This is a genomic window from Pseudomonas sp. A, assembly GCF_056270345.1.
In genome coordinates this window covers 4,091,981-4,149,651 of record NZ_CM149873.1, presented here as the reverse complement: position 1 = coordinate 4,149,651, position 57,671 = coordinate 4,091,981, and the positions used below count along the sequence as shown (strand labels likewise).

Genomic DNA, 57,671 nt, shown 5'->3' with positions numbered 1-57,671 from the left:
AGCGCCTGGGCGAGTTGCCGCTGCTGGCCGAGGCCGAGCGCCAGGCGCTGCTGTGCCCGGTGGCCGAGGTGTCGTCGCTGGTACCGGTGCAACGGCTGTTCGAAGCCCAGGCCGCTCGTAGCGGCGAGGCATTGGCATTGATCCTGGCCGACGGCGCCGCGGCGCCATCAATGAGCTATGCCGAACTCAATGCCCGCAGCAATCGCCTGGCCCATCACCTGCGCCATCAGGGCGTCGGCCCCGATGTGCTGGTGGGCGTGGCCCTGGATCGCTCGCTGGACCTGGCCGTGGCCCTGCTGGCCGTGCTCAAGGCCGGCGGCGGCTATGTGCCGCTGGATCTGCAGGCCCCGGCCGAACGCCTGGGGCATGTCTTCGAGGACAGCGGCCTGCAATGGCTGCTGACCACCACCGCCCAGTTGCCGGGGCTGCCGGTGCAGGGTGGGCTGCGCTGCCTGTGCCTGGACCAGCTGGCGCTGGACGACGAGCCGGCGGACGACCTGGCGTTGACCGTCACGCGCGACAACCTGGCCTATGTGATCTACACCTCCGGTTCCACCGGCCGGCCCAAGGGCGTGGCCATCAGCCACGGCGCCCTGAGTGAGTTCATCGCCCGCGCCATCGACTACAGCGACCTGCGCGAAGGCGACCGCGTCCTGCAGTTTGCCACCAGCAGCTTCGACGGCTTCGTCGAGCAGTTCTTCCCGCCGCTGTGCCACGGCGCCTGCGTGGTGCTGCGCGATACCCGCCTGTGGGACAGCGCCGCCCTGCATGAGGTGCTGATCAGCCACGGCGTGACCCTGGCCGACCTGCCGGCTGCCTACTGGTACTGGCTGGTGCAAGACTTCGCGGCGCGTCCACCGGCCAGCTACGGCGCGCTGCGCCAGATCCACGTCGGCGGCGAAGCGATGGCGGTGGACGGGTTGCGCCTGTGGCAACTGGCCGGGTTGGGCCATGTGCGCCTGCTCAACACCTATGGCCCGACCGAGGCCACGGTGGTCTCGACCATCCACGACTGCACCGGGCTCGGCCACGAGGCGGTGTCCTGGCGCGGCATCCCCATCGGCCAGGGCCTGGCGCAGCGCCGGCTGTACATCCTCGACGATGACCTCGAACTGCTGCCGCAGGGCGGTGTGGGCGAGCTGTACATCGGCGGTCCGGGCCTGGCCCGTGGCTACCACGGTCAACCGGCGCTGAGCGCCCAGCGCTTCGTCGCCGACCCGTTCGCCCATGGCGAGCGCCTGTACCGCACCGGCGACCGTGCGCGCCTGGGCGCTGACGGCGCCATCGAGTACATCGGCCGTGTCGATCACCAGGTCAAGGTCCGGGGTTTCCGCATCGAGCTCGGCGAGATCGAGGCGCGCCTGCAGCAGTGCCCGGGCGTTCGCGAAGCGGTGGTGCTGGCCCTGCCGATGACCGGCGGCCTGCAACTGGTCGCCTATGTAGTGCCCGACGCCGCCGAGCAGGATGCCGCCGAACAGGCGCGGTTCCGCCAGCAGGTGCGCAGCCTGCTCAAGGCGCGCCTGCCCGAATACATGGTACCCGGCCACCTGCTGCTGCTGCCGCGCCTGCCCCTGACGCCCAGCGGCAAGCTCGACCGCAAGGCCCTGCCGGCACCGGACCCCAGTGCACTACAGGTTGAGTATCGGGCGCCGCAGAGCGCCATCGAGCAGCAACTGGCGCAGATCTGGATGCAGGTGCTGGGCGTGACCAAGGTCGGCCTGGACGATCACTTCTTCGAACTGGGCGGGCACTCGTTGCTGGCCGCCCAGGTATTGGCGCGGATCAAGGACCAACTGGGCCTGGTGCTGCCGTTGCGCAGCCTGTTCGAACACCCCGCGCTGGGCGACCTGGCCGCCGAGCTGGGCCGTCTGGAGGGTGGTGATAAAGATGACGACTGGTCGGATATGGACGCGTTCATGAGTTCCTTGGAAGGGGTTGAGGCATGAGTGGCAACATGGCGGTACGCATTGCAAAACGGTTCGTCAGCCTGCCCCTGGAGCAGCGCCGGCAGTTCCTCGCCAAGCTGCGCGAGGACGGCAAGGACTTCAGCCTGTTGCCGGTGGTCGAGTCGCGTCACGACTTTGCCAGCATCCCCCTGTCCTTCGCTCAGCAGCGCCTGCTGTTCCTCTGGCAGCTGGAGCCGCACAGCGCGGCCTACAACATGGCGGCCGGCCTGCGCCTGAGCGGCCGGCTCGACGTGGCGGCCCTGCAGCGCTCGTTCGAGCACCTGGTGGCGCGCCACGAAGCGCTGCGCACGGTGTTCCAGGTCGATGGCGAACAGCCGCGCCAGGTGATCCTCGCGACCCAGGCCGTACCCCTGGCGCAGGTCGATCTCACCGGTGTCGCCAGCGACCGGCGCGAGGCCGAGCTGGCCACGCAGATGCGCGAGGCCAGCCACCAGCCCTTCGACCTGCTGCACGGGCCGCTGCTGCGCGCCACCCTTTACCGGCTGGCGGCCGAGGACTACGTGCTGCTGGTGTGCATGCACCACATCGTCTCCGACGGCTGGTCGATGGATGTGATGGTCAAGGAGTTCGTGCACAGCTACCAGGCTTTCAGCCAGGGGCAGGCACCGCAGTTGCCGGCGCTGGAGGTGCAGTACGCAGATTATGCGATCTGGCAACGCAGCTGGCTGGAGGCCGGGGAGGGCGAGCGCCAGCTCGGCTACTGGCGCCAGCAGCTGGGCGAGGAGCAGCCGTTGCTGGAGGTGGCCGCTGACCATGCCCGCCCGCTGACCCAGAGCTTCGACGGCCAGACCCTGAGCTTCGACTTCGGTGCCGAGCTGTCCCGACGCCTGGGCGGCTACGCCCGCGCCCAGGGCATGACCCTGTTCATGCTGGTGCTGGCGGGCTTCTCGCTGTTCCTCTCGCGCCAGGCCGGGCAGCGTGATATCCGCATCGGCGTGCCCAACGCCAACCGCGGCCGCGCCGAGGTCGAGGGGCTGATCGGTTTCTTCGTCAACACCCAGGTGCTGCGCTGCCAGGTGGACGAGCGCCTGAGCTTCGACGACCTGCTGGCCCAGGTGCGCGAGGCGGTGCTTGGCGCCCAGGCGCACCAGGAACTGCCGTTCGAGCAACTGGTGGACGCACTGGTGCCGGAGCGCAACCTGGGCCACAACCCGCTGTTCCAGGTCAAGTTCAACCAGAACGTCGGCATGCAACGCCAGCGCTCGCTGGCCCTGCCGGGCCTGAGCGTCGCCGAGTACCCGCTGGACAAGGTCGGCACCCACTTCGACCTGGCGCTGGACATCACCGACGACGGCCAGCTGATCCACGGCGAGATGACCTTCGCCAGCGACCTCTACCAGCGCGCCACGGTCGAGGCGTTCATCCCGGCGTTCATCGAGCTGCTGGGCCAGTTACTCGACGCGCCGCAGCTGCCGCTGCATCGCCTGGCCGCGCCGCTGCCTGTCGGGCAGGCGCCGGAGCGCGAGGCGCCGGCGCTGGTGCTGGAGCAGTGGCAGCAACAGGTACGCCGCCAGCCCGAGGCGCTCGCCGCCCGTAGCCTGGAGCACAGCCTGAGCTTCGCCGCCCTGGACCAGGCCGCCAACCGTCTGGCTCACCACCTGCAACGCCAGGGCGTGACCCGCGGCCAGCCGGTGGCGGTGCTGATGGAGCGTTCGCTGGACTGGCTGACCTGCATGCTCGGCATTCTCAAGGCCGGCGCCGTGTACATGCCGTTGGACACCAAGGCGCCTGAAGCGCGTCTGCGGCAGATGCTCGATGCGGCGCAGGCCAAGGTGCTGTTGTGCGCCGCCGGCGATGCGCGCCTGACCAGCCTGGCCGCCGCCGATCGCCTGACCGTGGGCTATGTGCCCGAACAATGGCAGGACCTGCCGGCCAGCGCGCCGGCCATCACGCTGTGGTCTGAATCGCCAGCCTATGTGATCCACACCTCCGGCTCCACCGGCCAGCCCAAGGGCGTGCTGGTCAGTCATGGCGCCCTGGCCAGCTATGTCGCCGGCCTGCTCAAGCGCCTGGCGCCAGCACCGGAGGCGAGTATGGCGCTGGTCTCGACCATCGCCGCCGACCTGGGCCACACCGTGCTGTTCGGCGCCCTGTGCGCCGGGCGCCTGCTGCATGTGCTGCCTGAGGCGCTGGGCTTCGACCCGGACGCCTTCGCCCGCTACATGGCCGAACACCGGGTTGGCGTACTGAAGATCGTCCCTGGCCACCTGGCGGCGCTGCTACAGGCCGGCAACCCCGCCGATGTGCTGCCCGAGCAGGCGCTGATCGTCGGTGGCGAGGCCTGCACGCCCGCCCTGGTGGAGCAGGTGCGCCGGCTCAAGCCGGGCTGCCGCCTGATCAACCACTATGGCCCGAGCGAGACCACGGTCGGCGTGCTGACCCATGAGGTCACGACCCTCGCCGCCGAGGCCCGCGCCGTGCCGGTGGGCACGGCCCTGCCGGGCGCCCATGTGCTGCTGCTCGACGATGTGCTCAACCCGGTCGCCGACCAGGTCGCGGGCGAGCTGTATATCGGCGGTGCCAGCGTGGCCCAGGGTTACCTCGGTCAGCCGGGCCTGACCGCCGAACGCTTCGTGCCGGACCCGACGCGGCCTGGCCAGTGCCTGTACCGCAGCGGCGACCGGGTGCGGCGCAACCGTGCGGGCCAGGTGGAATTCATCGGTCGCGCCGACGACCAGGTCAAAGTGCGCGGTTATCGTGTCGAACCAGCCGAAGTGGCGCGGGTGCTGCTGGGGCTGGACGGGGTCGCAGAAGCGGTGGTCCTGGCCCAGCCGGTGGACGGTGACGAGACCCGCCTGCAACTGGTGGGCTGGTGCGTGGGGCAGGGGCTGCAGGGTGAAGCCTTGCGCCAGCAATTGCAGGACCGCCTGCCGGACTACATGGTGCCATCACAGATCCTGCTCCTGGAGCGCCTGCCGCTGACCGCCAACGGCAAGCTCGACAAGCGCGCGCTGCCGGCACCGGGTGTCGCCCGGCGCCAGTACACAGCGCCAGTCGGCGAGATCGAGCAGGCCCTGGCGGCGATCTGGGCCGAGGTGCTCAAGCTCGACCAGGTCGGCAGCACCGACAACTTCTTCGAATTGGGCGGCGACTCGATCCTCAGCCTGCAGATCATCGCCCGGGCCAAGCGCCAGGGCATCAAGCTCAGCCCCAAGCAATTGTTCGAGAAGCAGACCATCGGCCAGTTGGCGGCGGTGGCCAAGCGTATCGAGAAAAAGGCCGCGACAGTCGAGCAGGTCAGCGGCACGCTGGCATTGTTGCCGATCCAGTCACGCTTCTTCGAAACCGACATCCCTGAGCGCCAGCATTGGAACCAGGCTTTGCTGCTCAAACCGACCCAGCCGCTGCGCGCTGACTGTCTGACGGGCGCGTTGCAGGCGCTGGTCGACCAACACGACGCACTGCGCTTGCGCTTCTCCCAGCGCGATACCTGGCAGGCCGAGTTCCAGGCCGGCAAGGCCGACGACATGCTCTGGGTTCGTGAGCTGAACGATATGGCCGAGCTGCCGGCCCTGGCCGAGCAGGCCCAGCGCAGCCTCGACCTGGCCAAGGGGCCGCTGCTGCGAGCGCTGTTGGTGGACCTGCCCGAAGGCCAGCAGCGTTTGCTGCTGGTGATCCACCACCTGGTGGTCGACGGGGTGTCCTGGCGGGTGCTGCTCGAGGACCTGCAACTGGCCTACACGGCCCTGGTCGCGGGCAAGCCGCTGGCGCTGGCGGCCAAGAGCAGTTCGCTCAAGGCTTGGGCCGAGCGCCTTGGCGCCTATGCCCGCAGCCCCGAACTGCTGGCCGAAGCCGATTACTGGCTGGACGGCCTCGCAGCCGCTGGCGATGAATTGCCACGGGACAATCCGTCGGGCGCCCAGACCAACCGTCACGTCGCCCATGCCTCGTCGCGCCTGGACACCGCGCTGACCCGCAAGCTGCTGCAGGTGGCGCCCGCCGCCTACCGCACCCAGGTCAACGACCTGCTGCTGGCGGCCCTGGCGCGGGTGCTGTGCGACTGGACCGAAGAGAAATCGGTGCTGATCCAGCTGGAAGGCCATGGCCGCGAGGACCTGTTCCCGGAACTGGACCTAAGCCGCACCCTGGGCTGGTTCAGCAGCCTGTTCCCGGTACGCCTGACGCCAGCTCATGGGCTGGGCGCGGGTCTGTGCGCAGTCAAGGAGCAGTTACGTGCGGTGCCGAACAAAGGCATCGGCTACGGCGTGCTGCGCTACCTCGGCGAGCCCGACCTGCGCGCGCGCCTGGCGGTATTGCCGCAGCCACGGGTGACCTTCAACTACCTGGGGCAGTTCGACGGCAGCTTCGCCGAGGCCGAGGGCGCGCTGTTCACTCCGGCCAGCGAGGCCAGCGGTGCTACCCAGGATATGGACAGCCCGCTGGGCAACTGGCTCGGCATCACCGGGCAGGTCTACCAGGGCGAGCTGGAGCTGGACTGGAGCTTCAGCCGCGAGGTGTTCCGTCCCGAGACCATCGAGGCCCTGGCGCGCCGCTACGAGCAGGTGCTGGCCGAGCTGGTCGAGCACTGCGCCCAGGCGCCGCACCAGGGCGTCACGCCATCGGACTTCCCGCTGGCCGAGCTGACCCAGGCGCAACTGGATGGTCTGCCGCTGGCGGCCGGGGAAATCGAGGACCTCTACCCGCTGTCGCCGATGCAGCAGGGCATGCTGTTCCACAGCCTCTACGAGCAGGCGGCGGGCAACTACATCAACCAGCTGCGCGTGGATGTGCGCGGGCTGGACATGGCGCGCTTCCGGGCGGCCTGGCAGGCGGTGGTGGACAACCACGAAGTGCTGCGCAGCTGCTTCCCGCAGGATCTGCCGGCACCGGTGCAGGTGGTACGGCGCCAGGTGCAGGTGCCTTTCGTCGAGCTCGACCAGTCCCAGGATCCGGATGCCGTGGCCCAGGCCGAGCGCCAGGCCGGTTTCGACCTGGCCAGCGGTCCGCTGCTGCGCCTGACGCTGATCCGCACAGGCGATGACAGTCATCACCTGATCTACACCAGCCACCATATCCTGATGGACGGCTGGAGCAGCTCGCGCTTGCTGGGCGAAGTGCTGCAGCGCTACAGCGGCGCGACGCCGGGCGGCAAGACCAGCCGTTACCGCGACTATATCCAGTGGCTGCAAGGCCAGGACCAGCAGGCCAGCGAAACCTTCTGGCGGGGGCAGGTGGCCGATTTGCAAGAACCGACCCGTCTGGTCCAGGCGTTCAAGTCCTCGGCCCAGGGGCAGGGCCATGGCGTCCTGGCGCTGCGTTTCGAGGCGCAGCAGACCCGGCAGCTGGCGGACTTCGCCCGGGACCAGCGCGTTACCCTCAACACCCTGATCCAGGCCGCCTGGCTGCTGCTGTTGCAGCGCTACACCGGCCAGGCCAGCGTGACCTTCGGTGCCACCGTGGCCGGTCGCCCGGCCGAGTTGCCGGGTGTCGAGGAGCAGCTGGGGCTGTTCATCAACACCTTGCCGGTGGTCGCCAGCCCGCGCCCGGAACAGACCGTGGGCGACTGGGTGCAGCAGGTCCAGGCGCTGAACCTGGCCTTGCGCGAGCACGAGCACACGCCGCTGTACGAGATCCAGCGCTGGGCCGGCTGGAGCGGTGAGGCGCTGTTCGACAACATTCTGGTCTTCGAGAACTACCCGGTCGCCGAGGCGCTGCAACAGGGCGCACCGCAGGGTCTGCAGTTCGGCGAGGTGCTCAACCAGGAGCAGACCAACTACCCGCTTACCCTGGTGGTGCAAGTGGGTGAGCGCCTGGAGGCGAGCTTCAGTTTCGATCGCCAGTGCTTCAGCGAACAGGCCATCGACCAGTTGGCGGGGCACTTCCAGCACCTGCTTGCGCAGTTGGCGGCTGACGCTCAGCGTGCACTGGGTGCGCTCAGCCTGCCGGTGGAAGACCAGCAGGTAGTGGCCAGCTATCCGAGCACGGCTTGCACCCATGAGTTGATCGAGGCGCAGGCGGTGCGTACGCCTGAGGCGATCGCCGTGACCTTCGCCGGGCAGGCGCTGAGCTACGACCAGCTCAACCGCCGTGCCAACCGCCTGGCTCACAAGCTGCGCGAGCAGGGCGTGGGGCCGGATGTGCTGGTGGGCATCGCGGTGGAGCGTGGCTTCGAGATGATCGTCGGCCTGCTGGCGATCCTCAAGGCCGGGGGCGCCTATGTGCCGCTGGATCCGGAATATCCGCAGGATCGCCTGAGCTACATGATGGAAGACAGCGGTATTCAACTGCTGCTGACTCAAGGTCACTTGCTGGCTGATTTGCCTGTGCCGGCGCAGGTCCGCAGCCTGAAGCTGGAAGACGATCTGGCTGGCTACAGCGATGAGAACCCTGCGCACCTGAGCCAGCCGGATAACCTGGCCTACGTGATCTACACCTCGGGCTCGACCGGCAAGCCGAAAGGCACGCTGCTGCCGCACCACAACCTGCTGCGCCTGTTCAAGGCGACCGATGCCTGGTTCGGCTTCGGCCCGCAGGATGTGTGGACGCTGTTCCACTCCTACGCCTTCGACTTCTCCGTCTGGGAGATCTTCGGTGCGCTGCTGCACGGCGGTCGCCTGGTGATCGTGCCGCGTGAAACCACGCGTTCGCCGGAAGACTTCCACCAGCTGCTGGTGGAGCAGGGCGTGACCGTGCTCAACCAGACCCCGTCGGCGTTCAAGCCGCTGATGCGAGTGGCCTGTGACAGCGCTGATGATCTGGCACTGCGCTACGTGATCTTCGGTGGTGAAGCCCTGGATGTGGCGGCGTTGCAACCGTGGTTCGAGCGCTTCGGTGAAGATTGCGACAACCTGATCAACATGTACGGCATCACCGAGACCACGGTCCACGTGACCTATCGGCCAATCGGCTTTGCCGACACGCAACAGGCGGGTAGCCCGATCGGTGCGGCGATCCCGGACCTGTCGATGTACGTGCTGGATGCCGACTTCAACCCGGTGGCCAAGGGCTGCACGGGCGAGCTGCACGTTGGCCATGCCGGCCTGGCCCGCGGTTACCACAACCGCGCTTCGCTGACTGCCGAACGCTTCGTGCCGGATCCGTTCTCCAGCGAAGGCGGGCGCCTGTACCGCACCGGCGACCTGGCCCGTTATCGCGGCCAGGACGTGATCGAATACGTGGGCCGGATCGACCATCAGGTGAAGATCCGCGGCTTCCGTATCGAACTGGGCGAGATCGAGGCACGCCTGCAAGAGCACGCTGCCGTGCGCGAAGTGCTGGTGCTGGATATCGACGGGGCAGGGGGCAAGCAACTGGCCGCTTACCTGATCGCACAGGACACTAACGCCGATCACGCAACGCTGCGTGACACGCTGAAACAACACCTGAAAACCAACCTGCCGGACTACATGGTTCCGACGCACTTCCTGGTGCTGGAGCAGTGGCCGCTGACCGCCAACGGCAAGCTGGACCGCAAGGCCCTGCCGAAGCCGGACGCCAGCCAACTGCAACAAGGCTACGTGGCGCCACGCACGGCGCTGGAACAACAACTGGCCGCGATCTGGAGCGAAGTGCTGAAGGTCGAGCAGGTGGGTCTGCACGACAACTTCTTCGAGCTCGGTGGCCACTCGTTGCTGGCCACCCAAGTGACCTCGCGGATCCGCCAGCGCTTGGAGCTGGAAGTCCCGCTGCGCAGCCTGTTCGAGTCCGCCGACCTGCAGGCCTTTGCCCAGGCCGCAGGCCAAGGTTCGGCCAGCCAGGCGCCTGCGTTCACTGTCGTGGACCGCAGCCAGCCGCTGCCGCTGTCCTACGCCCAGCAACGCCAGTGGTTCCTCTGGCAGTTGGAGCCGGACAGCGCCGCCTACAACATCCCTTCGGCCCTGCGCCTGAAGGGCGAGCTGAACATCGAGGCCCTGCGTAGCAGCTTCGCCGCGCTGATTGCTCGTCACGAAACCCTGCGCACCACCTTCAGGCAGCAGGGCGATAGTGCCGAACAGGTGGTGCACCCGACGCTCGATGTTCCGCTGCAGGTCGCGTCGGCTGCCCTGGATGAGACGGCGCTACAGGCCTGGGTCGAGGCCCAGGTGCGCGAGCCGTTCAACCTCGAGCACGGTCCGCTGCTGCGCGCCCGCTTGCTGCGCCTGGCCGCCGACGACCACGTGCTGGTGCTGACCCTGCACCATATCGTCGCCGACGGCTGGTCGATGCCGATCATGGTCGACGAACTGGTGCGCGGCTATGAAAGCCATCTGCAGGGTAAGGCCCCGCAGCTGCCGGCCCTGGCGTTCCAGTACGCCGACTACGCCGCCTGGCAGCGCCAGTGGATGGAGGCTGGCGAGCAACAGCGCCAGCTGGACTACTGGCAAGCGCGCCTGGGCAGCAGCCAGCCGATCCTCGAGCTGGCCACCGACCACCCGCGTCCCGCCGTGCAGCAATACGACGGTGCTCGCCTGCAGGTGAGCCTGGAGCCGGGCCTGGTTGCCCAGCTCAAGGCGCTGGCCGGGCAACAGGACGTGACCCTGTTCATGCTCCTGCTGGCTTCGTTCCAGGCCTTGCTGCATCGTCATTCCGGTCAGGCCGACATCCGCGTCGGCGTGCCGGTGGCCAACCGCACCCGGGCCGAGACCGAAGGGCTGATCGGCTTCTTCGTCAACACCCAGGTACTGGATGCCCGCTTCCAGCCGCAACTGCGCTTCGACGAATTGCTGCAACAGGTCAAGCACACCGCCCTGGGCGCCCAGGCGCACCAGGAGCTGCCCTTCGAACAACTGGTCGAGGCCCTGCAGCCGGAGCGCAGCCTGAGCCACAGCCCGCTGTTCCAGGTGCTGTTCAACCACCAGACCCAGGTGCTGGGCGAATCCCGCGAGCTGGCGGGCCTCAGCCTGCAGGGTCTGGTCTCGGACAAGCAGACCGCGCAGTTCGACCTGACCCTGGACACCGCCGAGCACGAAGGCGGCCTGAGCGCGACCCTGACCTACGCCACCAGCCTGTTCGAGGCCGCCAGCGTGGCGCGCATGGCCCAGCACTGGCGCAACCTGTTGCAGGGCATCTGCCAGGACGCCGGGCAGCGGGTTGCCGAACTGCCGTTGCTGAACCGCGAGGAGCGCGAACGCACCCTGTACGCCTGGAACGACAGCGCCGCCGACTATCCACGCGGGCAGACCGTCCAGCAGTTGATCGAGGCGCAGGCCGCACGCACGCCGCAGGCCATCGCTGCGGTGCTGGGCGAGCAGTCGCTGAGCTACGAGCAACTGAACCGTCGCGCCAATGCCCTGGCCCATCACCTGCGCAGCCTGGGCGTCGGCCCTGATGTACTGGTGGGGATCGCCGTGGAGCGCAGCCTGGAAATGCTGGTCGGCCTGCTGGCGGTGCTCAAGGCCGGTGGCGCCTATGTGCCGCTGGACCCGCAGTTCCCCGAGGACCGCCTGGCCTACATGATGGAGGACAGCGGCATCACGCTGCTGCTGACCCAGTCCAGCCTGCTGCAGCGCCTGCCGATTCCGCCGCAGGTGCACAGCCTGTGCCTGGACCAGCCGCTGCCAGCCGAGCACGGCGAGGACAATCCGCGCCAGCTGGCACTGCCGGAAAACCTCGCGTACGTGATCTACACCTCCGGCTCCACCGGCAAGCCCAAGGGCGTGACCATCCGCCACGACGCGCTGGTCAACTTCCTGTGCAGCATGGCGCGCCAGCCGGGCATCGACGCCCAGGACAAGGTGCTGTCGCTGACCTCGCTGTCGTTCGACATCGCCGGCCTTGAGCTGTACCTGCCGTTGCTGCGCGGCGCCAGCGTGGTGCTGCTGGGCGAGCAGGTGAACAAGGACCCGCAGGCCCTGATGGCGGTGATCCAGGCCCAGGCGGTCAGCGTCGTCCAGGCCACGCCATCGACCTGGCGCATGCTGCTGGATGCTGCGGCGCCCGGTGCCTTCGCCGGCAAGAAGGTGCTGTGCGGCGGCGAGGCGCTGAGCGCCGAGCTGGCCCAGCGCCTGATTGCCCAGGCCGGGCATGTGTGGAACGTCTACGGCCCGACCGAGACCACCATCTGGTCGGCCTGCCACTACCTGACCGCCAGCGACGATGTGTGGCTGGGCCGTCCGCTGGCCAACACCCGCCTGCACGTGGTCAGTGACGAGCTCGACGTGTTGGCGCAAGGCGCGCGCGGCGAGCTGCTGATCGGCGGCGATGGCCTGGCGCGGGGCTACCACAACCGTCCGGGCCTGACCGCCGAGCGCTTCGTGCCGGATCCGTTCGCCAGCGAGCCGGGCGCGCGCCTGTACCGCACCGGCGACCTGACCCGCTACCGCGACGACGGCGTGATCGAGTATGTCGGGCGCCTGGACCACCAGGTGAAGATCCGTGGCTTCCGCATCGAGCTGGGCGAAATCGAGGAGCGCCTGCTGTTGCACCCGGCGATCCGCGAGGCCGCGGTGATCGATATCGACGGCCCGACCGGCAAACAGCTGGCGGCTTACCTGGTGCTGCACGACGCGCAGCAAGGCGTGGAAGCGCTGCGCGGCGAGCTGCGCGCGCACCTGAAGGCCGGGCTGCCGGACTACATGGTGCCGAGCCACCTGGTGGGCCTGGCGCGCATGCCGCAGACCCCCAACGGCAAGCTGGACCGCAAGGCCCTGCCGCTGCCGGACGCCAGCCAGCTGCAGCCGGCCCATGTGGCGCCGGTCACGGAGCTGGAGCGCAAGCTGGCGGCGATCTGGGCCGAGGTGCTGCATGTCGAGCGGGTGGGGCTGCAGGACAACTTCTTCGACCTGGGTGGGCACTCGTTGCTGATTGTCCAGGTGATCGGCCGGGTGCGCGAGCAACTGGGCGTCGACCTGAGCCTGAACGAGCTGTTCGAGCAGGCCACCCTGGCCGATTTCAGCCAGGTGGTCGAACGCAAGTCGGGGCAGGTCGCCAACGCCCATGACGAACTGACTAAATCCCTGGAGGCCTTGAAACGTCTTACTGCACAGGAAATAGATAATCTGATCGCTTAGCGGGAGACATTCAAAGTGCAAGAGCTGCTCGACTCCGTAAAGTCGCTGTCCACCAGGGAGCGCAAGGCATTGGCAGCCTTGCTCAAGCGCCAGGGTGTCAACCTCTACGGGGTCACCCCGATCTTCAGAAGGGAATCTGCGGACGGGGCAGCGCTTTCATACGCACAGCAGCGCCAGTGGTTCCTCTGGCAGCTCGATCCGCACAGCGCCGCCTACAACATTCCGGCGGCGCTGCGGCTCAAGGGCGCGCTGGATATCGAGGCGTTGCAGCGCAGCTTCGACAGCCTGGTGGCGCGCCACGAGACCCTGCGCACCACCTTCCGCCAGGAGGGTGACGGCGCGGTGCAGGTCGTCCATCCGCCCTTGCCGCTGGCATTGGCGGTTGAGCCGTTCGCGGTTGCCGATCCGGCAAATCTGGAAGCGGCCATCCGTGCACGGGTGGAGGCCGAGGTGCAGCAACCCTTCGACCTGCAACAGGGCCCACTGCTGCGGGTCAGGCTGCTGGTGCTGGGGCCTGATGAGCATGTGCTGATTCTCACCGTGCACCATATCGTCTCCGATGGCTGGTCCACGCCGATCCTGGTGGACGAGCTGATCCGTCTTTACCAAGGCTTGCGCCAGGGCTCGCCGGTTACCCTGGCTGAGCTGCCGATCCAGTACGCCGACTACGCGTTGTGGCAGCGCGACTGGATGGAGGCGGGCGAGCAGGAGCGTCAGCTCGGCTACTGGCGCCAGCAGCTGGCCGGCGAGCAGCCGCTGCTGGAGCTGCCCGTCGACCGTCCGCGGCCGTCGGTGCAGAACTTCCACGGCGCGCGGCTGGCCATCGATATCGATGCCTCCCTGGCCCAGGCGCTCAAGGCCTTGGCGCGTCAGCAGGGGGTGACCCTGTTCATGCTGTTGCTGGCGTCGTTCCAGACGCTGCTGCACCGCTACAGCGGCCAGGCCGATATCCGTGTCGGCGTGCCGGTGGCCAACCGTGCCCGGGCCGAAACCCAGGGGCTGATCGGCTTCTTCGTCAACACCCAGGTGCTCAAGGCCGAGTTCGCGCCGCAGACCACCTTCACCGTGTTGCTGCAGCAGGTCCGCGAGGCCGCGCTGCAGGCCCAGGCGCATCAGGACCTGCCGTTCGAGCAACTGGTCGAGGCGCTGCAGCCCGAGCGCAGCATGAGCCACAACCCGCTGTTCCAGGTGCTGTTCAACCACCAGGCCGAAAGCCCGGGCATGGCCCGTCAGCTCGGCGAGCTGCAGGTCGAGGGCTTGAGCTGGGAAGGGCAGACCACCCAGTTCGACCTGATCCTCAACACCGCCGAACACGACGGCGGGCTGATCGCGGCACTGACCTACGCCACCTCGCTGTTCGACCCGGCCACGGTCGAGCGCATCGGCCGGCATTGGCGCAACCTGTTGCAGGGCATTTGCCAGGACCACGCGCAGCGTGTGGCGCAGTTGCCGTTGCTCGATGTGGCAGAGCAGGGCGAGTGGAAAGCTGATGTGCAGCAATATCCAGGCACGGCTTGTGCCCATGAGCTGATCGAGGCGCAGGCGGCACGTACGCCTGAGGCGGTCGCCGTGACCTTCGCCGGGCAGGCGCTGAGCTACGACCAGCTCAACCGCCGTGCCAACCGCCTGGCGCACAAGCTGCGTGAGCAGGGCGTGGGGCCGGATGTGCTGGTGGGCATCGCCGTGGAGCGCGGGTTCGAGATGATCGTCGGCCTGCTGGCGATCCTCAAGGCGGGTGGCGCCTATGTGCCGCTGGATCCGGAATACCCGCAGGACCGCCTGAGCTACATGATGGAAGACAGCGGTATTCAACTGTTGCTGACGCAAGGTCACCTGCTGGCGAATCTGCCCGTGCCGACGCAGGTCCGCAGCCTGAAGCTGGAAGACGATCTGGCTGGCTACAGCGATGAGAACCCTGCGCACCTGACTCAGCCGGACAATCTGGCCTACGTCATCTACACCTCGGGCTCGACCGGCAAGCCGAAAGGCACGCTGCTGCCGCACCACAACCTGCTGCGCCTGTTCAAGGCGACCGATGCCTGGTTCGGCTTCGGTCCGCAGGATGTATGGACGCTGTTCCACTCCTACGCCTTCGACTTCTCCGTGTGGGAGATCTTCGGCGCGCTGCTGCATGGTGGTCGTTTGGTGATCGTGCCGCGTGAAACCACGCGTTCGCCTGAAGACTTCCACCAGTTGCTGGTGGAGCAGGGCGTGACCGTGCTCAACCAGACCCCGTCGGCGTTCAAACCGCTGATGCGGGTGGCTTGTGACAGCTCTGCCGATCTGGCGCTGCGTTACGTGATTTTCGGCGGCGAAGCCCTGGATGTGGCGGCGTTGCAACCGTGGTTCGAGCGTTTCGGCGAGGACTGCGACAGCCTGATCAACATGTACGGCATCACCGAGACCACGGTCCATGTGACCTACCGGCCGATTCGCTTCGCCGACACCCAGCAGTCGGGCAGCCCGATCGGTGCGGCGATCCCGGACCTGTCGATGTACGTGCTGGATGCCGACTTCAATCCGGTGGCCAAGGGTTGCACGGGTGAGCTGCACGTCGGCCACGCCGGCCTGGCCCGTGGTTACCACAACCGTGCCTCGCTGACCGCCGAACGCTTCGTACCGGATCCGTTCTCCAGCGAAGGCGGGCGCCTGTACCGCACCGGCGACCTGGCCCGTTATCGCGGCCAGGAAGTGATCGAATACGTGGGCCGGATCGACCATCAGGTGAAGATCCGTGGCTTCCGTATCGAACTGGGCGAAATCGAGGCGCGCCTGCAAGAACATGCCGCCGTACGCGAAGTGCTGGTGCTGGATATCGACGGGGCAGGGGGCAAGCAACTGGCGGCTTACCTGATCGCTCAAGACGAAAATGCAGACCACGCAGCGTTGCGTGACATGCTGAAACAGCACCTGAAAGCCAATCTCCCGGACTACATGGTTCCGACTCATTTCCTGGTGCTGGAACAGTGGCCGCTGACCGCTAACGGCAAGCTGGACCGCAAGGCCCTGCCGAAACCGGACGCCAGCCAGCTGAAACAAGGCTACGTGGCCCCACGTACGGAGCTGGAGCAACAACTGGCCGCGATCTGGAGCGAAGTGCTGAAGGTCGAGCAGGTCGGCCTGCACGACAACTTCTTCGAACTCGGCGGCCATTCGTTGCTGGCCACCCAAGTGACCTCGCGGATCCGCCAGCGCTTGGAGCTGGAAGTCCCGCTGCGCAGCCTGTTCGAGTCCGCCGACCTGCAGGCCTTTGCCCAGGCCGCAGGCCAAGGTTCGGCCAGCCAGGCGCCGGCGTTTACTGTCGTGGACCGCAGCCAGCCGCTGCCGCTGTCCTACGCCCAGCAACGCCAGTGGTTCCTCTGGCAGTTGGAGCCGGACAGCGCCGCCTACAACATCCCTTCGGCCCTGCGCCTGAAGGGCGAGCTGAACATCGAGGCCCTGCGCAGCAGCTTCGCCGCGCTGATTGCTCGTCATGAAACCCTGCGCACCACCTTCCATCAGGAAGGCGACCAAGCCTGGCAGCGCATCCACCTGGCCAGCGACTTCGACCTGGTTGTCGAAACGGTCAGCGCTGAAGCCCTGCAGGCACGTATCGTCGAGGAAACCGCCCAGCCATTCGACCTGGAGCACGGCCCGCTGCTGCGCGCCCGCCTGCTGCGCCTGGCCGCCGACGAGCATGTGCTGGTGCTGACCCTGCACCATATCGTCGCCGACGGCTGGTCGATGCCGGTCATGGTCGATGAAGTGGTGCGCCTGTATGCCGCTCATTGTCAGGGCATTACCCCGCAACTGCCGGCCCTGGCGTTCCAGTACGCCGACTATGCGGCCTGGCAGCGCCAGTGGATGGAAGCCGGCGAGCAGGCTCGCCAGCTCGACTACTGGCGCCGACAGTTGGGTGATGAGCAACCGTTGCTGGAGCTGCCGACCGACCGTCCGCGGCCCCTGCAGCAGAACCACGCCGGCGCCCGCCTGGACATCCGTCTGGAGCGCGAGCTGGTCGAGGCCCTCAAGGCTACCGCACGGCAACAGGGCGTGACCCTGTTCATGCTGCTGCTGGCCTCGTTCCAGACACTGCTGCACCGTCTCAGTGGTCAATCGCAGGTGCGCGTCGGCGTGCCGGTGGCCAACCGCAACCGGGCCGAGACCGAGGGCCTGATTGGCTTCTTCGTCAACACCCAGGTGCTCGACGCACGCTTTGACCTGCGCACCACTTTCGCCGAGCTGCTGCAACAGGTCCGCCAGACCGCCGTGCAGGCTCAGGCGCACCAGGACCTGCCGTTCGAACAACTGGTCGAGGCGCTGCAGCCCGAGCGCAGCATGAGCCACAGCCCGCTGTTCCAGGTGTTGTTCAACCACAAGGCGGAAAATTCCGGCATGGCCCAGGAGCTGGCCGGGCTTCGGATCGAGGGGCTGGACTGGGAAGAGCGCACCGCCCAGTTCGACCTGGTGCTCAACACGGTCGAGCATGGCGCCGGGCTGAGCGCCATCCTGAGCTATGCCACCGCGTTGTTCGACCCGGCCACGGCCGAGCGTCTGGGTGGGTACTGGCGCAACCTGCTGCAGGGCATCTGCCAGGACAGCGGCCAGCGCGTGGCGCAGTTGCCGTTGCTCGATGCGGCAGAGCTGGTCGAGCTGCAAGCGGATGTGCAGCGTTATCCAAGCGCCGAGTGCGCTCATGTGCTGATCGAGGCGCAGGCGGCACGTACGCCTGAGGCGATTGCCGTGGCCTTCGCCGGGCAGGCGCTGAGCTACGACCAGCTCAACCGCCGCGCCAACCGCCTGGCCCACAAGCTGCGCGAGCAGGGCGTGGGGCCGGATGTGCTGGTGGGCATCGCCGTGGAGCGCGGCTTCGAGATGATCGTCGGCCTGCTGGCGATTCTCAAGGCCGGGGGCGCCTATGTGCCGCTGGATCCGGAGTACCCGCAGGATCGCCTGAGCTACATGATGGAAGACAGCGGTATTCAACTGCTGCTGACGCAAGGTCACTTGCTGGCTGATTTGCCTGTGCCGGCGCAGGTCCGCAGCCTGAAGCTGGAAGACGATCTGGCTGGCTACAGCGATGAGAACCCTGCGCACCTGACTCAGCCGGATAACCTGGCCTACGTCATCTACACCTCGGGCTCCACCGGCAAGCCGAAAGGCACGCTGCTGCCGCACCACAACCTGCTGCGCCTGTTCAAGGCCACCGATGCCTGGTTCGGCTTCGGCCCGCAGGATGTGTGGACGCTGTTCCACTCGTACGCCTTCGACTTCTCGGTGTGGGAGATCTTCGGTGCGCTGCTGCACGGCGGTCGCCTGGTGATCGTGCCGCGTGAAACCACGCGTTCGCCGGAAGACTTCCACCAACTGCTGGTGGAGCAGGGCGTGACCGTGCTCAACCAGACCCCGTCGGCGTTCAAGCCGCTGATGCGAGTGGCCTGTGACAGCGCTGATGATCTGGCACTGCGCTACGTGATCTTCGGTGGCGAGGCTTTGGACGTTGCTGCACTGCAACCGTGGTTCGAGCGTTTCGGCGAGGACTGCGACAACCTGATCAACATGTACGGTATCACCGAGACCACGGTCCACGTGACCTACCGGCCGATCCGCTTTGCTGATACGCAACAGCCGGGTAGCCCGATCGGTGCGGCGATCCCGGACCTGTCGATGTATGTACTGGATGCCGATTTCAATCCGGTGGCCAAGGGTTGCACGGGTGAGCTGCACGTCGGCCATGCCGGTCTGGCCCGTGGTTACCACAACCGCGCTTCGCTGACTGCCGAACGCTTCGTGCCGGATCCGTTCTCCAGTGAAGGCGGACGTCTGTACCGCACCGGCGACCTGGCCCGTTATCGCGGCCAGGAAGTGATCGAATACGTGGGCCGGATCGACCATCAGGTGAAGATCCGTGGCTTCCGTATCGAACTGGGCGAAATCGAGGCGCGCCTGCAAGAACATGCCGCCGTACGCGAAGTGCTGGTGCTGGATATCGACGGGGCAGGGGGCAAGCAACTGGCTGCCTATCTGATCGCTCAGGATCCATCCGCCGATCACGCAACGCTGCGTGACACGCTGAAGCAGCACCTGAAAACCAACCTGCCGGACTACATGGTTCCGACGCACTTCCTGGTGCTGGACCAGTGGCCGCTGACCGCCAACGGCAAGCTGGACCGCAAGGCCCTGCCCAAGCCGGACGCCAGCCAACTGCAACAAGGCTACGTGGCCCCGCGTACGGACCTGGAGCAGCAACTGGCGGCAATCTGGAGCGAAGTGCTGAAGGTCGAGCAGGTCGGCCTGCTCGACAACTTCTTCGAACTCGGCGGTCACTCGCTGCTGGCCACCCAGGTAACCTCGCGCATCCGCCAGCGCTTGGACCTGGAAGTCCCGCTGCGCAGCCTGTTCGAGTCCGCCGACCTGCAGGCTTTCGCCCAGGCTGCCGGCCAGGGTTCGGCCAGCCAGGCGCCGGCATTCACGATTGTGGATCGCAACCAACCGCTGCGGCTGTCCTACGCCCAGCAACGCCAGTGGTTCCTCTGGCAGCTGGAGCCTGAAAGCGCCGCCTACCATATCCCCGCAGCCCTGCAACTGAAGGGCCGGATCAACCTGGAGGCGCTGCGCCAGGCCTTCGAAGCCCTGGTCGCGCGGCATGAGAGTCTGCGTACCATCTTCGAGCAGCTCGGTGGCGAGGCGCGGCAGCATATCCAGGCGCCCGCGACCTTCACCCTGGTGATGGAGTCGCTGCAGGACACCTCCACCGAGGCGGTCCGCGAACGCGTGGCCCGCGAGATCCAGCGCCCCTTCGACCTGACCCAGGGGCCGCTACTGCGGGTGCGCCTGCTGCGCCTGGCCGAGGACGAGCATGTGCTGGTGCTGACCCTGCACCATATCGTCGCCGATGGCTGGTCGATGCCGATCATGGTCGATGAGGTGGTGAGCGCCTACCTGGCCTTGAGCCAGGGCCGCCAACCCGAGCTGCCGGCCCTGGCCGTGCAGTACGCCGACTATGCCGCCTGGCAGCGCCAATGGATGGCGGCCGGCGAGCAGGCCCGCCAGCTCGATTACTGGCTGGCCCAGCTGGGCGGCGAGCACTATGTGTTGCAACTGCCCACCGATCACCCGCGTCCCACCGTGCAGAGCCACGCCGGACGCAGCCTCGCCATCGAGGTACCGGCGCCGCTGGTCCAGGCCCTGAAGGCCCAGGCGCGCCAGCAAGGGGTGACGCTGTTCATGCTGCTGCTGGCCTCGTTCCAGAGCCTGCTGCACCGCCAGACCGGGCAGGCCGACATCCGCGTCGGCGTGCCGATCGCCAACCGCACCCGGGCCGAGACCGAGGGGCTGATCGGCTTCTTCGTCAACACCCAGGTGCTCAAGGCGCAGTTCGAGCTGCACACGACCTTCAGCGAGCTGCTGCAGCAGGTCAAGCACACCGCGCTGCAGGCCCAGGCCCACCAGGACCTGCCGTTCGAGCAACTGGTCGAGGCGCTGCAGCCAGAGCGCAGCCTGAGCCACAACCCGCTGTTCCAGGTGATGTTCAACCACCAGGCCCAGCGCCCGGACCAGGCCCGCGAGTTGCCGGGCTTGAGCATCGAAGGCCTGAGCTGGGGCAACCCCACGGCGCATCTGGACCTGGCCCTGGACACCTTCGAAAGCGAGGATGGCCTGGGTGCGACCCTGACTTACGTCAGCGACCTGTTCGAGCACGCCACCATCGAGCGCATGGCCGCGCTTTGGCTCAACCTGTTGCAGGCGGTCAGCACCCAGCCGGCCCAGCGCATCGTCGAGCTGCCGCTGCTGGACGCGGCGCAGCGCCAGACCATCCTTGAGCAATGGAGCCGGCACGAGGCGGTCTACCCCGACCAGCGCACCGTGCAGCAGCTGATCGCCGACCAGGCCGCGCGCACGCCGCAGGCCACGGCGCTGATCTGCGAAGGGCAGCAGCTCAGCTACCAGGCCCTGGACCAGCGCGCCAACCAGCTGGCCCACCGCTTGCGCCAGGAAGGCATCGGCCCGGACGTGCGCGTGGGCATCGCCCTGCCGCGCAGCCTGGACATGGTGGTCGGTCTACTGGCGGTGCTCAAGGCCGGCGGCGCCTATGTGCCGCTGGACCCCGACTACCCGCACGAGCGCCTGGCCTACATGATGGATGACAGCGGCATCGTCCTGCTGCTTGGCCACAGCACGCAGTTGCAAGGCCTGGCGGTGGCGCCGCAGGTGCGCTGCCTGTGCCTGGACAGCGAACCCCTCGACGCCTGGCCAAACCATGCGCTGCCTGAACTGGGCGACCCCGACAACCTGGCGTACATCATGTACACCTCCGGCTCCACCGGCCGCCCCAAGGGCGTGGGCATCAGCGCCGCGGCCCTGAGCCGGCACGCCCATGTCGCCAAGGGCTTCTGCGGGCTGTCGGCGGCCGACCGGGTGCTGCAGTTCTCCACCTTCAACTTCGACGCCTTCGTCGAGCAGCTGTACCCGGCGCTGATCTGCGGCGCCAGCGTGGTGGTGCGTGGCCCGACGCTGTGGGACAGCGAGACCTTCTACCGCGAAGTGGTGACCCACGGCATCACCTTCGCCGACCTGCCGACCGCCTACTGGCACCTGCTGGCCAAGGACTTCGCGGCCAAGGGCCCGCGGGACTACGGCCAGCTGCGGCGCATCCACATGGGCGGCGAGGCCATGGCCGCCGATGCGGTGCTGGCCTGGCAACAGGCCGGGCTTGGCCATGTGCGTCTGCTCAACACCTACGGGCCGACCGAGGCCACCGTCAGTGTCATGAGCCATGACTGCAGCGCCTATGTCACCGGCGAGCAGCCCCTGCCGGTGCAGATCCCGATCGGCAAGGCCCTGGCCGGCCGCTCGATCCACCTGGTGGACGCCGACGGTGACCTGGCCCTGCCTGGGGCCATCGGCGAACTGCTGGTCGGTGGCGAATTGCTTGCCCGCGGCTATCACAACCGCCCGGGGTTGACTGCCGAGCGCTTCATCCCCGATCCGTTCGCCAGCACACCGGGTGGGCGTCTATACCGTACCGGCGACCTGGCGCGCTACCGCGAGCAGGGTGTGGTCGAGTATGCCGGGCGCATCGACCATCAGGTGAAGATCCGCGGCTTCCGTATCGAACTGGGCGAGATCGAGGCACGTCTGCGCGAGCACCCGGCAGTGCGCGAGGTGCTGGTGGTCGATATCGATGGCCCGGGCGGCAAGCAGCTGGCCGCCTACCTGGTGCCCGACGCGATGCCCGAGGAGGACGCTGGCCTGCGCGCCGAACTGAAGGCGCACCTGGGTGCCAGCCTGCCGGACTACATGGTGCCGATGTACCTGGTGCTGCTCGAGCGCATGCCGCTGCTGCCCAACGGCAAGCTCGACCGCAAGGCGCTGCCGGCCCCCGATACCCGTCAGGCGCAGTCGGCCTACGTGGCCCCGGTCAGCGAGCTGGAACAGCAGCTGGCGGCGCTCTGGGCCGAGGTGCTGGAGGTCGAGCGGGTGGGCCTGATGGATGACTTCTTCGAGCTGGGCGGGCATTCGCTGCTGGCGGCCCAGCTGATTTCCAAGATCAACTCGGGCCTGGGGATCGACATCCCGCTGCGCCTGCTATTCGAGAAACCGCAATTGAATGATTTTGCCCAGGCCTGTGCCTCCACCGGCCTGTCGTTGAGCGAGGACGGCTTGTCCGATATCGAAAGAATGATGAATGAAATGGCGGGCGTCTGAGATGGACAAGAGCACAGCAGAACGTATCGCCAAGCGCTTTGTGGGCCTTGCCCTGGAGCAGCGTCGGCAGATCCTCGACAAGATGCGCGAGACCGGGCAGAGCTTCCGCCTGCTGCCGATCGCCGTCACCCGCCACGACAGCCCGCGCATCCCGCTGTCCTATGCCCAGCAGCGCATGCTGTTCCTCTGGCAGCTGGAGCCGCAGAGCAGCTTCTACAACGTGCCGATGGCGGTGCGCCTGAGTGGTTCGCTGAACCAGCAGGCCCTGGCCGAGGCCCTGGACGCGCTGGTGCGGCGCCACGAGAGCCTGCGCACGCGCTTCGTCTCCGAAGAGGGCGAGTTCCACCAGCAGGTCCTTGAGCAGTCGGGTGTGAGCCTGGAGCTGCGCGAGGTGCAGGCCGGGCCGGGCGAAGATCTCGAACAGTGCCTGCGCGGCGCGGTGCGCGAGGCGCTGGATGCGCCCTTCGACCTGCTCGAAGGGCCGCTGCTGCGGGTCCGGTTGCTGCGCCTGGCGCCCAGCGAACATGTGCTGACGGTGTGCATGCACCATATCGTCTCCGACGGCTGGTCGGGCGAGCTGATGGTGCAGGAGTTCGTGCACCTGTACGAGGCGCTGTCCCAGGGCCGCGCCGCCGACCTTCCACCGCTCGAGGTGCAATACGCCGACTATGCGATCTGGCAGCGCGCCTGGCTCGAGGCCGGCGAGGGTGAGCGCCAGTTGCAGTACTGGAAGCAGCAGCTGGGGGATGAGCACCCGGTGCTGGAACTGCCGTTGGATCATGAGCGCCCGGCGCACCCCAGCTACCGCGGCGCGACCCTGCGCAGCGATGTGCCGGCGGCGCTGTCGGCCAAGCTCAAGGCCCAGGCGCGCAGCCAGGGCCAGACCGTGTTCATGCTGACCCTCGCGGCCCTGGCCGTGACCCTGGCGCGCTACAGCGGCCAGGCCGACATCCGCATCGGCGCGCCCAACGCCGGGCGCAACCGCAAGGAAGTCGAAGGCCTGATCGGCTTCTTCATCAACACCCAGGTGCTGCGGGTGCAGGTGGACGAGTGTCAGAGCGGCGCGGCCCTGCTGGAACAGGTGAAGCAGGCCGTCAGTGGAGCGCAGTCACATCAGGAACTGCCGTTCGAGCACCTGGTGGATGCCCTGGCGCCGGAGCGCTCGCTGGGCCACAACCCACTGTTCCAGGTGAAGATCAACCAGAACCTGGCCGACAGCGAAGCCGCCGCCCAGGCCCGGCAGACGCTGGGCGGCCTGAGCGTCAGCGGTTTTTCGGTCGAAGGCCGCGATGCCCGCTTCGACCTGGCCTTCGACTTCTCCGAAACCCCCGACGGCCTGCAAGGCTACTTCACCTACAGCACCGACCTGTTCGAAGCCGCGACCATCGAACGCATCGCTGCTTCGTTCCAGGCGGTGCTGCGCACCCTCGTGGAGCATCCTGAGGCGGCGCTGTTCGAGCATCCCGATACCCAGGCCGCGCAGGTCGAGACCAACCTGCGGGACTGGTCGCAGCCGGACTTCCTCGCCCTGTGGCGCCAGGGCTTGCAGGTCGGTGCCGGGCAGCCGGCGCTGCGCGCGGGTGATCGGATGGTCAGCTACACAGAGCTGGAGCAGCAGGCCAATCGCTTCGCTCACTATCTGACGGCGCAGGGCATCGCCCCCGGCATGACCGTGGCGCTGTGCCAGGAGCGCTCCATCGAGTGGGTGACCAGCCTGCTGGCCGTGCTCAAGCTGGGTGCGGTGTACCTGCCGCTGGACAGCCGCCAGCCCGCCGAACGCCTGCAGCAACTGCTGCAGGCCAGTGGCGCGCGGTTGCTGGTGCATGCCTTGGGCGATGCCCAGGCGGCGGGGCTGGGCGTATGCCCGGCGTTGGCCTATGACGCGGCGCAGCACGCTGACTGCAGCGACCAGCCACCGGCGGTACACATCGAACCGCAGCAAGCGGCCTACATCATCTACACCTCGGGTTCCACCGGGCAGCCCAAGGGCGTGGTGATCAGCCACGGCGCGCTGGCCAACTACCTGCAGGGCGTGCTGCAACGCCTCGACCTGCAACCCGGCGCCAGCCTGGCGATGGTCTCCACCGTGGCCGCGGACCTCGGTCACACCGTGCTGTTCGGCGCGCTGGCCTCGGGCCGGCTGCTGCACCTGCTGGGCCACGACCAGGGCTTCGACCCGGACGGCTTTGCCAGCTACATGGCCGAGCACCGGGTCGATGTGCTGAAGATCGTGCCCAGTCATCTGCAAGGCCTGCTGCAGGCCGCGCAGCCTGAGCGGGTGTTGCCCGAACAGCTGCTGATCCTTGGCGGCGAAGCCAGCTCCTGGGCCCTGATCGAGCAGGTCCGGCGCCTGAAGCCCGGTTGCCGGATCATCAACCACTACGGTCCGACCGAGACCACCGTGGGCATCCTCACCCACGAAGTCGGCGAACGCCTGCCCGGCTGGCGCAGCGTGCCGGTGGGTCGACCATTGGATAACGGCCAGGCGCGGGTGCTGGATGCCTACCTCAACCCGCTGCCCGAGCGGGTGGCCGGCGAGCTGTACCTGGGTGGCCAGGGCCTGGCCCAGGGCTATGTCGGCCAGCCGGGCCTGACCGCCGAGCGTTTCGTCCCCGATCCCTTTGGCCACAACGGCGAGCGGCTGTACCGTGCCGGTGACCGCGCGCGCCTGGATCAGGGCGTGCTGGAGTACCTGGGCCGCGGCGACGACCAGGTGAAGATCCGCGGCTACCGGGTCGAGCCGGGCGAGGTCGGTCAGGTGCTGCAAGGCCTGCCCGGCGTCGGCGAGGCCGTGGTGCTGGCGCTGCCCCTGGACAGCGATCCGACGCGCCTGCAACTGGTGGCCTGGGCCGTGCCGGCGGCGGGCGTGGAGCTGCAGGCCGAGGCGTTGCGCCAGGCCCTGCAGGCGCGCCTGCCGGAGTACCTGGTGCCGGCTCAAGTGCTGTTGCTCGAGCGCCTGCCGCTGACCGCCAACGGCAAGCTGGACAAAAAGGCGCTGCCCAAACCGGGAGTGGCCAGGCAGCGCTACACCGCGCCGGTGGGCAAAATCGAGGAGAAACTTGCCGCGATCTGGTGCGAAGTGCTCAAGCGCGAGCAAGTGGGCAGCACCGATAACTTCTTCGAGCTGGGCGGCGATTCGATCCTCAGCCTGCAGATCATCGCCCGGGCCAAGCGCCAGGGCATCAAGCTGAGCCCCAAGCAGCTGTTCGAGAAGCAGACCATCGGCCAACTGGCGGCGGTGGCCAAGCTGATCGAGAAGAAACCGGCGGCCGAGGTGGTCGAGCAGGTCAGCGGCAGTCTGCCGTTGCTGCCGATCCAGGCGCGTTTCTTCGACACCGCGATTCCCCAGCGTCACCACTGGAACCAGGCGGTGCTGCTGAGCCCGCGCCAGCCGTTGACGGTGGCGTTGCTGCAGCCCGCGCTCAAGCTGCTGGTGGCGCAGCACGACGCCCTGCGCCTGCGTTTTTGCGAGGAGCAGGGGCAGTGGCAGGGGCAGTTCGCGCCGGTCGATGCGCAGCAATTGCTGTGGGTGCATCAACTGGACGATGCGGCGCGCCTGCCGGAACTGGCCGACGAGGCCCAGCGCAGCCTGGACCTGAAGCATGGCCCGCTGCTGCGGGTGGTGCTGATCGACCTGCCCGAAGGCCAGCAGCGCCTGCTGGTGGTGATCCATCACCTGGTGGTCGACGGCGTGTCCTGGCGCGTCCTGCTCGAAGACCTGCAGGCGGCCTGCCAGGCCCTGGCGGCCGGCAAGACGCCGGTACTGCCGGCCAAGAGCAGCTCGCTCAAGGCCTGGGCCGAGCACCTGCGCGAGCATGCCCGCAGCCCCGCGCTGGTGGCCGAGCTGGCTTACTGGCAGGCGCAGTTGCAGGGTGTCAGCGACGCCCTGCCTGGGGCGAACCCTGAGGGCGGCCAGCAGCGCAAGCATGAGATCTCGGTGCGCACTCAGCTGAACGCCGAGCTGACCCGGCAACTGCTACAGGAGGCGCCAGCCGCCTACCGCACCCAGGTCAACGACCTGCTGCTGACGGCGCTGGCCCGGGTCATCCGCCGCTGGACCGGCGAGGCGCATGCGCTGATCCGCCTGGAAGGCCATGGCCGTGAAGACCTGTTCGACGACCTCGACATCACCCGCACGGTGGGTTGGTTCAGCAGCCTGTATCCATTGAAACTGACCCCGGCAAGCGAGATGGGCGCGTCGATCATGGCGGTCAAGGAGCAGCTGCGCGCGGTGCCGGCCAAGGGTATCGGCTACGGCGTGCTGCGCTACCTGGGCGACGAGCAGGCCCGCCAGGCCCTCGGCGCCCTGGCCCAGGGCAGCATCGTGTTCAACTACCTGGGGCAGTTCGACGGCAGCTTCGACAGCGAGCAGGGCCTGTTCGTCCCGGCGCCGGAAGGCGCGGGGCAGGGGCAGAGCCCGGAGGCGCCGCTGGGCAGCCTGCTGAGCATCGATGGCCAGGTTTACGCCGGCGAGCTGGCCCTGGACTGGAGCTTCAGCAGCGCGGTGTTCGAGCGCGGACAGATCCAGCGCCTGGCCGACGAATACGCCGAGGAACTGCGCCTGCTGATCGCCCATTGCACCACCGCTGGCGTGGCGGGCGTGACGCCGTCGGACTTCCCGCTGGCCCGCCTTGACCAGCGCCAGCTGGCGGCGTTGCCGGTGGCCGCGAGCAATATCGAGGACATCTACCCGTTGTCGCCGATGCAGCAGGGCATGCTGTTCCACAGCCTCTACGAGCAGGCGGCGGGCAACTACATCAACCAGCTGCGGGTCGAGGTGCAGGGCCTGGATGTGCCGCGCTTCGTCGCGGCCTGGCAGGCCACCCTGGACAGCCACGAGGTACTGCGCAGCAGCTTTGTCAGCGGTTACGACCAGTCGCTGCAGGTCGTCCTGCGCGAGGCACGCCTGCCGCTGGTGGAGCTGGACTGGCGCGACCAGGCCGACCTGCCGACGGCGTTGCAGGCCTGGGCCGAGGCCGACCTGCGCGCCGGCTTCGACCTCGCCTGCGGCCCGCTGCTGCGCCTGGCGGTAATCCGTACCGGCGAGCAGCACTACCAGCTGGTGTTGACCAACCACCATATCCTGCTGGATGGCTGGAGCAGCTCGCGGCTGTTCGGCGAGGTGCTGCAGCGTTACGCCGGTGTTGTGCCTGCGGCCAAGACCAGCCGTTACCGCGACTATATCCAGTGGCTGCAACGCCAGGACCAGACAGTCAGCGAGCGCTTCTGGCGCGAGCGCACCGCCGGCTTGAACGAACCCACCCGGCTGGCCCAGGCGTTCCGCTCCGAGGCTCATGGGCAGGGACAGGGTGAATATCCGGTGCTGCTCGACCCGCAACGCACCCAGCGCCTGGGCGAGTTTGCCCGGGAACAGCGGGTCACCCTTAACACTCTGGTCCAGGCGGCCTGGCTGCTGCTGTTGCAGCGCTATACCGGGCAGTCCAGCGTGACCTTCGGCGCCACCGTGGCAGGTCGCCCGGCCGAGTTGCCGGGTGTCGAGGAGCAGCTGGGGCTGTTCATCAACACCCTGCCGGTGATCGCCACCCCGCGTCCGGAACAGACCGTGGGCGACTGGGTGCAGCAGGTCCAGGCGCTGAACCTGGCCTTGCGCGAGCATGAGCACACGCCGCTGTACGAGATCCAGCGCTGGGCCGGCTGGAGCGGCGAGGCGCTGTTCGACAATATCCTGGTGTTCGAGAACTATCCGGTGTCCGAGGCGCTTCAAGCCGGTGCGCCCCAGGAGCTGGCGTTTGGCGAAGTGGTCAGCCAGGAGCAGACCAACTATCCGCTGACCCTGGTGGCACAGGTGGGTGACAAGCTGCTGGCCAGCTTCAAGTTTGATCGCGCCAGTTATGCCGAATCGGCCGTCGAACAGTTGGCGGCGCACTTCGTCGAGCTGCTGGAAGGATTGGCGGACTCGTCGCAGCGGGCGCTGGGTGACCTGGCCTTGAGCGGGGCGGCGGAGCAGGAGATTGCCAGTTTCCCGAGCGAAGCCTGTGCTCATGTGCTGATCGAAGCGCAGGCGGCGCGCACGCCTGAAGCGGTTGCCGTGACCTTCGCCGGGCAGGCGCTGAGCTACGACCAGCTCAACCGTCGCGCCAATCGCCTGGCGCACAAGCTGCGCGAGCAGGGCGTGGGGCCGGATGTGCTGGTGGGTATCGCGGTGGATCGCGGTTTCGAGATGATTGTCGGCCTGCTGGCGATCCTCAAGGCGGGTGGCGCCTATGTGCCGCTGGATCCTGAATATCCGCAGGACCGCCTGAGCTACATGATGGAAGACAGCGGCATTCAACTGCTGCTGACGCAAGGCCATCTGCTGGTCGATCTGCCCGTACCGGCGCAGGTTCGCAGCCTGAAGCTGGAAGATGATCTGGCCGGCTACAGCGATGAGAATCCCGAGCACCTGAGCCAGCCGGATAACCTGGCCTATGTGATCTACACCTCGGGCTCCACTGGCAAGCCCAAAGGCACCTTGCTGCCGCACCACAACCTGCTGCGCCTGTTCAAGGCCACCGATGCCTGGTTCGGCTTCGGCCCGCAGGACGTGTGGACGCTGTTCCACTCGTACGCCTTCGACTTCTCCGTTTGGGAGATCTTCGGTGCGCTGCTGCACGGCGGTCGCCTGGTGATCGTGCCGCGTGAAACCACGCGCTCGCCGGAAGATTTCCACCAACTGCTGGTGGAGCAGGGCGTGACCGTGCTCAACCAGACCCCGTCGGCGTTCAAGCCGCTGATGCGGGTGGCCTGTGACAGTGAGTCCGATCTTTCGCTGCGCTACGTGATCTTCGGTGGCGAAGCCTTGGACGTTGCTGCACTGCAACCGTGGTTCGAGCGCTTCGGTGAAGACTGCGACAACCTGATCAACATGTACGGCATCACCGAGACCACGGTCCACGTGACCTATCGGCCAATCGGCTTTGCCGATACGCAACAGCCGGGTAGCCCGATCGGTGCGGCGATCCCGGACCTGTCGATGTATGTACTGGATGCCGACTTCAATCCGGTGGCCAAGGGCTGCACAGGCGAGCTGCACGTCGGCCATGCCGGCCTGGCCCGTGGTTACCACAACCGTGCCTCGCTGACCGCCGAACGCTTCGTACCGGATCCGTTCTCCAGCGAAGGCGGGCGCCTGTACCGCACCGGCGACCTGGCCCGTTATCGCGGCCAGGAAGTGATCGAATACGTGGGCCGGATCGACCATCAGGTGAAGATCCGTGGCTTCCGTATCGAACTGGGCGAAATCGAGGCGCGCCTGCAAGAACATGCCGCCGTACGCGAAGTGCTGGTGCTGGATATCGACGGGGCAGGGGGCAAGCAACTGGCGGCTTACCTGATCGCTCAAGACGAAAATGCAGACCACGCAGCGTTGCGTGACATGCTGAAACAGCACCTGAAAGCTAACCTCCCGGACTACATGGTTCCGACTCATTTTCTGGTGCTGGAGCAGTGGTCGCTGACCGCCAACGGCAAACTGGACCGTAAGGCCCTGCCGAAGCCGGACGCCAGCCAGTTGCAACAAGGCTACGTGGCGCCACGTACGGAGCTGGAGCAACAGCTGGCGGCGATCTGGAGCGAAGTGCTGAAGGTCGAGCAGGTGGGTCTGCACGACAACTTCTTCGAACTGGGCGGTCACTCGCTGCTGGTGATCACTTTGGTAAACCGGGTGCGCGAAGCCTTCGCCACCAACATCAGCCTGCATGAGTTCATGCTGATGGCGAGCTTCGAGGAACTGGCGAACTTCATCGGTGGCGGCAAGGATCGCCTGAAATCGTCGGTGATCAACCTCAACGGTTGCCAACTGCAGCGTCCGGCGCTGTTCTGCCTGCCGCCGGGCGGTGGCGGTGCCTACGCCTACTACCCGCTGGCCAGCCGCCTGGCCGACGAGCGTCCGGTGTATGGCCTGGTCAACAAGTGCTACGCCGAGCCGGGCTGGGTGGACGAGTCCTGGGAGGCGATGGTCGGCTACTACGTCGAGCAGATTCGTCGTACCCAGGCCAATGGCCCTTACCATTTGCTGGGCTGGTCCCTGGGCGGCGCCCTGGCGCTGGAGGTGGCTCACGCCCTGGAGCAGGCAGGCCAGGAAGTGGGCTTCGTCGGCCTGGTCGATACCCTGCTGCCGAAGGACGTGTCCGGCCTTGAGGCCGAGCCCGTCGAGGTGGTGCAGGTGGCGCGGGCGGACGAGAGCCTGCTGCGGGGGCTGCTGGCTTTCGCTCCGGGTGTTGGTGAAGCCCGTATCGTCGGCTTTATCGATGAGGCCGGGCGTCTGCCTGCCGGGGTCGACAGGACCGAGTGGGTCATCGAGCAGGTGGCCGCTGCGGGGGGCGTCAGTGCCGAGCGGCTGCGGGCCATTCACGAGGATGTGCATCTGCAGCGGGAGATCGTTGATGGTTTCGCTGTCCTTGATCGCAACGTCGAACTGAGCCAGGCGTTTCGCCTGCGGCCGCTGGCGGTCCGGGTGGATTGCTGGTGGGCCAGCGAGAGTCGTAGCCTGGAGCGGGTGCGTATGGGGGAGGCGGGGTTGCTGGCGCAGGCTTCGGTCAACGGGTTGGCCAGTTCTACGGTGATCGCTGATGGGCATGAGGGGGTTATCAATGCCGTGGCGTTTGTCGATGGGCTGGTGGGGCGGTTGGCTGGTAAGGCTTGAGGTTGGTGGGTGATGAGGAACGGGTGGGGCGTTGGGTTCTACCCGATTTTTATTGCGTGCCTGGTGATTTTTATGGTGCCTTAGTTGTCAGCGATTTGAAAAATATTGTTGTTGGATGGTTTTGTAAGTTGTAGGCGCATTCATTTGCGATGTCGACGCTTATTCACCTTTCCGCCCTTACGGCGGGTTACTTTGGTCGTGGCCAAAGTAACCAAAGCCGTGGCGCTCCATTCATCCGGCCCTACGCTTCGCTCCGGGTTCCCTCACTCCGGTCTTGCTCCCGGGAGGACCGCGCTGCAGGGCCCATCCTGGGCCCCAGCGCTTGACGGGCATCCATGCCCGTCACCTCCCTCCGCAAGACCTCCGCTCGGCCTCCTGAAGTCGCGAAGTTACGAGCGGCGCCTGGACTGGCGTAGCTGTCGCTAGTTGAAAGCTTAGTTGATCTCTCGATCGTATCGCGGGGCAAGCCCGCTCCCACGCGATAGTCGTCGTTATATATAACTCTGTAGGAGCGGGCTTGCCCCGCGAAAGGGCCGGAAAAGCCAATACATAACTAACTGTAAAACAACTGACTTCGCATTTCTTGCTCTTGCTCTTGCTCTTGCTCTTGCTCTTGCTTCTAAGCGCGCGATAGCTCAGGCAACACCAATTGCGACTTCAGGAGGCCGAGCGGAGTTCTTGCGGAGGGAGGTGACGGCCATGGATGGCCGTCAAGCGCTGCGCCCCAGGATGGGGCGTTCAGCGCGGTCCTCCCGGGAGCAAGAACGGAGCGAGGGAACCCCGGAGCGAAGCGCAGGGGCCGGATGAACGGAGCGGGGCGGCTTTGGTTACTTTGGCCAAGACCAAAGTAACCCGCCGTAAGGGCGGAAAGGTGACTAAATGTCGATATCTTCTACGAATGCGCACACAAAAATCAAAACAATCACCCAAGAGCCAGAGCCTTCAAGCAATAAACTCCGACTCCCCACCCCCCCGTACCTCACCATCATCCTGCCGAACACTGAGCACCACAGCCCCCCCACACAACCCAACCAACCCCACACTGGCCACCACGATATCCCCCATCCCCATACCGGCAAGCAGCAAAATCAGACTGATCCTGAACAGCGTGGTCATGGCCATCTCCAAGGCAGGGCGAACGAACTCCATGAAACCACCATAACCCCGAAGCCCCCCATGCAAAGCGCCAGGACAAGCGATTGGCACTGAATCCACCCGCTTTGGCAGAAAGCCCGTCACTTGACGCCACCCCCCATCCCTGATTTCATTGAAACCGTTTTCATCAACCCTGCAAAAGCGCAAACAAGAAGGAAACAGGGTGAACAAAGAGCCAACATCCGTCCGCGGTCGGGTCACCATCAGCGAAGTCGCCAAGGCCGCCGGCGTTTCCAAGGCCACGGTCTCGCGCTACATGGGCGAGGACCGGCAACTGCTCGCCGAAGCCACCGCGCAACGCATCGAGGCCGTCGTCGAACGCCTCGGCTATCGCCCCAACCGCATGGCCAGCGCCCTCAAGCGCGGCCGCACCGGGCTGATCGGCATGCTCCTGGCTGATATCCGCAACCCCTACTCGGTGGCGGTGATGCACGGCGTCGAGACTGCCTGCCGCCAGCACGGCTACAGCCTGGTGGTGTGCAACACCGACTACGACGACGATCAGGAACGCAGCCACCTGCAAGCCCTGCAGTCGTACAACGTCGACGGCCTGATCGTGAACACCCTCGGCCACCGCGCCGACGAGCTGGCCAAGCTGGCCCTCGACCTGCCGATGGTGCTGGTCGACCGGCAACTGGCCGGCCTGGCAGTCGACCTGGTGGGGCTGGACAACAGCGACGCCGTCGAGCAGGCCCTTGATCACCTGCAGCGTTGCGGTTATCGCGACATCCTCGCCGTGACCGAGCCGCTCGACGGCACCAGCTCCCGCCAGGAGCGAGTTGACGCCTTCCAGGCCTCCATCGCCCGGCGCCCTGGCCTGCGTGGGCAGGTGCTGGCGGTGGGCGCGGACTTGCCGGAGCAGCTGGGCAGCTTCATCGCCGGGGCGGGGCACGGCCCGCAGGCCTTGTTCACCTGTAACGGCGTTGCCACCCTGGAGGTGGTACGCGTGCTGCACGCCCGTGGCGGAACGCTGTTCCAGGACGTCGGCCTGCTGGCGCTCGACGAGCTGGACTGGTACCCGTTGGTGGGCAGCGGCATCACCGCCCTGGCCCAGCCCACCGGGCGGATCGGTGCCGCAGCGTTCCAATGCCTGCTGGAGCGCCTGCAAGGCAGCGGTTCGCCGGCGCGGCGCCTGGATTTGCAAGCCGAGCTGATCCCGCGAGGCTCCACCCGATCACAAGCCTGACGGCGTCCTTGACGCCGATGCTGCTGGCGAAAAATGAAACCGGTTTTATCTACAAGAACAAGGACCACACACATGCAATCGCCCATTGTCTCCATCAGCTTGTCGAGTTTCGGTGCCGATGCCGTGCGGCGCCTGGGTCAGGCCAGCTACCTGCCGTTGCTGGCCGCCGCCGGTGCGCGGCGGGTGGAATGGCGTGAGGAACTGTTCGACGCCACGCCCGCTGCCACCACCCTGGCCAACCTGGCCGCCGAGCATGGCCTGCAGAGCCTTTACTCCACGCCACTGGAGCTGTGGCGCGAGGATGGCAGCCTGGAGCCGGCCATCGCCCAGCGCCTGCAACTGGCAAGCGAAATCGGCGCGGTGGCGCTGAAGGTGTCGCTGGGGCATTACCAGCCAGGCTGTGACTTGCAGGCCCTGGCGCCATTGCTGGGGCACAAGACAGCGCTGTATGTGGAAAACGACCAGACGCCTTACGGCGGACGGCTGCAGGTCCTGGAACGATTCTTCCGCGAGGCGCAGGAGCAGGGCGTGGCACCGGGCATGACCTTCGATATCGGTAACTGGTACTGGCATGACGAATCACCGCTGCTGGCGGCACAGCTGCTGGGCCGTTGGGTGCGCTATGTGCACTGCAAGGCCGTGGCCCGGCGTGCAGACGGGCGCCTGGTCGCGGTCGTGCCCCAGGCGCTTGACCTGGCCCAGTGGCGCGAGCTGATGACCTATTTCGCCCCGGACCTGCCGCGGGCCATCGAATACCCCCTGGCCGGTGATGACCTGCTGGCGCTGACCGCGCGGCAGGTCGCGCAACTGGCGCAGCTGGAAGGGCAGGTGTGCCATGGCTGAGCGCGACGTCCTGTGTTTCGGTGAAACCATGGCCATGTTCGTGGCCGCGCAGCCGGGCGAACTGGCCCAGGTCGAGGGTTTCGGCAAGCGCATCGCCGGTGCCGACAGCAACGTGGCCATCGGCCTGGCGCGCCTGGGCCTGGGGGTGCGCTGGCTGAGCCGGGTGGGTAACGACTCGCTCGGCGCCTTCGTGCTCGACACCCTGCGCCAGGAAGGGCTGGACTGTTCGAGCGTCGAGATCGATGACGAGCATCCCACCGGGTTCCAGCTCAAGGAGCGCTGCGATGACGGCCGCGATCCGAAAGTCGAGTATTTCCGTCGTGGCTCGGCGGCCAGCCGGTTGTCGCCGGCTCAACTGCAACCCACGTTGCTGGAGGCCCGACACCTGCACGCCACTGGCATTCCACCGGCCTTGTCGGCCAGCTGCCGCGCGCTCTGCCACCAGTTGCTGGACGACATGCGCGCCCATGGCCGCAGCATTTCCTTCGACCCCAACCTGCGGCCTTCGCTGTGGCCGGACCGCCAGACCATGGTGCGCGAGATCAACGCCCTGGCGTTCAAGGCCGATTGGGTCCTGCCCGGGCTTGAGGAGGGGCGCCTGCTGAGTGGCCGCGATTCGCCGCAGGCCGTTGCCGAGTTCTACCTCGAGCAGGGCGTGCAATGCGTAGCGATCAAACTCGGCGCCGAAGGTGCCTACTGGCGCGACGCCCAAGGTCAGCACGGTGTGGTCCCCGGTTTTCCGGTGGCCCGGGTGGTCGACACCGTGGGCGCGGGTGACGCCTTCGCCGTCGGCGTGATCAGCGCCTTGCTCGAGGGCCTGCCACTGCGCCGGGCCGTGGCCCGGGGCAACTGGTGCGGCAGCCGGGCGGTGCAGAGCCGGGGCGACATGGAAGGCCTGCCGCAACGCCACGAACTGGACCTGCACGAACACGCTTCGATCCAACCACGCTGAATCGCCGGACCGTCCGGCACCTGATGTGACAAGAACAACAAGACCAGGAGAATCCCCATGCAGCTTGATCGACTCGCTCCCAGACGCTGGTGGTACATCATGCCCATCGTCTTCATCACCTACAGCCTGGCCTACCTCGACCGGGCCAACTATGGCTTTGCCGCGGCCTCGGGCATGGCCGACGACCTGAAGATCACCCCGGCGCTGTCGTCGCTGCTCGGCGCGCTGTTCTTCCTTGGCTACTTCTTCTTCCAGGTGCCGGGCGCCCTCTATGCGCAGAAGCGCAGCGTGAAGAAGCTGATCTTCGCCAGCCTGATCCTCTGGGGTGGCCTGGCGACGCTGACCGGCGTGGTGCACGACGTCTACCTGCTGATCGTCATCCGCTTCCTGCTGGGCGTGGTGGAGGCGGCGGTGATGCCGGCCATGCTCATCTACCTCTGCCACTGGTTCACCCGCGCCGAGCGCTCGCGGGCCAACACCTTCCTGATCCTCGGCAACCCGGTGACCATCCTGTGGATGTCGGTGGTTTCGGGCTACCTGGTGCAGCAGTTCGACTGGCGCTGGATGTTCATCATCGAAGGCGCGCCGGCGATTCTCTGGGCCTTCATCTGGTGGCGCCTGGTGGATGACCGCCCGGAGCAGGCCAAGTGGCTGGACGCCCGCGAGAAGGCGGCGCTGCGCCAGGCGCTGGACGCCGAGCAGCAGGGTATCAAGCCGGTGAAGAACTACCGCGAGGCGTTCCGCTCGCCTACGGTGTTGATCCTGTCGCTGCAGTACTTCTGCTGGAGCATCGGCGTGTACGGCTTCGTGCTGTGGCTGCCGTCGATCCTCAAGCAGGCGGCGGCGCTGGACATCGTCACCGCCGGCTGGTTGTCGGCGGTGCCGTACCTGGGGGCGGTGGTGGCCATGCTCGGCGTGTCCTGGGCCTCGGATCGCCTGCAGAAGCGCAAGCGTTTCGTCTGGCCGCCACTGCTGATCGCCGCCCTGGCGTTTTACGGCTCGTACAGCCTGGGCACCGAGCATTTCTGGTGGTCCTACGCCTTGCTGGTGATCGCCGGGGCCTGCATGTACGCGCCCTACGGGCCGTTCTTCGCCATCGTCCCCGAGCTGCTGCCGGCCAACGTCGCCGGGGGCGCCATGGCGCTGATCAACAGCATGGGCGCGCTGGGCTCGTTTTCCGGCTCGTGGCTGGTGGGCTACCTCAATGGCGCCACCGGCGGACCCGGCGCCTCCTACCTGTTCATGTGCGTGGCGCTGCTGCTGGCCGTGGCCCTGACCGCCGTTCTCAACCCCTTGCAACAGACACGCCGGCAAAGCCTGGCGCCCAGCCGATAGGTACCGTGCAATGAAGAAACGCATCGTCCTCTACAAACGCCTCTCCGACGCGCTCATGGCCCGCCTGCAGGCGCACGCCGAGGTGACCATGGTCGAATCGCCCAGTGCCGACGGCCTCGCCCGCCTGCGTGCGGCGCTGCCGGGCGCCCATGGGCTGCTCGGCGCCAGCCTGCGCCTGGACGCCCCCTTGCTCGACCTGGCGCCGCAGCTGGAAGTGGTCTCCAGTGTATCGGTCGGCGTCGACAACTACGATATCGACGCCTTCGACCAGCGCGGCGTGCTGTTGACCAACACCCCCGACGTGCTCACCGAAACCACCGCCGACACCGGCTTCGCCCTGATCCTCGCCTGTGCCCGGCGGGTCGTCGAGCTCGACGGCTGGATCCGCGCCGGCCACTGGCAGGCAGGTATCGGGCCGGCGCAGTTCGGTTGCGATGTGCAGGGCAAGACCCTGGGCATCGTCGGCATGGGCCGTATCGGCGAGGCCCTGGCCCGCCGCGCCCATGCCGGTTTCGGCATGCGCGTGCTGTACCACACCCGCCAGCCACGGCCCGAGGTGGAGGCGCGGTTCGCCGCCGCGCATCGCAGCCTGGAGGCATTGCTGGCCGAGTCCGATTTCGTCTGCCTGTGCCTGCCGTTGACCGCCGCGACCGAGAACCTGATCGGCGCACCACAACTGGCGCTGATGAAACCGTCGGCGGTCCTGGTGAATATCTCCCGTGGTCGGGTGCTGGACGAGGCTGCATTGTTCCAGGCCCTGGCCGAGCGGCGCATTCGCGGCGCCGGCCTGGACGTGTTCGTGCGCGAGCCGTTGCCGGCCGATTCGCCGTTGCTGCAACTGGACAACCTGGTGGTGACGCCGCACATCGGCTCGGCCACCGAGGAGACCCGCGAGGCCATGGCCCGTTGCGCCGTTGAAAACCTGCTGGCCGCCTTGGCCGGCGAGCGGCCGCAGAACCTGGTCAACCCGCTTGCCTGGTCGCGGCGAAACCCATGAGCGGGGCGAGCACTGTGCTTGCCATAACAACAGCCCTTGCCCGATTCGATATCCCGGGGTCGCGCCGCGACCCTTTGGCAAAACAAGGCCGCTCCGCCGAGACAGCGCTGTCTCGGCCTGTGGCTCCGGGATCTTCAGCGGTGAAAAGGGCGACGATTTCCGTATGACCTGATCAACAGAGAGACATCCTCATGTCCAAGGACCAACCCGCCTCCGTGCAACCGGCGCGCCGGGCGTTCCTGCGCCAATCCCTGACCCTGATCCCGGTGGCGACCCTCGCCGGCACGGGACTGGGCAGCGCAGTGCTCGCCGACAGCGTCACCCCGGCACCTGCCGAACCGGCCCGAGCGGCCCCGGCACGGGCCTACCAGCCGAGCTTCTTCACCCGCGAGGAGTGGGCCTTCGTCAGCGCCGCCGTGGCCGTGCTGATCCCCACCGACGCCCTCGGCCCCGGTGCGGCCGATGCCGGCGTGCCCGAGTTCATCGACCGTCAGCTCAACACCCGCTACGGCAGCGGTGGGCTGTGGTACATGCAGGGGCCATTCCGCCCCGACGCGCCCACCGAGCTGGGTTACCAGCTCAAGCTCAGCCCCCAGGAGATCTACCGGCTGGGCATCGCCGAAACCGACGCCTGGTGCCAGGCGCAGTTCGGCAAGGCGTTCGCCCAGCTCGGCCTTGAACAACAGCAGCAGGTGCTCGAGGCCCTGGACGGCGGCAAGCCGGTCTTTGCCACGGTGCCGGCGGCCACCTTCCTCGGCATGCTCTGGCTCAACACCCGCGAGGGCTTTTTCAGCGACCCCCTGCACGGCGGCAACCAGGGCCTGGCCGGCTGGAAGCTGGTCGGCTTCCCCGGCGCCCGCGCCGACTTCATGGACTGGGTGGAGCGCGACGAGCGCTATCCCTTCCCGTCAGTGTCCATCAGCGGCGAGCGAGGTTGAGCCATGAGCCAAGTGATGAAGAAAGTCGATGTGGTCATCGTCGGGTTCGGCTGGGCCGGGGCGATCATGGCCAAGGAACTGACCGAGGCCGGCCTGCAGGTGCTGGCCCTGGAGCGCGGCCCGGCCCGCGACACCTACCCGGACGGCGTCTACCCGCAGACCATGGACGAGCTGACCTACAACTCGCGCAAGAAGCTGTTCATGGACATCTCCCGTGAGACCGTGACCCTGCGCCACAGCATCAACGACGTGGCCGTGCCGTACCGTCAGTTCGGCGCGTTCCTGCCTGGCACCGGCACCGGCGGAGCAGGGCTGCACTGGTCCGGCGTGCATTTTCGTGTCGACCCGGTAGAACTGCGCCTGCGCAGCCACTATGAGGAGCGCTACGGCAAGCGGTTCATTCCCGAGGGCATGACCATCCAGGACTTCGGCGTCAGCTATGAAGAGCTGGAGCCGTACTTCGATTTCGCCGAGAAGGTGTTCGGCACCTCCGGCACGGCCTGGTCGATCAAGGGCCAGGTGGTAGGCCGCGACAAGGGCGGCAACCCGTTCGCTGCCGACCGCTCCAGCGACTTCCCGCTGGCGGCGCAGAAGAACACCGTGTCGGCGCAGCTGTTCGAGAAGGCCGCCCGCGAGGTCGGCTACCACCCCTACAACCTGCCCTCGGCCAACACCTCCGGGCCGTACACCAACCCCTATGGCGCGCAGATGGGGCCGTGTAACTTCTGCGGCTATTGCAGCGGCTATGCCTGCTACATGTACTCCAAGGCCTCGCCCAATGTGAACATCCTCCCGGCCCTGCGCCAGGTGCCGAACTTCGAGCTGCGCAACAACGCCCATGTGCTGCGGGTCAACCTGACCGCCGACAAGCGCCTGGCCACCGGCGTGACCTACGTCGACAGCCAGGGGCGAGAGGTGGAGCAACCGGCCGACCTGGTGATCCTCGGCGCGTTCCAGTACAACAACGTGCGCCTGATGCTGCTCTCGGGCATCGGCAAACCCTACGACCCGGTGAGCAACGAAGGGGTGGTCGGACGCAACTTCGCCTACCAGAACATCTCCACCGTGACCGCGTTCTTCGACCGCGACAGCCACCACACCAACCCCTTCATCGGCGCCGGCGGCAACGGCGTGGCGGTGGACGACTTCAACGCCGACAACTTCGACCATGGCCCCCACGGCTTCGTCGGCGGTTCGCCGTTCTGGGTCAACCAGGCCGGCGCCAAGCCGATTTCCGGCACCAAGGTGCCGCCGGGCACGCCGAAGTGGGGCAGTGGCTGGAAGGCCGCGGTGGCCGACAGCTACCGGCACATGCTGTCGATGGACGCCCATGGCGCGCACCAGTCCTACCGCGACAACTACCTCGACCTGGACCCGGTGTACAAGGATGCCTACGGTTTGCCCCTGCTGCGTATGACCTTCGACTGGAAGGACAACGACGTGAAGATGAACCGCTTCATGGTCGAGCGCATGGGCAAGATCGCCGAGGCCATGGGGCCCAAGGCGATCAGCGCGGGCAAGAAAGCTTTCGGCCAGCACTTCGATGCCTCCACCTACCAGACCACCCACCTCAACGGTGGCGCGATCATGGGCACCGATCCCAAGACCAGCGCACTCAATCGCTACCTGCAGTGCTGGGACGTGCACAACGTGTTCGTCCCCGGCGCCTCGGCCTTCCCCCAGGGCCTGGGCTACAACCCCACTGGCCTGGTGGCGGCACTGACCTACTGGTCGGCGCGGGCGATCCGCGAGCGCTACCTGAAGAACCCCGGTCCACTGGTGCAGGCGTGAGGAAAGCCAACATGAAGACATTGCTCATCGCCATGCTGGGCCTGGGCGCCAGCACCTTGCTGCAGGCCGCCGACGCGGTGGACCCGGCGCAGGTCAGGCAAGGCGAATACCTGGCCCGCGCTGGTGACTGCGTGGCCTGCCACACCGCCAAGGGCGGCAAGCCATTCGCCGGCGGGCTGCCCATGGAAACGCCCATCGGCACCCTGTACTCGACCAACATCACCCCCCACGCGAGCGGCATCGGCCAGTACAGCTACGAGGACTTCGAGCGTGCCGTGCGCCAGGGCATCGGCAAGGATGGCAGCACGCTGTACCCGGCCATGCCGTACCCGTCCTACGCCCGGGTCAGCGACCAGGACATGCAGGCGCTCTACGCCTACTTCATGCACGGCGTGCAGCCGGTGGAGCAGCAGAACAAGGGCAGCGACATCCCCTGGCCGCTGAGCATGCGCTGGCCGCTGGCGTTCTGGCGTGGGTTGTTCGCGCCGCCGGTCAAGCCGTTCGAAGCCGCCGGACGCGATCCGCTGGTGGCACGCGGCGCCTACCTGGTGGAAGGGCTGGGGCACTGTGGCGCGTGCCACACGCCGCGGGCGCTGACCATGCAGGAAAAAGCCCTGGATGCCGGCGACGGCGCGGCGTTCCTGTCCGGCAGCGCGCCCCTGGAGGGCTGGATTGCCAAGAGCCTGCGCGGTGATCACAAGGATGGCCTGGGCAGTTGGGACGAGGCGCAGATCGTTGCCTTCCTCAAGACCGGGCGCAACGAGCGCACCGCGGTGTTCGGCGGCATGAGCGACGTGGTCGAGCACAGCATGCAGTACATGAGCGACGCCGACCTGACCGCCATCGCCCGCTACCTCAAGACCCTGCCGCCGGTGAACCCGGACGACAAGCCGTTGCGCGAGGATCCTGCCGTCGCCCAGGCGCTGTGGCAGGGCAATGACGGCAAGACCGGCGCGGCGCTCTACGTCGACAACTGCGGTGCCTGCCACCGCACCGACGGCAAGGGCTACGCCCGGGTGTTCCCGGCGCTGGCCGGCAACCCGGTGGTGCAGGGCGAGGATGCCACCTCGTTGATCCATATCGTGCTGGAGGGCGCGACCCTGCCGGCCACGGCGACGGCACCCTCGACCTTCAGCATGCCGGGCTTCGGCTGGCGCCTGTCGGACCAGCAGGTGGCCGATGTGGTCAACTTCATTCGCGCCAGCTGGGGCAACCAGGCACCGGCGGTGAACGCGGGGCAGGTGGCGCAACTGCGCAAGCAGGCGCCGCCGGCACTGAAGGCCGAGTCGTTGATCGGCGATACCACGGGTATCCAGGAGCCCTGAGCAGTGGCCGGGGGCAACGGGTCTGCACGACCTTGCCCCCGGCCCCACCACTCAGAACCAGCGGTCGTTGCGTTTACGGCCGCGGGTCAGCGCCGGCAGGATCAACCCCGCCAGCAGCCCGGCCCCGGCGATGCTGCCGCCGTAGACCATGTAGCGCATCATCACCTGCTTGTTCTCGTCACCCAGGCGCGCCTGGGTGTCGCGCAGGGTCGACTGGCTCTGCGCCAGTTGCTCGTTGAGCGCCTTGTTACGGCTTTCCAGCTCGTCGATCAGCGCTTTGCGCGAGTCGAGGGTCTCCTGCATGCCCTGCACGCGGTTCTTCCAGCTGTCGTCGATGTTCTTCAACTGGCCGGACAACTCGGCCACCTGGGCGTCGAGCTGCGGCAGGCGCTCGTTCTGGCCGGGCACGGCCTGCAGGTCGTTGCTGAGGATCCACACCAGGTCGCCGCTCTGTCCGCGCACCTGGCTGTAGTTGCCCTGGCTGGTCACCAGGCTGACCTTCTGCCCGGACTTGAGCGTGCCGACGATGCGGTGGCCATCGGTGGGACCGCTGCGCACGTAGGTGCTCAGGCTGTCGCTGACCCAGCGCGCATCGCTGGCCGGCTCTTCGGCGTGGGCCGGAACGGCAAGGGCGATCAGGGCGGCGATCAGGCCGCCGCGCAGGGCGGTGAGGGCAGGGGAAGCGGGCTGGATGTCTGGCATGCTGGTCTTCGCTGAAACAGGACGAATGAAGGCCCGATGACTGGGCCGGCGATCCGGTCGGGTGGATTGACCGTCAGCGAAAGACCGTTTTTTTGTAGGCAGGTTCACTGCTTGGCGCAGGAAATGTCTGCAGGATGTTGCTGGCCGTATCCCCATCAGGAAACTGCCCAGCCCATCTGGCTAAGCTGTTGCACAGGGAACAGCGTTGCAACATTTATCAGCGTGGGAGCGGGCTTGCCCCGCGATGCGATAGATGGCACCGGCTTTGCCGGTGATCGCGGGGCCAGCCCGCTCCCACGCTGCCCCAGCTAAATCACAGCATTACTTTTTGCTCCATTGCAGCGGCTACCTCAAGCCACCACCTCATAGCACGGCACATACGCCGCCCCACCGGGCAGCTTCATGCGGTGCTGGTCGACGAACGCCTGCAGCAGGCGCCCGAGCGGGTCGAGGATCGCCGCGTCGCCGCGGATCTGGTACGGCCCGTGCTCCTCGATCAGGCGGATGCCCTTGTCCTTGACGTTGCCGGCGACGATCCCGGAAAACGCACGGCGCAGGTTGGCCGCCAATTCGTGGGGCGGCAGTTCGCGGCGCAGGGCCAGGTTGGCCATGTTCTCGTGGGTCGGGTCGAACGGGTGCTGGAAGCCCTCGTCGATCTTCAGCAGCCAGTTGAAGTGGAACGCGTCGTTACGTTCACGGCGGAACTGCTTGACCACCTTGAGCCCCTCGACCATCTGCCGGGCCACTTCGGCCGGATCGTCGATGATGATCTGGTAGTGACGCTGGGCGGCCTCGCCGAGGGTGGCGCCGACGAAGGCGTGCAACTGCTGCAGGAAGGCTTCGGCGCTGCGCGGCCCGGTGAGCACGACCGGGAACGGCAAGTCCTGGTTGTCCGGGTGCATGAGAATGCCGAGCAGGTACAGGAACTCCTCGGCGGTGCCGGCGCCACCGGGGAAGATGATGATGCCGTGGCCGACGCGGACGAAGGCCTCCAGGCGCTTCTCGATGTCCGGCAGGATCACCAGTTCGTTGACGATCGGGTTGGGCGCCTCGGCGGCGATGATGCCCGGCTCGGTCAGGCCCAGGTAGCGACTGCCGTGCATGCGCTGCTTGGCATGGGCAATGGTGGCGCCCTTCATCGGCCCCTTCATCACGCCCGGGCCGCAGCCGGTGCAGACATCCAGCTTGCGCAGGCCCAGCTCGTGGCCGACCTTCTTGGTGTACTGGTATTCCTCGCTGCTGATCGAGTGCCCGCCCCAGCACACCACCAACTTCGGCTCGACGCCCGGGCGCAGGGTGCGGGCGTTGCGCAGCAGGTGGAAGACGTAGTCGGTGAGGCCTTGCGAGCTTTCCAGGTCGATGCGCTGGCTGGCCAGCTCGCTCTCGGTGTAGACGATGTCGCGCAGGGCGCTGAACAGCATCTCGCGGGTGCTGGCGATCATTTCGCCGTCGACGAAGGCGTCGGCCGGGGCGTTGAGCAGTTCAAGGCGCACGCCGCGGTCCTGCTGGTGGATGCGTACCTCGAAGTCCTTGTAGGCCTCAAGGATGGTCTTGGCGTTGTCGACATGGGCGCCGGTGTTGAGGATGGCCAGGGCGCACTGGCGGAACAGGGTGTAGAGGCTGCCGGTACCGACTTCGCTCAGTTGCTGGACTTCACGTTGCGACAGCGTCTCCAGGCTGCCCTTGGGGCTGACGGAGGCGTTGATGACATTGCGTTGGGGCATCTGGTCTTTCCTGTGCGGGTAAAACATCCTTCTTGGACAACACCATACAAGCAAATGTGCGTGGCAACGAGGGGGCGGGTGAAAAAGCCTGGCTGGCAATCGTGGGAGTGGCCTTTGTAGGAGGGGGCTTTGTGGGGGCGGGCTTGCCCCGCGATCAGGGCCGGTAAGGCATCGCGGGTCAAGCCCGCTCCCACGAAGGTCACCTCACCTTGAACACATGCCGCAGGTACGCCACGAAATTCTCGTCCCGGCACTGGGTCTTGCCCGGGCTGTCGGAGATCTTCGCCACCGGCGCGCCGTTGCAGGCGGTCATCTTGATCACCATGTTCATCGGCTTTACCCCGGGGATATCGCAGGTGAGGTTGGTACCAATGCCGAAGCTGACATGGATCCTGTCATTCAACGCACGGTACAGCTCAAGCATCTTCTGGAAATCCAGTCCATCGGAAAAGATCAGCGTCTTGCCCTTCGGGTCGATCCCCAGCCGCTCATAGTGGGCGATGGCTTTCTCGGCCCAGGCCAGCGGATCGCCCGAGTCATGGCGTAGGCCATCGAACAGCTTGGCGAAGTACAGGTCGAAGTCGTGCACGAACGCATCCATGCCGATGCAGTCGGTCAGGGCGATGCCCAATTGTCCACGGTATTCACGTACCCAGCATTCCAGCGCGGCGACCTGGCTGTCGACCAGGCGCGGACCGAGCTGCTGGTGGGCCATGAACCACTCATGGGCCATGGTGCCTAGGGGTTTGACCTGGTATTCGCGGGCCAGGTGCACGTTGCTGGTACCGACGAAACGCCCGGGAAAATCACGCTTGAGGATATGCACCACTTCTTCCTGCACCCGGTAGGAGAATCGCCGGCGGGTACCGAAATCGGCCAGTTGCAGACCGGCCAGCTCGTCGTCGCTGGCTTCTGCCCTGAGCCAGTCGAGTTTCTGGTACAGGCGCTCACCGACCTGTTCGATCAGCACTTCGCGATAGCGGTAGCGGTTGCGTACCTCGCTGATGATCGCCAGCAACGGAATCTCGAACAGGATCACATGCAGCCACGGGCCACGCACGCGGATCGCCAGTTGCCCGGCATCGTCCAGGCCAACCTGCACGTAGCGCAGGTTGAAGCGGAACAGGCTGAGGAAGCGGATGAAGTCCGGCTTGATGAACGGGATCTTCTCCAGGTAGGCCAACTGGTCGTGGGTGACCGAGACATCGGCCAACTGCTCGACCTGGTAGCGGATCTCGGCGAGGTAGGGCGCCAGGTCCTCGTCGTTGCGGCAACGGAACTCCCATTCCACCTCGGCGTTGGGGTAGTTGTGCAGCACTGCCTGCATCATGGTGATCTTGTAGAAATCGGTATCCAGCAGGTTCTGGATGATCCGTGGACCAAAGACGCTGTCGCTCATGGGCGGGCCTCCTTGAGTTGGTCGAGCCGGGTATCGAGGGCCTGTTCGTCGGCACACAGGTGGATGCCGGTGCTGGCCATTTCATCGCAGGCCGCCTGTGCGCCCTCGGCGCTCAGGGCGCGGCAGGCCGGCAGGTACAGCAGTACCTCGAAACCGGCGCGGCGCAGTTGCAGGGCAGTGGTGCGCACGCAGTAGTCCAGTGCCAGGCCGCCGACGATGATCGCCTGTACCTGCTGCACCTTGAGGTACTCGATGACGCCGGTGGAGCGGCGCTCGGCCAGGTCGTGGTAGCAGGCGCCGTAGGGGTGCAGGTCGGGTTCTACGCCTTTCCAGACGAAGTAGTCGTAGTCGATGGGGGCGGGCAGGCCGGGCAGCAGCTCGAACCCCGGGGTGCCGGGGACGCAGTGGCGGACCCAGGTCAGGTCGGCATTGGCCAAGGTCAGTGGTTGCAGCATCTGGCCCGGCTCGGCGACCACCCAGGCGGCGTTGGCCGGGTGGGCGTCCTTGCTGCCCAGGCGCAGCGAGGCGCGTTGGGCCATGGCGTTGAGCGCGGGGGCGATCAGGTGGCCGCCGGGCACCGGCAGCTCATGGGGGGCGTTGGCGGTGAAGCCGTTCTGCGCGTCGACATCGAAACTGGCGATTTTCATCGGAGGAAGCTCCTCGGCTGGAATGGCTATATATTTCACCTGGTGAATTAAGTGTGTCAAGATTATTTTATCCAGGGGTTCAGACTTGCTCTATTTAATCGCCCTGGTGGAATATAGGCGGACGTTGATTAAGGAACCGTTCCGTGAGCACAGCTGAAGTCCTGGCCAGTGTCGATATCGTCACCCTGCGCCTGTCGCCACACAGCCAGCGCCTGGAGGTGTTGCTGTCCCCGCGCGAGCGCGAGCCCTACAAGGGCCAGTGGGCCTTGCCGGGCGTCATCGTCAATGGCAGTACTGCGGACAACAATCTGGATGTCGCCGCCTGCCGGGCTCTCTCGGAAAAGGCCAAGGTGCGCCCGCGCCACCTGGAGCAGGTTGGCACCGAGGGCAATGCTTCCCGCGACCCGCGGGGCTGGACATTGAGCACTTACTACCTGGCGTTGCTCGACCCTGCGGTCGTGGTCGAGGATCCGCAGATTGCCTTCTTCGATCTGCAAGGCGTCCTGGATAATGAGCCGCCGTTGCCGTTCGATCATCGTCTGCTGGTCGAGCGCGCCTACGAACGGCTGGCGGCCAAGGCCGTGTACACCAACCTGCCGCTGTACCTGGCACCCGAGCGGTTCACCGTGCTGGACGCCCTGGCCGCCGCGCAGGCGTGCCTGGGACAGCCGGTCAACAACACCTCAATGCGCAAACGTCTGGAGCGCATGAAGAGCGAAGGTTGGGTGCAGGACACCGGAGAGAAGAACCAGCCCAGGCTGGGGCGGCCACAGCAACTGTACCGGCATACCCCGCAGGGGAGCGGGGCGTTCATGTTCGACCGGAGTCTGTTGGCGGGAGGATAGTCAGGACAGGTTGCGGCCTCTTCCTGCAGTCGTCGAGTAACGACTATCCTTGCCCCATGACCAACCCGCCTCCCCAACGCCATCCTTGTCCACCGGGCGCCTGCGACTGCGGCCGCGAACGCCTGGCCGACGGCCCCGAGCGACGCATCCTGCTGCTCACCCGCGAGGAGGAGAAGCGCCTGGTCGAACGCCTGGAAAACCTCAAGGATCTGGAGGACCTGCAGCGCCTGCAAGCGCGCCTCTACGAACAACTGGGCATCCGCGTGTATATCGCCCCGGGCTTCAACGAAGTGCGCACCATGCGCGGCATCGTCATCGAGCTTGCGGCGCAGACAGGGCTGTGCCGCAAGACCCGCCAGTCGATCCCGGCCGCCATTCGCCGTGGCCTCGAGCGCAATCCGCAGGTAGCCTTCCGCCTGCTCGACGCCCACGACCTGCTGCGCGACGCCTGAGCCTCAGCGCATCGCCGCCAGCTTGATACCAAAGCCCACCAGACAGACACCGGCCAGGCGCTCCAGGGCATGCGTCACCCGCGGGCTGGCGCGCATGCGCTCGGCCAGGCGGTGGGTGAGCAGCACCGCCACCAGGCCGTAGAGCAGGGTCAGGCCGGCCACGGTCAGCGCCATGAAGGCGAAGGTCACCACGCCCTGGTGGCGCACCGGGTCGATGAACAGCGGGAAGAACGCCATGTAGAACATGATCGCCTTGGGGTTGAGCAGGGTGATCATCATGGTCTGGCGCAGGTAGCGGCCGCTGGCCATGCCGCTGTCGCGCGGCGCGCCGCCGGGCTTGCTCAGCACCATGCGCAGGCCGAGCCAGGCCAGGTAGGCGGCGCCGGCCCACTGCACCACATGGAAGGCGGCCGGGTAGGTGGCCAGCAGGGTGGCGACGCCGGCCACCGCCAGCCACATCAGCACCTGGTCGCCGAGGATCACCCCGAAGGTGGCGGCCAGGCCGCCCTTGATGCCGCCCTTGCCGGTGGCGGTGATCAGGGCGAAGTTGCCGGGGCCGGGGATCGCCAGGAGGATGAGGAACGCGATCACGAAAGCGCCGTAGTCGGTCACGCCGAGCATGGGAAGTCTCCTGGGGAAGGTGGGCGGGCAGATCACGATATATGCCATTATTCGCGGGACTTGCAAAGCCATGGCGGCACAGGGAGGTGAAGATGGCGTTCAGCGCGGATGAGCGGGCGGTATTGCTGGCGGTCAAGGGCGTGGGGCCGACCGTGGTGCAGCGGCTCGAGCAGTTGGGTTATGACTCGCTGGCGCGACTGGCCGGGGCCGATGCCCTGCAGATCGTCAGCGAGGCGGCCGGGCTGGTGGGCAGCAGTTGCTGGAAGAACAGCCCGCAGGCGCGGGGGGCGATACAGGCGGCGATTGCGCGGGCCAGGGAGGTTGCTTTTTGACGGGCTGTCCAGATGTGGCACGCACGTTGACCGTTTCCCCTGTAGGAGCGGCCTTGTGCCGCGAAAAGGCTGCGTAGCGGCCCCAGGGGTTCAGCGTTGACACATCAATCGCCGGGGCTGCTACGCAGCCCTTTCGCGGCACAAGGCCGCTCCTACAGAGGGGCGTGCAGGGCCTTTGGAGCAGCATAAAAAAGCCCCGAAGACCAAGGCCTTCGGGGCAAACGGTTGGGGGAGGAACCAACCAAAGGAGTCTTCACATCAGGGGGCGATCAGCGCGAGCTGGCCACCACGTCGGGTTGCCAGCCGCCGCCCAGCGCCTTGTAGATCGCGACGATGCCGCTGTACAGCTCGACCTCGCCCTGGGCCTGGGCGTCTTCGGCGCTCAGGCGTTCGCGCTCGGCGTCGAGCAGCACCAGGTAGTCCACCGTACCTTCGCGGTAGCGCACCGAGGCCAGTTCCGCCGCCTTGCGGCTGGCGTCGCTCTGGCGCATCAGCGCCAGCAGGCGCTGTTGGCGCTTGCCGTAGTCGCTGAAGGCATTGGAGGATTCCTCCAGGGCCAGCAGCACCTGCTGTTCGTAGTTGGCCAGGGCACCCTCGGCATCGGCCTTGGCGCCGCGCAGGCGGGCGCGCACGCTGCCCAGGTCGAAGGCTGCCCAGGTGATGCTCGGGCCCAGCGCCCAGGCATTGGCAGCCGAGGAGCCGATCTGCGAGCCGCGCGCGGCGGTGAAGCCGAGGAATCCGCTCAAGCTGACCCGTGGGAACAGGTCGGCGGTGGCCACGCCGACGTTGGCCGTGGCCGCCGCCAGCTGGCGCTCGGCGCTGCGGATGTCCGGGCGGCGGCGCAGCAGCTCGCCGGGGTCGCCCACCGGCAAGGCCTTGGCTATGGCGGGCAGGGCCTTGGGCGCCAGGTCCACGCTCAGGGCGTCCGGGCGCTGGCCGAGCAGGGTGGCGATGCGGTTCTTCGCCCGTACCTGTTCGGCCTGCAGCTGTGGCACGGTGGCTTCGACACCCGCCAGGCGGGCGTCGGCGCGGACCACGTCGAGCTCGTTGCCGACCCCGGTATCGCGCAGGGTTACGGTGATGTCCCGCGACTGCTGCTGGGTCTTGAGGTTGGCCACGGCGATCTGCTCGCGCAACTGGGCGCCGCGCAACTGGCCATAAGCGTCGACCAGTTCGGCGATCAGGCTGACCTGCAGCTGCTGCAGGTCGGCCTCGGCGGCCGCTTCCTGCGCTTCGCTGGCTTCGATCTGGCGCTGGATGCGGCCGAACAGGTCGAGCTCCCAGGCCATGTCCAGGCCCAGGTCATAGCGCTCGCTGTTGACCCGGCGCTCGGTCTGGCCAGGCACCTGGCCCTTGCCCAGGTCGCTGCTGGCGCGGCTGGTGACCACCGGCAACTGGTCGTTGGCGGCGTCCTCGCGGATCGAGCGCGCCGCCTTCAGGCGGGCGAAGGCCACGCGCAGGTCGCGGTTGCCGTCCAGCGACGCCTGTACCAACTGGTTGAGCACCGGGTCGTCGAACTGCTTCCACCATACGCTCTCGAAGCGGCTGCGGTCGAAGGCCTTGGCTTGCAGGCTGCTGTCGAGCTGCGCCGGTTCCGTGGCCGGGGTCTTGTAGTCCGGGCCCACCGCGCAGGCCGCCAGGGCCAGTGCCAGCAGGCTCGGGGTCAGGGGTTTGAGCAACTTCATGCGTGGTTCTCCAGGGCCACTGCGTGCCCGGCCTTGCGGGCCTGGCGACGCTCGACGAAACGGCGGATCAGGAAGAAGAACACCGGGGTCAGGAACAGGCCGAACACGGTCACCCCGATCATTCCCGAGAACACCGCCACACCCATGGCGTGACGCATCTCGGAACCGGCGCCGGAGCTGAACACCAGCGGCACCACGCCCATGATGAAGGCGATCGAGGTCATCAGGATCGGCCGCAGACGCAGGCGGCAGGCTTCCAGTACCGCAGCCAGCGGGTCGAGGCCCTTGGCCTGTTCATCCTTGGCGAACTCGACAATCAGGATCGCGTTCTTGCACGCCAGGCCCACCAGTACGATCAAGCCGATCTGGGTGAAGATGTTGTTGTCGCCACCGGAGACGATCACCCCGGTGATGGCCGACAGCAGGGTCATCGGCACGATCAGGATCACCGCCAGCGGCAGGCTCCAGCTCTCGTACTGGGCGGCCAGCACCAGGAAGGCCAGCAGCACGCAGAGCGGGAACACGAACAGCGCGGTGTTGCCTGAGAGGATCTGCTGGTAGGTCAGGTCGGTCCATTCGAAGGTCATGCCGTTGGGCAGTTCCTCCTTGAGCAGTTTCTCGATCGCCGCCTCGGCCTGGCCGGAGCTGTAGCCTGGGGCCGCGGCACCGTTGATCTCGGCGGTGATGAAGCCGTTGTAGTGCATGACCCGGTCAGGCCCGGAGGTGTCGCTGACCTTGAGGAAGGTCGCCAGCGGAATCATCTCGCCGAGGTTGTTGCGCACCTTCAGCTGGCCGATCTGCTCGGCGTCGAGGCGGAACTGCTGCTCGGCCTGGACGTTGACCTGGTAGGTACGGCCGAAGCGGTTGAAGTCGTTGGTGTACAGCGAGCCCAGGTAGACCTGCAGGGTGTCGAAGATGTCATTGATCGCCACGCCGTGGGTCTTGGCCTTTTCCCGGTCGATGGCAGCATCGACCTGCGGCACGTTGACCTGGTAGCTGGTGAACAGGCCCGCCAGTTCCGGCACGTTATGGCTCTTGGCGATGATGTTCTGGGTTTCCTTGTACAGCGCTTCGTAGCCCAGGTTGCCGCGGTCCTCGATCTGCAGGCGGAAGCCGCCGATGGTGCCCAGGCCTTGAACCGGCGGAGGCGGGAAGATCGCGATGTAGGCGTCCTGGATATCGGCGAACTGGGCGTTCAGGGCTGCCGCGATGGCCGCCGCCGACTGGCTCGGGTCCTTGCGCTCGTCGAACGGCTTGAGCGGGGTGAACACGATGCCGCTGTTCGGGCTGTTGGTGAAGCCGTTGATCGACAGGCCCGGGAAGGCCACCGAATCAGCCACACCCGGTTGCTTGAGGGCGATCTCGCTCATCTTCTTGATCACCGCCTCGGTACGGTCGAGGCTGGCGGCGTCAGGCAGCTGGGCGAAGGCCACCAGATACTGCTTGTCCTGGGCCGGGACGAAGCCGGTCGGGGTGGACGAGAAGCCCAGGTAGGTCAGGCCCATGAGGCCTGCATAGACGAACAGGGCAATGCCGCTGGAGCGGATGACCCGGCGCACGCCGCCGACATAGCCATGGCTGGCGCGGTCGAAGAAGCGATTGAACGGGGCGAACAGCCAGCTGCCCAGCAGTTTTTCCAGGAACCGCGAGAAACGGTCCTTGGGCGCGTGGTGGTCCTTCAGCAGCACGGCGGCCAGGGCCGGCGACAGGGTCAGCGAGTTGAATGCCGAGATCACGGTGGAGATGGCGATGGTCAGGGCGAACTGCTTGTAGAACTGCCCGGTGAGGCCGGAGATGAACGCGGCGGGCACGAACACGGCGCACAGCACCAGGGCGGTGGCGATGATCGGGCCGGTCACTTCGCTCATGGCCTTCTGCGTGGCTTCCAGCGGTTTCAGGCCAAGGCCGATGTTACGCTCGACGTTCTCCACCACGACGATGGCGTCGTCCACCACGATACCGATGGCCAGTACCAGGCCGAACAACGACAGCGCGTTGAGCGAGAAGCCGAACAGGTGCATCACCGCGAAGGTGCCGATCAGCGAGACGGGCACGGCCATCAGCGGGATGATCGAGGCGCGCCAGGTCTGCAGGAACAGGATCACCACCAGCACGACCAGGATCAGGGCTTCGAACAGGGTGTGTACCACGGCTTCGATGGAGCCACGAACGAACACGGTCGGGTCATAGACGATGCTGTAGTCCATGCCTTCCGGGAACTCTTTCTTCAGTTCGGCCATCTTCGCCCGCACTTCGTCGGAGATCTCGATGGCGTTGGAGCCTGGGCGCTGGAAGATCGGGATGGCCACCGCCGGCTGGTTGTTCAGCAGCGAGCGCAGGGCGTACTGGCTGGAGCCGAGCTCGACCCGGGCGATGTCCTTCAGGCGGGTGATCTCGCCGTTGGCACCGGCACGGATGATGATGTTCTCGAACTCTTCCTCGTTGACCAGACGGCCCTGGGTGTTGATCGACAGCTGGAAGCTGGTCGAACCCGGGGCGGGCGGGGCGCCCAGCTGGCCGGCGGCGACCTGGCGGTTCTGCTCGCGAATGGCCGCCACCACGTCGCTGGCGGTCAGGTTGCGCGAAGCGGTCTTGTTCGGGTCGAGCCACACCCGCAGCGAGTAGTCGCCCATGCCGAACAGCTGCACGTCACCCACGCCACCCAGGCGCGCCAGCTCATCCTTGATGTTGAGGATGGCGTAGTTGGACAGGTAGAGCATGTCGTAGCGGTTGTCCGGCGAGGTCAGGTGCACGACCATGGTCAGGTCGGGCGAGGCCTTGTCGACGGTGATGCCGATGCGCGTCACCTCTTCCGGCAGCTTGGGCTGGGTGCGGGTCACGCGGTTCTGCACCTGCACCTGGGCGTTGTCCAGGTCGGTACCGAGGGCGAAGGTAATGGTCAGGGTCAGCTTGCCGTCGGCGGTGGACTGCGAGGACATGTACAGCATGTTCTCGACACCGGTGATGGCCTGCTCCAAGGGCGCTGCGACGGTCTCGCCGATGACCTTGGGGTTGGCGCCGGGGAAGTTGGCGCGCACCACCACGGTGGGCGGCACCACTTCGGGGTATTCGCTGATCGGCAGCTGGAACAGCGAGATCGAGCCCGCGATCAGCAGCACCAGCGACAGCACCGCGGCGAAGATCGGCCGGGTAATGAAGAATTTCGAAAAGTTCATCGGTGTTGTCCCTTAACCGCGCGGCGCTTGGGCGCTGGCGACTTTGACATTGGCGCCGGCAACCTTCGGCGCCGGGTTGCTGGCCTCCAGGGCCTGGCGCTGCTGGGCGAGGGCGGCGAGGGTCTGCTCGCTGGCCATCGGCGTTTCCTCAGGGGTGACCGGCGAGCCCGGGCGCACGCGCTGCAGGCCCTTGACCACGATGCGGTCGTCCTTGGCCAGGCCACTGCGCACGATGCGCAGGCCTTCGAGCTTGGGTCCCAGTTCCACGGCGCGGTAGGCGGCCTTGTTGTCCTTGTCCATGACCAGCACGAACTTCTTGCCAAGGTCGGTGCCGACCGCTTCGTCGTTGATCAGCACGGCGTCGTACTGGGCGCTGCCGACCAGCTTCAGGCGCGCGTACAGGCCCGGGGTGAACTGGCCGTCGCGGTTGTCGAACACGGCGCGGCCACGGATGGTGCCGGTGCGCGGGTTGACCTGGTTGTCGACGAAGTTCATCTGGCCCAGGTGCGGGTTGCCGGTCTCGTTGGTCAGGCCCAGGTACACCGGGGTGCTCTGGCCGCGCTGGCCGTCGCGGGCGAGCTGGCTGTACTTGAGGTACACGCGCTCGTCGGCGTCGAAGTAGGCGTACACCTTGTCGATGGAGACCACGCTGGTCAGCGGGGTGACGTCGGCGCTGACGATGTTGCCGGCGGTGAACTGGGCGCGGCTGACGCGGCCACTGATCGGCGCGGTAACGCGGGTGAAGCTCAGGTTCAGGCGGGCCAGGTCGAGCTGGGCCTGGATCGCGTCGACCCCGGCGCGGGCTTCGGCGGCGGCGCTGCTGCGCGACTCGGCCAGTTCCGCAGAAATCGCGTTGCTGTCGCGCAGGCGCTCGCCACGGCGGGCTTCGTTGGCGCTGCGGATGGCGGTGGCCTTGGCCTGTTGCAGCTGGGCTTCGAGGCGGCGCACTTCTGCCTGGAACGGGCGTGGGTCGATCTGGAACAGCAGGTCGCCTTTCTTGACCTGGGCGCCTTCGGTGAAGGCCACCTGGTCGATCTGGCCGGACACCCGTGGACGTACTTCGACGGTTTCCGGCGCTTCGAGGCGGCCGGTGAACTCGTCCCATTCGTTGATCGGCTGTTCGATCACCTTGGCTACGCTGACCTTGGGCGCGGCGGGAGCCTGCACGGCGTCGGGGGTGCGACCGCAAGCGCTGAGCACCACCACTGCCAGGGCAGCGAGGGGGAAGCGCAAGGGTTTGAGTGAGTGATCCATGGAGAACTCCGCCAATGTATTAGTAGTGGGCGGAGTGTGAGTGTCTTGCGCGTGGCGCACGAATCAAACGGAGCGAAGGTTATTATCACGCGCAATGATAGGTCGGGTGCCGTCATCGATCCGGACGCATGGTTTTGGTCTGGAATCATTTCGTATAGGACATCGCTGTCGCGCAGGGAACTGTTATCTCTGTGGGAGCGGGTTTACCCGCGAACACCAGCACAGCCGGTGCAATACACCGCGCTGGATTCTTCGCGGGTAAACCCGCTCCCACAGGATCAAGCCAAATCAATAAGTTACGTATTCCATAGGGGCGGTGTAATTCGGCAGTCAGCGTGGCCCGCCGGATGCCTTCTCACGCAACGCCTTGGCCACTTTCGCCTCGATATCGTAGGCCGGCCCCTCCAGTGCCTGGTAATCCCGGGTATAGCGCCTGGCGAATTCCTCCACCCCCAGTTCCTGGTACTGCTGCACATGCTTGAGCTCATGGGCCCACAGCGCCACGTTGTCCTCGGCATCGGCGCTGCGACGGAAAATGATGGTGTCGATCAGGGTCACCGCGTTGACGTCCGGGTTCTGCAGCAATGCGTTGGCGGCGCTGATCTGCTGTTCATCGCCCACCCGGTAGCGCGCCGCGTCGAGCACGGCGAAATCGTACCAGGGCTCGAGCTGGGCGCGGATATGCAGGGGAATCGGCTGGCTGCCGCTGGCGGTGGCCTCGTCACGGGCCTGGCGCAGGGCGAACACCAGGCTGCCGCTGGCCATGCGCTCGACATCCTGCAGCACCTGGCCGCCCTGGTTGGGGTCGATGGGCGCGCAGAAACACACCACCAGGCATACCTGGTATTGCCCGACCGGGCAGCTGTCCTGGGCGAAGGCGGGCAGAGTCAACAGCAGTCCCAGCAGCGTACTAGCGAGCCTCATCGAAGACCCGTCCGACCAGTTTGCGGCTGGCGTCCAGCACCTGCGCCTGCACCGGCTCGCTGGCCAGCATACGGCCCACCACCAGTGCGCCGACGCACTGACTGAGCAAGGCCCAGGCCAGCTCGGAGTCGTCGAGGGTCTCGCTCCACGCCTGGTGCAGCTCCACCAGCCAGTGTTCGGCCTGTTCGCGCACCGGTCGCTCGGCGCGGGCGATCTCCACCCCCAGTGGCGGTAGTGGGCAGCCGCCCTCGGCATTGTGCAGGTGGGCCAGGCTCAGGTATTGCTCGAGCAGGCGCTTGAGCCGGGGCCGATCGGTGCCACGCTCGACCAGACGCGCCAACGGGCTGTTGGCCAGTTCGCGGCGGACGATCTCGCTGAACAGGTCGTCCTTGGACGGGAAATGGTTGTAGAAGGCGCCGCCGGTCAGGCCGATGGCCTTCATCAGCCCGGCCACACCGGTGGCGGCGAAACCCCCGCGCTTGGCCAGGGCGCCGCTGCTGGCCAGCAGCTTTTCGCGGGTCTGTTGCTTGTGGTCGGTGCTGTAGCGCATGCGCGGAACCTCTTGGCGCGGGCTTGACGATAGGCTGATCGTAGCATAGCGTTCGTTTACTAAACGATCATTCATCAATGGAGCGGTCCATGGCAGAACAACAAAAGGTCGTGCTGGTGATCGGCGCGGGCGACGCCACCGGGGGCGAGATCGCCAAGCGTTTCGCCCGCGAGGGGTATGTCGCCTGCGTGACCCGGCGCCAGGTGGAAAAACTGCAGCCGCTGGTCGATGAGATCCGCGCCGCAGGTGGCCAGGCCCATGGCTTCGGGTCCGATGCGCGCAAGGAAGAAGAGGTCGCCGAGCTGGTCGAGACCATCGAGCGGGATATCGGCCCGATCGACGCCTTTGTCTTCAATATCGGCGCCAATGTTCCGTGCAGCATCCTCGAGGAAACCCCGCGCAAGTACTTCAAGATCTGGGAAATGGCCTGCTTCGCCGGCTTTCTCACCGCCCAGGCGGTCGCCCGGCGCATGGTGACCCGCGAGCGCGGCACCATCGTCTTTACCGGCGCCACCGCCGGTACCCGCGGGGCGGCCGGTTTCGCCGCCTTCGCCGGGGCCAAGCATGGCCTGCGCGCCTTGGCCCAGAGCATGGCGCGCGAGCTTGGGCCGCGCAACATCCATGTCGCCCATGTGGTGGTCGACGGCGCCATCGACACCGCGTTCATCCGCGACAGCTTCCCCGAACGCTATGCGCTCAAGGACCAGGACGGCATCCTGGACCCTGCGCACATCGCCGACAGCTACTGGTTCCTGCATGCCCAGCCACGGGATGCCTGGACCTTCGAACTTGACCTGCGCCCGTGGATGGAGCGCTGGTAAGTCCCACCCTCATACAAGGAACGAATCATGAGCAAGACCGTCGAGTTCTTCCTGGACCTGGGCAGCCCGGCCACTTACCTGGCCTCGACCCAGCTACCCGCCCTGTGCGCGCGTCACGGGGCGCGGTTGGTGTACAAGCCGATTCTGCTGGGCGGGGTGTTCCAGGCCACCGGCAACGCCTCGCCGGTCATGGTGCCGGCCAAGGGGCGCTATATGCGCATCGACCTCAAGCGCTACGCCGACCGCTATGGCGTGCCCCTGACCCTGCCGCCAGGGTTTCCGGTAAACACCCTGAACCTGATGCGCGGGCTGACTGGCGTCCAGTTGTTTGCCGAAGCGCGATTCGAGGCGCTGTTGAAGGTGCTGTTCGAGGGGCTGTTCGTGCACGGACGCAATCTGGGAGACCCTGCGGTATTGGGTGAGACCTTGGCCGCAGGAGGCTTCGAGGCCGAGATGTTCCAGGAACTGGCCGCGCGGCCCGAGGTCAAGGACGCCTTGCGCAAAGCTACCGAGGAGGCGGTCGAACGTGGCGTGTTCGGGGCGCCGACATTCTTCGTCGACGGGCAGATGTTCTTCGGCCAGGACCGGCTGGATTTCGTCGAGCAGGCTTTGGCCCGGCAGGCATGACGATCTGGCCATGCCACCCCCCTGTAGGAGCGGCCTTGTGCCGCGAAAGGGGCGCGAAGCGGCCCCGGCGATCTTTGCGTCAACGCTGAACCCTGGGGCCGCTTCGCGCCCCTTTCGCGACACAAGGCCGCTCCTACAGGGGATTGCACATGGATCAGACCAAC

General features: G+C 66.7%; 28 protein-coding genes and 1 pseudogene (2 of these 29 running past the window's edge). 17 read left to right on the top strand and 12 right to left on the bottom strand.

Annotation, left to right across the window (positions count from 1 at the left end; all coding sequences use genetic code 11):
- The 4 genes and pseudogenes from AC0MAZ_RS18390 to AC0MAZ_RS18375 form a co-directional block, all read left to right on the top strand.
- Positions 1 to 1,946, top strand: partial view of an amino acid adenylation domain-containing protein gene (locus AC0MAZ_RS18390; RefSeq protein WP_475858798.1) — the 3' portion only. 1,459 nt of this gene lie to the left of the window's left edge; only the last 1,946 of its 3,405 coding nucleotides appear in the window; its start codon lies beyond the left edge, outside the window; its stop codon occupies positions 1,944 to 1,946.
- Positions 1,943 to 12,895 (top strand): amino acid adenylation domain-containing protein, encoded by a 10,953-nt coding sequence (locus tag AC0MAZ_RS18385; protein WP_475858797.1) that lies wholly within the window; start codon positions 1,943 to 1,945, stop codon positions 12,893 to 12,895. The genes AC0MAZ_RS18390 and AC0MAZ_RS18385 overlap by 4 nt, the downstream gene beginning before the upstream one ends.
- Positions 12,896 to 12,910: 15 nt before the next feature.
- A pseudogene (locus tag AC0MAZ_RS18380) lies at positions 12,911 to 22,582 on the top strand (amino acid adenylation domain-containing protein); the annotation flags it as partial.
- Position 22,583: 1 nt separating this feature from the next.
- Positions 22,584 to 31,226: an amino acid adenylation domain-containing protein gene (locus AC0MAZ_RS18375; protein WP_475858796.1), complete on the top strand. Its 8,643-nt coding sequence runs from the start codon at positions 22,584 to 22,586 to the stop codon at positions 31,224 to 31,226.
- 942 nt (positions 31,227 to 32,168) lie between these two features.
- Here AC0MAZ_RS18375 and AC0MAZ_RS18370 read toward each other — a convergent pair.
- Complete coding sequence (locus AC0MAZ_RS18370; RefSeq protein ID WP_186732228.1) at positions 32,169 to 32,342, bottom strand: hypothetical protein; 174 nt, start codon at positions 32,340 to 32,342, stop codon at positions 32,169 to 32,171.
- A 202-nt stretch (positions 32,343 to 32,544) separates the two neighbouring features.
- Here AC0MAZ_RS18370 and AC0MAZ_RS18365 point away from each other — a divergent pair, with 202 nt between their 5' ends.
- The 8 genes from AC0MAZ_RS18365 (at position 32,545) to AC0MAZ_RS18330 (ending at position 41,748) form a co-directional block, all read left to right on the top strand.
- The gene (locus AC0MAZ_RS18365) at positions 32,545 to 33,567 is read left to right on the top strand and encodes a LacI family DNA-binding transcriptional regulator (RefSeq protein ID WP_475858795.1); all 1,023 of its coding nucleotides are present in this window, start codon (positions 32,545 to 32,547) and stop codon (positions 33,565 to 33,567) included.
- A gap of 72 nt (positions 33,568 to 33,639) precedes the next feature.
- A complete protein-coding gene (locus AC0MAZ_RS18360) occupies positions 33,640 to 34,410 on the top strand; it encodes an AP endonuclease (RefSeq protein WP_232856153.1) in 771 nt (256 codons plus the stop codon).
- The gene (locus AC0MAZ_RS18355) at positions 34,403 to 35,362 is read left to right on the top strand and encodes a sugar kinase (protein WP_475858794.1); all 960 of its coding nucleotides are present in this window, start codon (positions 34,403 to 34,405) and stop codon (positions 35,360 to 35,362) included. The genes AC0MAZ_RS18360 and AC0MAZ_RS18355 overlap by 8 nt, the downstream gene beginning before the upstream one ends.
- Before the next feature lie 57 nt (positions 35,363 to 35,419).
- Complete coding sequence (locus AC0MAZ_RS18350) at positions 35,420 to 36,697, top strand: MFS transporter (RefSeq protein WP_028692135.1); 1,278 nt, start codon at positions 35,420 to 35,422, stop codon at positions 36,695 to 36,697.
- 10 nt (positions 36,698 to 36,707) lie between these two features.
- Positions 36,708 to 37,694: a 2-hydroxyacid dehydrogenase gene (locus AC0MAZ_RS18345; RefSeq protein WP_475858793.1), complete on the top strand. Its 987-nt coding sequence runs from the start codon at positions 36,708 to 36,710 to the stop codon at positions 37,692 to 37,694.
- Between the two features lie 191 nt (positions 37,695 to 37,885).
- Complete coding sequence (locus AC0MAZ_RS18340) at positions 37,886 to 38,632, top strand: gluconate 2-dehydrogenase subunit 3 family protein (RefSeq protein WP_232856149.1); 747 nt, start codon at positions 37,886 to 37,888, stop codon at positions 38,630 to 38,632.
- Positions 38,633 to 38,635: 3 nt separating this feature from the next.
- Entirely contained in the window at positions 38,636 to 40,423 is a 1,788-nt protein-coding gene (locus AC0MAZ_RS18335; RefSeq protein WP_475858792.1) for a GMC family oxidoreductase, read from the top strand.
- 11 nt (positions 40,424 to 40,434) lie between these two features.
- A complete protein-coding gene (locus AC0MAZ_RS18330) occupies positions 40,435 to 41,748 on the top strand; it encodes a c-type cytochrome (RefSeq protein WP_475858791.1) in 1,314 nt (437 codons plus the stop codon).
- 51 nt (positions 41,749 to 41,799) lie between these two features.
- Here the strand turns inward: AC0MAZ_RS18330 and AC0MAZ_RS18325 are convergent, their stop codons facing one another.
- From AC0MAZ_RS18325 to AC0MAZ_RS18310, 4 genes are all read right to left on the bottom strand, one after another.
- The gene (locus AC0MAZ_RS18325; RefSeq protein WP_234560903.1) at positions 41,800 to 42,450 is read right to left on the bottom strand and encodes a TIGR04211 family SH3 domain-containing protein; all 651 of its coding nucleotides are present in this window, start codon (positions 42,448 to 42,450) and stop codon (positions 41,800 to 41,802) included.
- A 350-nt stretch (positions 42,451 to 42,800) separates the two neighbouring features.
- Positions 42,801 to 44,174 carry a nucleotide 5'-monophosphate nucleosidase PpnN gene (ppnN, locus tag AC0MAZ_RS18320; RefSeq protein WP_203652441.1) on the bottom strand — a complete coding sequence of 458 codons (1,374 nt, stop codon included), beginning with the start codon at positions 44,172 to 44,174 and terminating at the stop codon, positions 42,801 to 42,803.
- Positions 44,175 to 44,373: 199 nt separating this feature from the next.
- Complete coding sequence (pncB, locus tag AC0MAZ_RS18315) at positions 44,374 to 45,573, bottom strand: nicotinate phosphoribosyltransferase (protein ID WP_475858790.1); 1,200 nt, start codon at positions 45,571 to 45,573, stop codon at positions 44,374 to 44,376.
- Positions 45,570 to 46,220, bottom strand: a complete 651-nt coding sequence (locus tag AC0MAZ_RS18310) for a nicotinamidase (protein WP_475858789.1) — start codon at positions 46,218 to 46,220, stop codon at positions 45,570 to 45,572. The genes pncB and AC0MAZ_RS18310 overlap by 4 nt, the downstream gene beginning before the upstream one ends.
- Positions 46,221 to 46,363: 143 nt before the next feature.
- Here AC0MAZ_RS18310 and AC0MAZ_RS18305 point away from each other — a divergent pair, with 143 nt between their 5' ends.
- Complete coding sequence (locus AC0MAZ_RS18305) at positions 46,364 to 47,065, top strand: NUDIX hydrolase (RefSeq protein ID WP_475858788.1); 702 nt, start codon at positions 46,364 to 46,366, stop codon at positions 47,063 to 47,065.
- A 56-nt stretch (positions 47,066 to 47,121) separates the two neighbouring features.
- On the top strand, positions 47,122 to 47,517 hold the full coding sequence (locus tag AC0MAZ_RS18300) for a hypothetical protein (RefSeq protein ID WP_475858787.1): 396 nt from the start codon (positions 47,122 to 47,124) through the stop codon (positions 47,515 to 47,517).
- Between the two features lie 3 nt (positions 47,518 to 47,520).
- Here the strand turns inward: AC0MAZ_RS18300 and AC0MAZ_RS18295 are convergent, their stop codons facing one another.
- On the bottom strand, positions 47,521 to 48,138 hold the full coding sequence (locus AC0MAZ_RS18295) for a LysE family transporter (protein ID WP_232856142.1): 618 nt from the start codon (positions 48,136 to 48,138) through the stop codon (positions 47,521 to 47,523).
- A 92-nt stretch (positions 48,139 to 48,230) separates the two neighbouring features.
- On the opposite strand from AC0MAZ_RS18295, the gene AC0MAZ_RS18290 reads away from it, so the two are divergent.
- Positions 48,231 to 48,470 carry a helix-hairpin-helix domain-containing protein gene (locus tag AC0MAZ_RS18290; RefSeq protein ID WP_110738643.1) on the top strand — a complete coding sequence of 80 codons (240 nt, stop codon included), beginning with the start codon at positions 48,231 to 48,233 and terminating at the stop codon, positions 48,468 to 48,470.
- A 269-nt stretch (positions 48,471 to 48,739) separates the two neighbouring features.
- Here AC0MAZ_RS18290 and AC0MAZ_RS18285 read toward each other — a convergent pair whose 3' ends face one another.
- From AC0MAZ_RS18285 to AC0MAZ_RS18265, 5 genes are all read right to left on the bottom strand, one after another.
- The gene (locus tag AC0MAZ_RS18285; RefSeq protein WP_475858786.1) at positions 48,740 to 50,155 is read right to left on the bottom strand and encodes an efflux transporter outer membrane subunit; all 1,416 of its coding nucleotides are present in this window, start codon (positions 50,153 to 50,155) and stop codon (positions 48,740 to 48,742) included.
- Positions 50,152 to 53,331, bottom strand: a complete 3,180-nt coding sequence (locus AC0MAZ_RS18280) for an efflux RND transporter permease subunit (RefSeq protein WP_203652451.1) — start codon at positions 53,329 to 53,331, stop codon at positions 50,152 to 50,154. The genes AC0MAZ_RS18285 and AC0MAZ_RS18280 overlap by 4 nt, the downstream gene beginning before the upstream one ends.
- A 12-nt stretch (positions 53,332 to 53,343) precedes the next feature.
- Positions 53,344 to 54,585 carry a multidrug efflux RND transporter periplasmic adaptor subunit MexE gene (gene mexE, locus AC0MAZ_RS18275; RefSeq protein WP_475858785.1) on the bottom strand — a complete coding sequence of 414 codons (1,242 nt, stop codon included), beginning with the start codon at positions 54,583 to 54,585 and terminating at the stop codon, positions 53,344 to 53,346.
- Between the two features lie 330 nt (positions 54,586 to 54,915).
- A complete protein-coding gene (locus AC0MAZ_RS18270; RefSeq protein ID WP_475858784.1) occupies positions 54,916 to 55,509 on the bottom strand; it encodes an eCIS core domain-containing protein in 594 nt (197 codons plus the stop codon).
- Positions 55,496 to 56,059, bottom strand: coding sequence for a TetR/AcrR family transcriptional regulator (locus AC0MAZ_RS18265; protein WP_232856139.1), 564 nt, complete (start codon positions 56,057 to 56,059; stop codon positions 55,496 to 55,498). The genes AC0MAZ_RS18270 and AC0MAZ_RS18265 overlap by 14 nt, the downstream gene beginning before the upstream one ends.
- A gap of 89 nt (positions 56,060 to 56,148) precedes the next feature.
- On the opposite strand from AC0MAZ_RS18265, the gene AC0MAZ_RS18260 reads away from it, so the two are divergent.
- Together AC0MAZ_RS18260 and AC0MAZ_RS18255 are read left to right on the top strand one after the other, a co-directional pair.
- Positions 56,149 to 56,880 carry an SDR family oxidoreductase gene (locus AC0MAZ_RS18260; protein WP_254464248.1) on the top strand — a complete coding sequence of 244 codons (732 nt, stop codon included), beginning with the start codon at positions 56,149 to 56,151 and terminating at the stop codon, positions 56,878 to 56,880.
- A gap of 27 nt (positions 56,881 to 56,907) precedes the next feature.
- Complete coding sequence (locus tag AC0MAZ_RS18255) at positions 56,908 to 57,507, top strand: DsbA family protein (protein ID WP_475858783.1); 600 nt, start codon at positions 56,908 to 56,910, stop codon at positions 57,505 to 57,507.
- Positions 57,508 to 57,661: 154 nt separating this feature from the next.
- Here the strand turns inward: AC0MAZ_RS18255 and AC0MAZ_RS18250 are convergent, their stop codons facing one another.
- Positions 57,662 to 57,671 carry the 3' portion of a DUF7693 family protein gene (locus tag AC0MAZ_RS18250; RefSeq protein WP_203652456.1) on the bottom strand. It continues 278 nt past the right edge of the window, so the window shows 10 of its 288 coding nt (coding positions 279-288); its start codon lies beyond the right edge, outside the window — the gene reads right to left on this strand; its stop codon occupies positions 57,662 to 57,664.

Coding starts and splice junctions, on each gene's coding strand:
- AC0MAZ_RS18385 (WP_475858797.1), top strand. CDS start 1,943: ATGAGTGGCAACATGGCGGTACGCATTGCAAAACGGTTCGTCAGCCTG.
- AC0MAZ_RS18375 (WP_475858796.1), top strand. CDS start 22,584: ATGGACAAGAGCACAGCAGAACGTATCGCCAAGCGCTTTGTGGGCCTT.
- AC0MAZ_RS18370 (WP_186732228.1), bottom strand. CDS start 32,342: ATGACCACGCTGTTCAGGATCAGTCTGATTTTGCTGCTTGCCGGTATG.
- AC0MAZ_RS18360 (WP_232856153.1), top strand. CDS start 33,640: ATGCAATCGCCCATTGTCTCCATCAGCTTGTCGAGTTTCGGTGCCGAT.
- AC0MAZ_RS18355 (WP_475858794.1), top strand. CDS start 34,403: ATGGCTGAGCGCGACGTCCTGTGTTTCGGTGAAACCATGGCCATGTTC.
- AC0MAZ_RS18350 (WP_028692135.1), top strand. CDS start 35,420: ATGCAGCTTGATCGACTCGCTCCCAGACGCTGGTGGTACATCATGCCC.
- AC0MAZ_RS18345 (WP_475858793.1), top strand. CDS start 36,708: ATGAAGAAACGCATCGTCCTCTACAAACGCCTCTCCGACGCGCTCATG.
- AC0MAZ_RS18340 (WP_232856149.1), top strand. CDS start 37,886: ATGTCCAAGGACCAACCCGCCTCCGTGCAACCGGCGCGCCGGGCGTTC.
- AC0MAZ_RS18335 (WP_475858792.1), top strand. CDS start 38,636: ATGAGCCAAGTGATGAAGAAAGTCGATGTGGTCATCGTCGGGTTCGGC.
- AC0MAZ_RS18330 (WP_475858791.1), top strand. CDS start 40,435: ATGAAGACATTGCTCATCGCCATGCTGGGCCTGGGCGCCAGCACCTTG.
- AC0MAZ_RS18325 (WP_234560903.1), bottom strand. CDS start 42,450: ATGCCAGACATCCAGCCCGCTTCCCCTGCCCTCACCGCCCTGCGCGGC.
- ppnN (WP_203652441.1), bottom strand. CDS start 44,174: ATGCCCCAACGCAATGTCATCAACGCCTCCGTCAGCCCCAAGGGCAGC.
- pncB (WP_475858790.1), bottom strand. CDS start 45,573: ATGAGCGACAGCGTCTTTGGTCCACGGATCATCCAGAACCTGCTGGAT.
- AC0MAZ_RS18310 (WP_475858789.1), bottom strand. CDS start 46,220: ATGAAAATCGCCAGTTTCGATGTCGACGCGCAGAACGGCTTCACCGCC.
- AC0MAZ_RS18300 (WP_475858787.1), top strand. CDS start 47,122: ATGACCAACCCGCCTCCCCAACGCCATCCTTGTCCACCGGGCGCCTGC.
- AC0MAZ_RS18295 (WP_232856142.1), bottom strand. CDS start 48,138: ATGCTCGGCGTGACCGACTACGGCGCTTTCGTGATCGCGTTCCTCATC.
- AC0MAZ_RS18290 (WP_110738643.1), top strand. CDS start 48,231: ATGGCGTTCAGCGCGGATGAGCGGGCGGTATTGCTGGCGGTCAAGGGC.
- AC0MAZ_RS18285 (WP_475858786.1), bottom strand. CDS start 50,155: ATGAAGTTGCTCAAACCCCTGACCCCGAGCCTGCTGGCACTGGCCCTG.
- AC0MAZ_RS18280 (WP_203652451.1), bottom strand. CDS start 53,331: ATGAACTTTTCGAAATTCTTCATTACCCGGCCGATCTTCGCCGCGGTG.
- mexE (WP_475858785.1), bottom strand. CDS start 54,585: ATGGATCACTCACTCAAACCCTTGCGCTTCCCCCTCGCTGCCCTGGCA.
- AC0MAZ_RS18270 (WP_475858784.1), bottom strand. CDS start 55,509: ATGAGGCTCGCTAGTACGCTGCTGGGACTGCTGTTGACTCTGCCCGCC.
- AC0MAZ_RS18265 (WP_232856139.1), bottom strand. CDS start 56,059: ATGCGCTACAGCACCGACCACAAGCAACAGACCCGCGAAAAGCTGCTG.
- AC0MAZ_RS18260 (WP_254464248.1), top strand. CDS start 56,149: ATGGCAGAACAACAAAAGGTCGTGCTGGTGATCGGCGCGGGCGACGCC.
- AC0MAZ_RS18255 (WP_475858783.1), top strand. CDS start 56,908: ATGAGCAAGACCGTCGAGTTCTTCCTGGACCTGGGCAGCCCGGCCACT.